The 57,671-nt window shown below is 36.3% G+C and carries 53 protein-coding genes (1 of these 53 running past the window's edge); 31 read left to right on the top strand and 22 right to left on the bottom strand.

Translation table 11 applies throughout. The features are described from left to right. The 3 genes in view from ABID46_RS04710 to ABID46_RS04700 are tightly spaced (at most 6 nt apart) and all read left to right on the top strand, a layout consistent with a single transcriptional unit that may run on beyond the window. A protein-coding gene (locus ABID46_RS04710; protein ID WP_354507586.1) for a C1 family peptidase crosses the window boundary here: on the top strand, nt 1-860 show its 3' portion. It extends 556 nt beyond the left edge of the window; the window shows 860 of its 1,416 coding nt (coding positions 557-1,416); its start codon lies off the left edge, out of view; its stop codon occupies nt 858-860. Between the two features lie 6 nt (nt 861-866). After that, complete coding sequence (locus ABID46_RS04705) at nt 867-1,370, top strand: hypothetical protein (RefSeq protein ID WP_354507585.1); 504 nt, start codon at nt 867-869, stop codon at nt 1,368-1,370. Between the two features lie 3 nt (nt 1,371-1,373). Continuing rightward, entirely contained in the window at nt 1,374-3,404 is a 2,031-nt protein-coding gene (locus ABID46_RS04700; protein WP_354507583.1) for a hypothetical protein, read from the top strand. Nucleotides 3,405-3,462: 58 nt separating this feature from the next. Here ABID46_RS04700 and ABID46_RS04695 read toward each other — a convergent pair whose 3' ends face one another. Together ABID46_RS04695 and ABID46_RS04690 are read right to left on the bottom strand one after the other, a co-directional pair. Beyond that, the gene (locus ABID46_RS04695; RefSeq protein ID WP_354507581.1) at nt 3,463-3,984 is read right to left on the bottom strand and encodes an acyl-CoA thioesterase; all 522 of its coding nucleotides are present in this window, start codon (nt 3,982-3,984) and stop codon (nt 3,463-3,465) included. 62 nt (nt 3,985-4,046) lie between these two features. Then, entirely contained in the window at nt 4,047-4,934 is an 888-nt protein-coding gene (locus tag ABID46_RS04690) for an HU domain-containing protein (RefSeq protein WP_354507579.1), read from the bottom strand. Nucleotides 4,935-5,013: 79 nt separating this feature from the next. Between ABID46_RS04690 and dprA the strand changes: the two genes are divergently transcribed. The 4 genes from dprA to ABID46_RS04670 all read left to right on the top strand — a co-directional run bounded on the left by dprA (nt 5,014) and on the right by ABID46_RS04670 (nt 10,358). Continuing rightward, entirely contained in the window at nt 5,014-6,102 is a 1,089-nt protein-coding gene (dprA, locus tag ABID46_RS04685) for a DNA-processing protein DprA (protein WP_354507577.1), read from the top strand. Nucleotides 6,103-6,172: 70 nt separating this feature from the next. After that, entirely contained in the window at nt 6,173-7,513 is a 1,341-nt protein-coding gene (gene gdhA, locus ABID46_RS04680; protein WP_354507575.1) for an NADP-specific glutamate dehydrogenase, read from the top strand. Between the two features lie 144 nt (nt 7,514-7,657). Then, entirely contained in the window at nt 7,658-9,268 is a 1,611-nt protein-coding gene (locus tag ABID46_RS04675) for a S8 family serine peptidase (RefSeq protein ID WP_354507572.1), read from the top strand. A gap of 106 nt (nt 9,269-9,374) precedes the next feature. Then, on the top strand, nt 9,375-10,358 hold the full coding sequence (locus ABID46_RS04670) for a tetratricopeptide repeat protein (RefSeq protein ID WP_354507570.1): 984 nt from the start codon (nt 9,375-9,377) through the stop codon (nt 10,356-10,358). On the opposite strand, the gene ABID46_RS04665 is transcribed toward ABID46_RS04670, so the two are convergent. From ABID46_RS04665 to ABID46_RS04650, 4 genes are all read right to left on the bottom strand, one after another. Then, complete coding sequence (locus tag ABID46_RS04665; protein ID WP_354507568.1) at nt 10,355-11,059, bottom strand: hypothetical protein; 705 nt, start codon at nt 11,057-11,059, stop codon at nt 10,355-10,357. The genes ABID46_RS04670 and ABID46_RS04665 overlap by 4 nt on opposite strands. Nucleotides 11,060-11,091: 32 nt before the next feature. Next, nucleotides 11,092-11,529: a DUF805 domain-containing protein gene (locus tag ABID46_RS04660; RefSeq protein WP_354507566.1), complete on the bottom strand. Its 438-nt coding sequence runs from the start codon at nt 11,527-11,529 to the stop codon at nt 11,092-11,094. Between the two features lie 265 nt (nt 11,530-11,794). Then, nucleotides 11,795-12,724, bottom strand: a complete 930-nt coding sequence (locus ABID46_RS04655; RefSeq protein ID WP_354507564.1) for a bifunctional riboflavin kinase/FAD synthetase — start codon at nt 12,722-12,724, stop codon at nt 11,795-11,797. An 80-nt stretch (nt 12,725-12,804) separates the two neighbouring features. Beyond that, nucleotides 12,805-14,919, bottom strand: a complete 2,115-nt coding sequence (locus ABID46_RS04650; protein WP_354507562.1) for a catalase — start codon at nt 14,917-14,919, stop codon at nt 12,805-12,807. Between the two features lie 321 nt (nt 14,920-15,240). Between ABID46_RS04650 and atpD the strand changes: the two genes are divergently transcribed. Together atpD and ABID46_RS04640 are read left to right on the top strand one after the other, a co-directional pair. Continuing rightward, nucleotides 15,241-16,749, top strand: a complete 1,509-nt coding sequence (atpD, locus tag ABID46_RS04645) for a F0F1 ATP synthase subunit beta (protein ID WP_354507560.1) — start codon at nt 15,241-15,243, stop codon at nt 16,747-16,749. 79 nt (nt 16,750-16,828) lie between these two features. After that, nucleotides 16,829-17,122, top strand: a complete 294-nt coding sequence (locus ABID46_RS04640) for a F0F1 ATP synthase subunit delta/epsilon (RefSeq protein WP_354507558.1) — start codon at nt 16,829-16,831, stop codon at nt 17,120-17,122. Nucleotides 17,123-17,678: 556 nt separating this feature from the next. On the opposite strand, the gene ahcY is transcribed toward ABID46_RS04640, so the two are convergent. Beyond that, nucleotides 17,679-18,992 carry an adenosylhomocysteinase gene (ahcY, locus tag ABID46_RS04635; protein ID WP_354507556.1) on the bottom strand — a complete coding sequence of 438 codons (1,314 nt, stop codon included), beginning with the start codon at nt 18,990-18,992 and terminating at the stop codon, nt 17,679-17,681. Nucleotides 18,993-19,071: 79 nt separating this feature from the next. On the opposite strand from ahcY, the gene ABID46_RS04630 reads away from it, so the two are divergent. The 9 genes from ABID46_RS04630 (at nt 19,072) to ABID46_RS04590 (ending at nt 27,459) form a co-directional block, all read left to right on the top strand. After that, complete coding sequence (locus tag ABID46_RS04630; protein WP_354507554.1) at nt 19,072-19,701, top strand: 4'-phosphopantetheinyl transferase family protein; 630 nt, start codon at nt 19,072-19,074, stop codon at nt 19,699-19,701. A 90-nt stretch (nt 19,702-19,791) separates the two neighbouring features. Then, nucleotides 19,792-20,367 carry a hypothetical protein gene (locus ABID46_RS04625; protein ID WP_354507552.1) on the top strand — a complete coding sequence of 192 codons (576 nt, stop codon included), beginning with the start codon at nt 19,792-19,794 and terminating at the stop codon, nt 20,365-20,367. Nucleotides 20,368-20,429: 62 nt separating this feature from the next. Continuing rightward, nucleotides 20,430-21,125: a Bax inhibitor-1/YccA family protein gene (locus ABID46_RS04620; protein WP_354507550.1), complete on the top strand. Its 696-nt coding sequence runs from the start codon at nt 20,430-20,432 to the stop codon at nt 21,123-21,125. A gap of 53 nt (nt 21,126-21,178) precedes the next feature. Then, a complete protein-coding gene (gene pnuC / locus ABID46_RS04615; protein WP_354507548.1) occupies nt 21,179-21,859 on the top strand; it encodes a nicotinamide riboside transporter PnuC in 681 nt (226 codons plus the stop codon). Nucleotides 21,860-21,924: 65 nt separating this feature from the next. Beyond that, the gene (radC, locus tag ABID46_RS04610) at nt 21,925-22,617 is read left to right on the top strand and encodes a RadC family protein (RefSeq protein ID WP_354507546.1); all 693 of its coding nucleotides are present in this window, start codon (nt 21,925-21,927) and stop codon (nt 22,615-22,617) included. 4 nt (nt 22,618-22,621) lie between these two features. After that, nucleotides 22,622-23,848 (top strand): polysaccharide deacetylase family protein, encoded by a 1,227-nt coding sequence (locus ABID46_RS04605; RefSeq protein ID WP_354507544.1) that lies wholly within the window; start codon nt 22,622-22,624, stop codon nt 23,846-23,848. Nucleotides 23,849-23,867: 19 nt separating this feature from the next. Beyond that, nucleotides 23,868-24,743 carry a hypothetical protein gene (locus ABID46_RS04600; protein ID WP_354507542.1) on the top strand — a complete coding sequence of 292 codons (876 nt, stop codon included), beginning with the start codon at nt 23,868-23,870 and terminating at the stop codon, nt 24,741-24,743. Between the two features lie 105 nt (nt 24,744-24,848). Then, nucleotides 24,849-26,270 carry a hypothetical protein gene (locus tag ABID46_RS04595; RefSeq protein ID WP_354507540.1) on the top strand — a complete coding sequence of 474 codons (1,422 nt, stop codon included), beginning with the start codon at nt 24,849-24,851 and terminating at the stop codon, nt 26,268-26,270. 10 nt (nt 26,271-26,280) lie between these two features. Next, entirely contained in the window at nt 26,281-27,459 is a 1,179-nt protein-coding gene (locus tag ABID46_RS04590; protein WP_354507538.1) for a hypothetical protein, read from the top strand. Here ABID46_RS04590 and ABID46_RS04585 read toward each other — a convergent pair. From ABID46_RS04585 to ABID46_RS04570, 4 genes are all read right to left on the bottom strand, one after another. Further along, complete coding sequence (locus ABID46_RS04585; RefSeq protein WP_354507536.1) at nt 27,456-28,088, bottom strand: acyltransferase; 633 nt, start codon at nt 28,086-28,088, stop codon at nt 27,456-27,458. The genes ABID46_RS04590 and ABID46_RS04585 overlap by 4 nt on opposite strands. Then, nucleotides 28,066-29,343, bottom strand: coding sequence for a lipopolysaccharide biosynthesis protein (locus tag ABID46_RS04580; RefSeq protein ID WP_354507534.1), 1,278 nt, complete (start codon nt 29,341-29,343; stop codon nt 28,066-28,068). The genes ABID46_RS04585 and ABID46_RS04580 overlap by 23 nt, the downstream gene beginning before the upstream one ends. A gap of 61 nt (nt 29,344-29,404) precedes the next feature. Continuing rightward, complete coding sequence (locus ABID46_RS04575) at nt 29,405-30,457, bottom strand: NAD(P)/FAD-dependent oxidoreductase (protein ID WP_354507532.1); 1,053 nt, start codon at nt 30,455-30,457, stop codon at nt 29,405-29,407. A gap of 97 nt (nt 30,458-30,554) precedes the next feature. Further along, the gene (locus tag ABID46_RS04570) at nt 30,555-31,733 is read right to left on the bottom strand and encodes a pyridoxal phosphate-dependent aminotransferase (protein WP_354507530.1); all 1,179 of its coding nucleotides are present in this window, start codon (nt 31,731-31,733) and stop codon (nt 30,555-30,557) included. Between the two features lie 158 nt (nt 31,734-31,891). Between ABID46_RS04570 and tpx the strand changes: the two genes are divergently transcribed. Then, nucleotides 31,892-32,392 (top strand): thiol peroxidase, encoded by a 501-nt coding sequence (gene tpx / locus ABID46_RS04565; protein WP_354507528.1) that lies wholly within the window; start codon nt 31,892-31,894, stop codon nt 32,390-32,392. A 117-nt stretch (nt 32,393-32,509) separates the two neighbouring features. Here tpx and ABID46_RS04560 read toward each other — a convergent pair whose 3' ends face one another. From ABID46_RS04560 to ABID46_RS04550, 3 genes are all read right to left on the bottom strand, one after another. Continuing rightward, complete coding sequence (locus ABID46_RS04560; protein ID WP_354507918.1) at nt 32,510-33,745, bottom strand: OmpA family protein; 1,236 nt, start codon at nt 33,743-33,745, stop codon at nt 32,510-32,512. 112 nt (nt 33,746-33,857) lie between these two features. Further along, nucleotides 33,858-34,745, bottom strand: coding sequence for a 3-hydroxybutyryl-CoA dehydrogenase (locus ABID46_RS04555; protein ID WP_354507526.1), 888 nt, complete (start codon nt 34,743-34,745; stop codon nt 33,858-33,860). A 12-nt stretch (nt 34,746-34,757) separates the two neighbouring features. Beyond that, nucleotides 34,758-35,723, bottom strand: a complete 966-nt coding sequence (locus tag ABID46_RS04550; protein ID WP_354507524.1) for a Gfo/Idh/MocA family protein — start codon at nt 35,721-35,723, stop codon at nt 34,758-34,760. A gap of 71 nt (nt 35,724-35,794) precedes the next feature. Between ABID46_RS04550 and ABID46_RS04545 the strand changes: the two genes are divergently transcribed. Continuing rightward, entirely contained in the window at nt 35,795-36,451 is a 657-nt protein-coding gene (locus tag ABID46_RS04545; RefSeq protein WP_354507522.1) for a protein-L-isoaspartate(D-aspartate) O-methyltransferase, read from the top strand. 134 nt (nt 36,452-36,585) lie between these two features. On the opposite strand, the gene ABID46_RS04540 is transcribed toward ABID46_RS04545, so the two are convergent. Both ABID46_RS04540 and smpB read right to left on the bottom strand, forming a co-directional pair. Continuing rightward, the gene (locus ABID46_RS04540) at nt 36,586-38,379 is read right to left on the bottom strand and encodes an OmpA family protein (RefSeq protein WP_354507521.1); all 1,794 of its coding nucleotides are present in this window, start codon (nt 38,377-38,379) and stop codon (nt 36,586-36,588) included. A gap of 56 nt (nt 38,380-38,435) precedes the next feature. Continuing rightward, on the bottom strand, nt 38,436-38,891 hold the full coding sequence (gene smpB, locus ABID46_RS04535) for an SsrA-binding protein SmpB (protein ID WP_354507519.1): 456 nt from the start codon (nt 38,889-38,891) through the stop codon (nt 38,436-38,438). Between the two features lie 60 nt (nt 38,892-38,951). Between smpB and ABID46_RS04530 the strand changes: the two genes are divergently transcribed. The 4 genes from ABID46_RS04530 to ABID46_RS04515 all read left to right on the top strand — a co-directional run bounded on the left by ABID46_RS04530 (nt 38,952) and on the right by ABID46_RS04515 (nt 44,043). Beyond that, the gene (locus ABID46_RS04530; RefSeq protein ID WP_354507517.1) at nt 38,952-40,574 is read left to right on the top strand and encodes an ABC-F family ATP-binding cassette domain-containing protein; all 1,623 of its coding nucleotides are present in this window, start codon (nt 38,952-38,954) and stop codon (nt 40,572-40,574) included. 71 nt (nt 40,575-40,645) lie between these two features. Next, nucleotides 40,646-41,212, top strand: coding sequence for a hypothetical protein (locus ABID46_RS04525; RefSeq protein WP_354507515.1), 567 nt, complete (start codon nt 40,646-40,648; stop codon nt 41,210-41,212). After that, a complete protein-coding gene (locus ABID46_RS04520) occupies nt 41,206-41,805 on the top strand; it encodes a hypothetical protein (RefSeq protein WP_354507513.1) in 600 nt (199 codons plus the stop codon). The genes ABID46_RS04525 and ABID46_RS04520 overlap by 7 nt, the downstream gene beginning before the upstream one ends. 174 nt (nt 41,806-41,979) lie before the next feature. Beyond that, the gene (locus tag ABID46_RS04515) at nt 41,980-44,043 is read left to right on the top strand and encodes a T9SS type A sorting domain-containing protein (protein ID WP_354507511.1); all 2,064 of its coding nucleotides are present in this window, start codon (nt 41,980-41,982) and stop codon (nt 44,041-44,043) included. A 50-nt stretch (nt 44,044-44,093) separates the two neighbouring features. Here the strand turns inward: ABID46_RS04515 and ABID46_RS04510 are convergent, their stop codons facing one another. The 6 genes from ABID46_RS04510 to recQ all read right to left on the bottom strand — a co-directional run bounded on the left by ABID46_RS04510 (nt 44,094) and on the right by recQ (nt 50,301). Further along, nucleotides 44,094-44,843 carry a class I SAM-dependent methyltransferase gene (locus tag ABID46_RS04510; RefSeq protein WP_354507509.1) on the bottom strand — a complete coding sequence of 250 codons (750 nt, stop codon included), beginning with the start codon at nt 44,841-44,843 and terminating at the stop codon, nt 44,094-44,096. A gap of 7 nt (nt 44,844-44,850) precedes the next feature. Then, entirely contained in the window at nt 44,851-45,219 is a 369-nt protein-coding gene (locus ABID46_RS04505) for a diacylglycerol kinase (RefSeq protein ID WP_354507507.1), read from the bottom strand. Nucleotides 45,220-45,225: 6 nt separating this feature from the next. After that, on the bottom strand, nt 45,226-46,035 hold the full coding sequence (map, locus tag ABID46_RS04500; protein WP_354507505.1) for a type I methionyl aminopeptidase: 810 nt from the start codon (nt 46,033-46,035) through the stop codon (nt 45,226-45,228). Continuing rightward, entirely contained in the window at nt 46,032-46,454 is a 423-nt protein-coding gene (locus ABID46_RS04495; protein ID WP_354507503.1) for a BT0820 family HAD-type phosphatase, read from the bottom strand. The genes map and ABID46_RS04495 overlap by 4 nt, the downstream gene beginning before the upstream one ends. 30 nt (nt 46,455-46,484) lie before the next feature. Then, nucleotides 46,485-48,002: a 2,3-bisphosphoglycerate-independent phosphoglycerate mutase gene (gene gpmI / locus ABID46_RS04490; RefSeq protein ID WP_354507501.1), complete on the bottom strand. Its 1,518-nt coding sequence runs from the start codon at nt 48,000-48,002 to the stop codon at nt 46,485-46,487. 106 nt (nt 48,003-48,108) lie between these two features. After that, complete coding sequence (gene recQ / locus ABID46_RS04485) at nt 48,109-50,301, bottom strand: DNA helicase RecQ (RefSeq protein WP_354507499.1); 2,193 nt, start codon at nt 50,299-50,301, stop codon at nt 48,109-48,111. Between the two features lie 142 nt (nt 50,302-50,443). On the opposite strand from recQ, the gene ABID46_RS04480 reads away from it, so the two are divergent. From ABID46_RS04480 to ABID46_RS04450, 7 genes are all read left to right on the top strand, one after another. Next, nucleotides 50,444-51,415 carry a KpsF/GutQ family sugar-phosphate isomerase gene (locus ABID46_RS04480; protein ID WP_354507497.1) on the top strand — a complete coding sequence of 324 codons (972 nt, stop codon included), beginning with the start codon at nt 50,444-50,446 and terminating at the stop codon, nt 51,413-51,415. Further along, nucleotides 51,415-52,248, top strand: coding sequence for a twin-arginine translocase subunit TatC (gene tatC, locus ABID46_RS04475; RefSeq protein WP_354507495.1), 834 nt, complete (start codon nt 51,415-51,417; stop codon nt 52,246-52,248). The genes ABID46_RS04480 and tatC overlap by 1 nt, the downstream gene beginning before the upstream one ends. Nucleotides 52,249-52,384: 136 nt before the next feature. Next, nucleotides 52,385-53,131: an electron transfer flavoprotein subunit beta/FixA family protein gene (locus ABID46_RS04470; protein ID WP_354507493.1), complete on the top strand. Its 747-nt coding sequence runs from the start codon at nt 52,385-52,387 to the stop codon at nt 53,129-53,131. Between the two features lie 75 nt (nt 53,132-53,206). Then, nucleotides 53,207-54,172, top strand: coding sequence for an electron transfer flavoprotein subunit alpha/FixB family protein (locus tag ABID46_RS04465; RefSeq protein ID WP_354507491.1), 966 nt, complete (start codon nt 53,207-53,209; stop codon nt 54,170-54,172). Between the two features lie 555 nt (nt 54,173-54,727). Then, on the top strand, nt 54,728-55,267 hold the full coding sequence (locus tag ABID46_RS04460; protein ID WP_354507489.1) for a hypothetical protein: 540 nt from the start codon (nt 54,728-54,730) through the stop codon (nt 55,265-55,267). A gap of 305 nt (nt 55,268-55,572) precedes the next feature. After that, the gene (locus ABID46_RS04455; protein ID WP_354507487.1) at nt 55,573-56,181 is read left to right on the top strand and encodes a bifunctional nuclease family protein; all 609 of its coding nucleotides are present in this window, start codon (nt 55,573-55,575) and stop codon (nt 56,179-56,181) included. Nucleotides 56,182-56,211: 30 nt separating this feature from the next. Further along, nucleotides 56,212-57,549, top strand: coding sequence for an MFS transporter (locus ABID46_RS04450; RefSeq protein WP_354507485.1), 1,338 nt, complete (start codon nt 56,212-56,214; stop codon nt 57,547-57,549). Nucleotides 57,550-57,671 lie beyond the last annotated feature (122 nt).

Here is a 57,671-nt window from a genome sequence, read left to right as displayed (position 1 = left end):
TGGCAAACGGCAATCCGGTCATCATAGGCTTTCTAGTAGAAAACGCATTTTATTATGCTAAAAACCTATACGAACCAGAAGAAATGGGAGTAGGTGGCCATGCGATGTGTGTTGTGGGGTATGATGATGATAAATACGGAGGGGCATTTGAGATCGTAAATAGTTGGGGTACAGACTGGGGGAATTCAGGATATATTTGGGTTCGATATGATGACTTTGTCAACTATACACGGTATGCATTTGAAATGATTCCACAAACCAAAGTGGAAAAGCGAAATTTAGCAGGAAAACTGAAAATGATGCTGCAAGACGGTTCAGAAATGACCGTTACGAAAGGAAATGGAGGCTATGGTAAATCCGTTTTAGGTTGGCAAGAGGTAGTAGTGGATAAAGAAATTCAAAGTGCTGGGGACTATCAGACACAAAAAACATTTCCGGAAGGGACAAGATATAGAATGTATGTTGAAGTAGAGAAACCAAGCTATGTATATGTTTTTGCCGCGGATTCAAATGGACAGAACGGCATTTTATTTCCTCATGATAAAAACATAAGTCCGTTTATTAATTATGACAATACGGAAGTCATCATACCTGGAGAAAAACATTGGTTTCGATTAGGAGGACAAGTTAATTCCGACTATTCCATCGTCCTCTTTTCAGAAGATCGTATTGAGGTGGAAGAAGTTAAAAATCAACTGGATACTTTAGATGGAGATTTATTGGACAAATTGTATCTTATCTTCAAAGATAAACTGATTGCAAAAGAAAACATCAAATTGTCCGAAGGCGAAATTGCATTTGAAGCCACGTATTCTTCGGGATCCATGGTGTTAATGTTGTTAGAAATCAAACGTAATTAAATTGGAATGAAAAGCAGTTTGCTTATTCTCGCTTTCTTTTTAACTGGTTGTGCGATTTTTTCTTCTGACCCAAAATTCAAAACGTCTGAAACTATTTCGCGTCAACTTCTCACAAATGAACGATTTTTTCAGTTTGTCGGAGAGGCCAGTGCTTTCCAATTAGAGAATTCAACGAAAATAGACCTGCTTGAAATCCATTCAGTGTTAATCGAAGGCACGAAAGACTCGATGAACAAAGCAGTTTTGATTGGAGAATTCTCCGAAAAACAAGTTCAATTATTTTGCCAGACGATTATAGACGATAAACTCTATGATTGGGATTCTATTTCTCTATCTAAAACCGAATTTAAACCCAAATACCAAATTCGAATTTTTAATTCGGACCAGTATTTTAGTTTTATGTACAGTCCTATGACCAATCAATTTAGTAGAATCAGTCTCTCGGAAGGCCAAGAAGTCATTTTCGTTAAACCGGAATTCAAGTCAAAATTCGAATCTATAATTAAATAAATCATGAAACTTTATTACAATTTTTTTTTAATTCTATTAATTATTGGTGCAAATACACAAGCGCAGCTACGTGTTTTTTCCTGTGGATATCAAGGATATCAAACGGTCGAACAAGCAGATGATTATAGCGATATTTGTGAATTGTATAATTCGGTACATTCCGGAGAGAAATACGAGGAAGCGCTTTTAAAAGTAGAGCAAATTTTGGATAAAGTAGGACTGTTCCGGAATTTTGAAGTAGAAGAATGTGGAGGTATAAATAATGCAATTGCCGTAACGATTCCTTTAAAAAACGGAGATTTGGATCGTTATATTATCTATGACAATTTGTTCTTTCAAAAAGTAAAAGATGCAACCAACACTGATTGGGGACTAATCAGCATTTTGGCACACGAAATTGGTCACCACCTAAACGGGCATACACTTACAGGGGCCGGAAGTACTCACCAGACCGAATTACAAGCCGACGAATTTTCAGGATTTGTTTTAGCAAGAATGGGTTGTAGTTTGAAAGACGCTCAGTCAGCCATCGATAAAATGCTACCTGAAAAAGGGTCATCTACGCACCCAGAAAAATCCAAACGACTACAGGCGGTTGAAAAGGGATGGAACCGAGGGAATGGGAAAAGTATAAAAGTAGAAGAAATTAAAGAAGAAGTAATCGTCCAAATTATCGAAAATAAAATTTCTGAGGAGGATGTAAAAGACGTGATTGATGCTGAACAAATTTTGGCGCAGTACATAAAAGCAATTGGTGGGCAAGAAGCAATCAGTAAAATAAAAACGATGCAAACCAAACAGACAACTACTTCTCATATAAAAAATACCCTAGGTCTCACAACTACCGAAACGAAAGACGACATCGTTTACCTTCGTCCTTCTTATTTTTTTAACAATAGCTCTTCGGGTGAAATGCTTGGCCTTGGGGGGAAGGTTTACATGAAAAAGCTAAATGATCAATGGGCTGAATATGAAAATCCAGAAGCCATTCCCGGTTCCAAATCTGATGGAGCAAGTGCCAGTTATGTAAAAGAATTTGCTTATTTGGTAAATAACACGGACATCCGATTTGAAGGGATTAAACAACTAGACGGAAAAGAAGTTTACGTGTTAAAGTTGCCTACAAAGGAGGTTTCGAATGAAGGATTAGTGGTTGTTGAAATTGATTATTTGCGTTATTATGATGTGAAAACCTCCTTGCTAATTGCGACAGAAGAAATTTGGAAATACGTTGCACTATCATCTGATCCTATGATTTATACCACGTATTATTCCGATTACCGAAATGTGGATGGTGTATTATTTCCTTTTAAGCAACATAAAGTGATGAATATTCCTTCCTATAATTTGGATGAAACATTACAAATTGAATCCATGAAAACCAATGTTCCAGTAGATGCTTCTCTGTTTACCATTGAAAACAAAGAGACATATGTACAGTCAGAGGTAGTAGCGGATATTGCTGTTGGTTTTAGTGAGTATTCGAAAGGAAATAAAATGCTTTATGATGCCACTACTTGTAACGAAGGTTTTGAAATTGTAAAAAAAGCAGCTGAATCAGGTCTATCGATCGCCTTCAGTGATTTGGCAGCGCTGTATAATCGTAATAAAATGAGATTTTACTATTGCCACAAAGTGGCTCCTGTAGATGATGAGAGGAAGATTTTTTGGAATTTTAAATATATAAGAAATGTAATTGGAAGTTATTGGGCAAGTCCAGATGTCATAGATAAATCAACTTTTAAGTATGTGATCAATCCAAGCGTAAAATCTATCAAATCTTCTGCAAAAGTCGCCGGAGGTTTAACCAAAGGACAACAGGAGTTTTTAGAAGTCATTGATTTGATTTCGGCCAACAAGAGTGATGAAGCCTTAGAAAAATTAAAACAATCTGCGGAGTCAGGATTTGTCGATGCCCAATTTGCGTTAGCGCGACATTATCTTCTGAAAATGAATATGGAAGAGCGAATGAAATGGCTTAAAAAAGCTTCTGACCAGAAAGATCCAGAAGCCCTATTGGAAATCAAATATTAAAATGAATCGATAAGAAAGCAAAAAAGAACTTTTCAAAATTTGAAAGGTTCTTTTTGTTTTAACCCATGAATAATGCTTTCAGCTCGTGTGCGTCCTTTGGGTCTAATCTTCCCGCCAAAATCAAACTCAATTGTTTTCTTCGTAAAGCTGCATCAAATCGTTCGATTTCTTCTTCGGTTTCAGGTTTTATTTGCGGAACTTCTGTGGGTTTGTTACATTGGTCAACCGCCACAAAGGTGTAGATTCCATTATTGGTTTTAATCATCACTTGTTTGACAGGGTCATCAATCCAAACATCGACATAAACTTCCATTGAAGTAGAAAAAGCACGGGTTACTTTTGCTTCCAATTTCACAATGCTTCCCAAAGGAATGGGTGTATTGAACGAAACGTGGTTCACGCTTGCTGTTACAACTTGGTAACTTTCGGAATGGCGTTTTGCCGCAATGGAAGAAATTCGGTCCATACGCGCCAATAATTCACCTCCAAAAAGGTTGTTCAACATATTGGTTTCGCCTGGTAAAACCAAATTGGTTAATACAGCCGCTGATTCTGAGGGAGTTTTGATTTTTGATTTCATGAAAAAAGACCTTTTGCGGCGCAAAGGTCTTTAAATTATCTCGATAAACAAATTGTTTAGTCTTAATCTTTTAGAGATAGAACCCAAGATTCTGGAAATTCTTCACCCAAACTTCTTCTGTATTCCAAAGCTTCTTCTTTGGTTGGGAAAGTTTGCAAAGCAACATAATAAAAACTTCCCTTTTTCTGAGTCATTTTCGCAGCTTCAAATCCTTTTTCTTGCAATTTCGCTACCGAATTGTTGGCTTCTTCCAACTTTCTGAACGAACCAACAATCATTTGGTAATCATGAATAATCGCTTCTTCTTTTACCGCTGAAATTTGTTTTTCAACAACCTTAATTGGTTCCGCAAAAACAGCTTTGGTGGCAGAAGCATCTGGATTCAAAATAGGTGATACAAACCCACTCCATTGTTGATTCACAAAGTCAGTTACAGGTTTTGGTTTCCCAAAATACAAATAACCTCCCACCAAAATAGGAATAATCGAAGCGACTTTCCACCAAACAGCAGAAGAACTTTCTTGGTTTTCAGTGGTTAAGACATATTGTCCTTTAACCTTATCCAAACCAAACGACTTCAGTAAATAGTTTTGGGAAGATGGTGTGAAATTTAATTGATCATTTTCTGTTTTTGAAAAATTTCCAAGTCCCTCCAAATTCAAGGTTGTATTTTTGTTCAAATGGTTTTTCCAAAATTGAACCATGCTTTCAATTTCTTCTTGAGCTTTTTCAAATGAAATTCCATTTTTCGTCGCCACTTCTTGAATCAATAACCCATCATTTTTGATCAAAGATGGGTTAAAAGCCAATTCTTTTTTTGGTGGTAAAAAAATTGAATTTTCAGGTTGATAAATCGATTGAACTTTTTGAGCGATAAACGCACCAAATTCTGGCACAATCACACAATCGTGCTGAAACAATAAGGTTGAGATATACTTTTCCAAATTCATACTTCAAAAGTACGAAGTTATTCCCATAAAAATCCGTCAAGTAAATAAATTGTTAATAAACTTTTCTTAACTTAGAAAGATGAACCCTAATTTACTACCATTACTTGCATTGACTTACGTTCCAAGATTGGGTCCAATAAACCAACGGAAAATTTTAAAAACGGTTGAAGCCGATCAGATTTGGCATTTAAGTCCAAAGGAATTGAAAGCGATTTTTCGAAATCGAACTGATTTGATTCGTTATTTCCAAACGAACGAATGTTTTGCTTTGGCACAAAAAGAAATGGATTATTGCGAAAAGCACGGCATTGAAATCCTAAGCTATCAAGATATTTCGTATCCCGAAAAATTAAGAAATTGTTCTGACGCTCCTTTGGTTTTGTTTAAAAAGGGCAATTATAATTTTGATAATAAGTTGCATATCGGAATTGTTGGAACACGCCAAATGACTTCGTATGGGAAAAAATTTATTGAGAAATTAGTGGAGGATTTGTCCTCTCAAAACATTGCTTTTGTAAGTGGTTTGGCTTATGGTTGTGATATTGAAGCGCATCGAAATTGCCTGAAATATCAAATTCCCAATCTTGCAGTTTTGGCACATGGGCTCAATCGAATTTCTCCTGCACCTCATAAAAAGGAAGCGAAAGAAATCTGTGAAAACGGGGCATTATTAACCGAATATTCGACATTTCATAATGCTGAACCTTTGAATTTCGTCCTTCGAAATCGAATCATTGCTGGTCTTTGCGATGCGGTAATTGTGGTGGAATCTGATAAACGCGGTGGTGCTTTGGCGACAGCGAATTATGCCAATTCCTACAATCGGGAAGTTTTTGCTGTTCCGGGTAGAATTGAAGATCGGTTGAGTTTTGGCTGTAATGAATTGATTCAAAGTAATCAAGCCTATATGATTCGTGATGCCAACGATTTGTTGAATTATTTCAACTTGAAAATTAATCCGAAACCTATTCAAAAGGAATTATTTATTGACCTAAATTCCGATCAAGATTTGGTATATCAGTTTTTGGTTAAATCAGGAAAAAAGCACATTGATGAAATTGCTCTAAGTCTTCAAATTCCTTTGTACAAACTGAATTCGGTATTATTAGAATTAGAATTAATGGGTTTGATAAAGCCATTTTCGGGAAAATTGTATGGGTTAAATTAAAAAAAATGAAATTTTTGCATGAGATTTTTGAGGAAAATGTAAATTTGATAAAATCAATTTCAAGTTTTATATGGAGAAAATCATTCATGATTTCATGGCAGAAGTGGGAAGAAGAAATCCCCATGAGCCAGAATTTTTACAAGCTGTTCAAGAAGTAGCGGAAACCATTTTGCCTTATACCTTAAATAAGGATATTTACCACGGACAAAATCTTTTGTTACGAATGACTGAACCAGAAAGAACGATCATTTTCCGAGTTCCTTGGGTAGATGATAAAGGAATCATTCAAGTGAATAGAGGATATCGAATTCAAATGAACTCTGCGATTGGACCCTATAAAGGTGGATTGAGATTTCACCCAAGTGTGAATTTGAGTATTTTAAAATTTTTGGCGTTTGAGCAAACCTTTAAAAATGCCTTAACTACTTTGCCAATGGGTGGTGCAAAAGGAGGATCTGATTTTGACGCTAGAGGAAAGTCAGATGGCGAAATCATGCGTTTTTGCCATGCTTTCATGAGCGAATTGTATCGTCATGTGGGACCAAATACAGATGTTCCAGCAGGTGATATTGGAGTTGGTGCTCGCGAAATTGGGTATATGTTTGGAATGTATAAAAAACTTCGAAATGAATTTACCGGTGTGATTACTGGAAAAGGAATGTCTTGGGGTGGTTCTTTGTTGCGTCCTCAAGCTACTGGTTTTGGAGCTGTTTACTTTTTGAAAGCCATGTTGGCAACAAAAGGTGAAGAAATAAGAGGGAAACGAATTGCAGTTTCAGGTTTTGGAAATGTGGCTTGGGGAGCTGTAACCAAAGCGGCTGAATTGGGTGCGAAAGTTGTGACTTTGTCTGGTCCAGATGGACATATCTATGATGAAAATGGAATTTCTGGGGAGAAAATTGACTTCATGTTGGAGCTTCGCGCGACCAATAATGATGTGGTAAAACCTTATGCTGAAAAATATGGAGTTCCTTTCTTTGAAGGAAAATCTCCTTGGATGCAAAAAGTTGATATTGCGATGCCTTGTGCTACCCAAAATGAATTGCATTTGGCTGATGCCGAAATGTTGGTAGCCAATGGAGTGCAATGCGTAGTAGAAGGAGCCAATATGCCAACTACGCCAGATGCTATGGAATATTTTAAAAAGCATAAAATATTATTCTCACCAGGGAAAGCTTCCAATGCAGGTGGAGTCGCAACTTCTGGTTTGGAAATGTCTCAGAATTCATTGAGAATAGAATGGACGGCTGATGAAGTCGACCGAATTTTAACCAAAATAATGACCGATATTCACGATTCTTGTGTGAAATATGGAAAAGGAGAAGATGGCTACATTGACTATGTAAAAGGAGCAAATATTGCTGGTTTTGTCAAAGTTGCCGATGCAATGCTTGCGCAAGGAGTAGTGTAAATTCAATAGAAATAAAACATCAATCGTCTCATTTTGGGGCGATTTTTTTTGGAATTTTGATTCATGAGAAAGTCAATTCAATCCAAATCTAATTGACCTTAAATCAGAAAATATCCGTAAATTTCACCTTCAAATAACATACACATGAAACAATTTTTAACCCTAATCTTTCTCTTATTTTGTGGGTGGTTGTTCTCCCAAGATTTGGTTTTGATCAAATTTGAAGACAAACCCAATGCTCAACATTTTTATGATAATCCATTGGAAATGTTGACGCAGAAAGCGATTGATCGTCGAGCTAAATACAATATTCCCTTCAATTTACAAGATGTTCCGGTGGAACCATCCTATGTCACTCAAGTGGAAAATTTGGGTGTAACGCCTATTGCGGTTTCCAAATGGTTCAACGGAGTCTTTGCTTGGGTAAGCAATGCTCAGGTTAGTCAATTGGAAGCCTTGCCGTTTGTGTCAGAGGTAGAATCATTCGTTCGGGTTGATGGGCCGGAAGTCTATAACCCACAACCCGATAAATTTGCCAATGAGCCTATCGGTACTATTGGAACAGATGGTGAAATGGATTTTAACTATGGAGTTACGGATGAACAAGTAAAACAACTCAAATTGGAGTACCTTCATAATTTAGGTTTTACAGGTGAGGGAATTACCATTGCCGTTATGGATAACGGATTTCCTGGTGTGAATAGTTTAGGAGCCTTTAGTTACATTCGAAACAATGGTCAAATTAAAGGGGGATACAATTTCATCGAGAACAATGAAAATATTTATGCGCGTGGAACTCATGGAACCATGGTTTTATCGACCATTGGTGCCTATATTGAAAACCAATACGTAGGAACTGCTATCGATGCAGATTATTATTTGTTCATCACCGAAAATACCGATCATGAATTGCCAGATGAAGAAGTTCACTGGATTTCTGCAGCCGAACGCGCGGATTATTTAGGAGTTGACGTAATCAACACCTCTTTGGGGTACAATGAATTTGATGATCCTCGCTACAATTATGTGTACGAAGATATGGATGGTCAAACAGCTTTTATTACACGAGGTGCTCAAATTGCAGCTGAAAAAGGAATTATGGTCGTGAACTCAGCGGGAAATTCAGGAAACTCTGCATGGCATTATATTACAGCTCCTGCCGATGGAGTTGATGTATTTACCATTGGAGCCGTGGATCAATATGGGATTTCGGCTGGATTTTCTTCTTATGGACCAAGTGCAGACGGACGTATAAAACCCGATGTTACTGCAAGGGGTCGCGATGCTGCCATCATTCGTGTCAATGGAAATATTGATTATTCCAACGGAACTTCGTTTTCGTCGCCTATCATGGCTGGAGCGATGGCTTGTTTCATTCAAGCAAATCCCGAAGTTTTGCCATCTGATTTAAGACAAATTGTTCGTCAGACCGCTAGTCGATATACCAATCCAACCAATCAATTAGGCTATGGTATTCCAAATTTTGAATTGGCTCATAACTCTTTGATGTCGGTGGTGGATATAGATTCGAAAAATAACGTGGTTGTTTATCCGAATCCAACTTCAGGTTTGATCAATATTCAATCCGACAAAAACATTCATTCTTTGCAATTGATTTCAGTTGAAGGGAAAATAGTTCGAAAAATGAAAGCTATATCAGAGTTGAATATCCAAGATTTGCCCAATGGAGTTTATGTGTTGAAGGTACAATTGGAAAATGGTCAACAGGTAATAAAGAAGATTATTAAAAAATAATCAGACATGAAAAGAAGTAAGAAATCCATCTAATTTTGATGGATTTTTTTAATTCTATTCTAAAACTCAAATATTTATGTAAATTGTAGAATCAATTATTCCTACAATGAAACAAATTTTACTCCTAACTATTTCTGTTCTGTCGCAACCTCTTTTTGCCCAAATGTTGGATGAAGAAAAAATACTAAAACAAATTTCCGATAAAGCATGTCAATGCATCGATTCTATTGCAGTTCAAAATCGAGAAAAAATAAAAGTAATCAACGATATCAGTGGTTGTATCGATGAACAAACAGATGGCTTGCAATTGATGTTAAAGTTAAATCAAACTTTGGCTCCACTCGAAACCTATCTTGACAAGGGTGAAGGAGAGCATGTGGTTGAATCGAAAGGTGATGTAGAAATTGCAATTGATTTCAATAAGAATTCACAAGAATACAGAGATTATTATTACAAAATTGAGCGCTATTTGATGCAAAATTGTGAATCCATGATTGAAAAAGTTGCTTCCAATGATATGCCTAATGAAAAATCGGTCTCAAAAAATCCCGAAGCCTTACGTTTTTATGAGTTGGGTGTTCTGGAATCCAAAGATCAGAATTTTGAAAAAGCGAATGAATATTACAGAGAAGCTCTTCGAATCGATCCGAATTTTGCCTTTGCTTGGGACAATATGGGCTTGAATTATCGCCGAATGAATCAATTTGACAAAGCAATTGAGGCGTATGAAAATTCCCTAAAATTAGATCCAGCCGGAAAAATGCCATTGCAGAATTCTGCTATTGTGTATGTTTATCAAAAGGATTTCAAGAAAGCGATTGAAGCCTACGAAAGACTTGGGAAAATATATCCGGGAGATCCTGAAGTTTACTATGGATTGGCACATATTTATACCGATCATTTAGATCAACCTGAATTGGCTTTGGACTATGCCTGTAAAGCTTACATAGGTTATTTGGACATCAAATCACCTTATCGTACAGATGCGGAACATATGATTTCGGTATTGTATTTTCAGATGGAAAAAAAGAATCAAATAGATCAATTCAAAGCCATTTTGAAAAAATACAATCTGAATTGGGCAGATTAAGGACTTACTTTAATCCCTTTGTCAGACAAACGTTTCTTGATGTAGCTTCTGTCTGCAGTTTGATTTCGTAAACTATCTTCGTAGGTATAGGTAGAAATTTTATTTTGTTTCAAATTGACAATTAAAATGGAAGGTTGGTTTTCATCGTTGTTTTCGAGCAAAGCAAAAATAGAATCTGTTACCCAAAAGGCATCTTCCACCCAATACGAAGGGCCATAGTAGGCAACTCGATTAATGGTTTTGTCGGCTAAATTGACCAAATTGATTTCAGAATCTGAGTTGTACATGGGAAATCCATCTTTTCCAACTTCCCAGTTGTAACTGTCAATATCCAAATACATGGTTTTTGAAGGATTGTAGATTAAAAAAGGTTCATAGGTTTTATCAAAATCAGCTTCGAAATTTCCTTTTACATTTCCAGGAATAATCTCCAATTTTTGAGGTTCTTGCAAATTGAACTTGGAAAGATTTAGTGGAGATTCTTTGGATTGATGATAGCTTAGCCAATTTTTCATCGCGGGTTGCGATTCAAATTCGGAAAAAATACCTTCATCTGTTTTCTCTTCCACCACAACCAATTCCGGAGCTTCTTCAATTTCGATACTTTCTACGGATTCATCTTTTTTGTCTTGACAAGAAAAGATCCAATAGAAACTTAGAATTCCTATAAATGGGATAATTTTTTTTAAGTTAATTTTCATAATACGTATGAACCTTTTTTTAGTTTTTAAATTTAGTATTTTCCTATATCTCCAATTTCTGGATTGATTTCTTTAGGATTTGGTCCCCATTTGTTAGTCCCTGGTTCGCTGTCAGTAAACAACCATACAAGCATGATGATAGGTCCGACTAAAGGAATCAAAACAATTAAGAAAAACCATCCACTTTTTCCAATATCATGCAATCTTCTCACAAGAACGCCTAGTGATGGTAGCAAAACAGCTAAAGAATACAATAAATACACGATATAAAATAACCAAAATATACCAGAAGGAGATCCGCCTCCCTGCATAGCCATCGCATCCATTCCTCCTGAGGCCAATAAAGGAATGTAAAGAACCAAAGAGATTATAAAATTACATAACGTAAAATACCAATATTCACTTCTTCTTGCTCTTCCTTGGAAGTTAACGTAGTTTTCAAATACAACTTTTTTGTACCATTCAATCATAATAATATAGTTTTAATTTTCTTAAAATTAGTAAATTATTCTTGAATAAAGTTTGGATTGGGTCCATATTTATTTTCGAATTCATCGGATTCTTGAATTATGAAAACAATTAGGACAATCAAACAAAATATAATGAACAATTGGATAGATGTAAATTTCCAAAAGTCGGGTCGATTGGTTCTTCCAGCAAATTGAAAAGCATTTGTGGTAAGTTGTTACCAATAGAATTGAAGTAGGTTCATTTTAAGCGCTAAGGTGCTTAAAATTAATTTATAGGATGTTCAATTGCAAATTCTAAGTCCAAATTCATTTGCTCAACCAATGCTTCCAAAGAATCAAATTTCATGTCCTCACGAATGAATTCCAAAACTTCCACTTCTAGAGTTTCTCCATAAACTTCTTGATCGAAATCCAAGATGAAAACTTCCACTCGTTTTTCATTGGAATTGGTTACCGTTGGACGAGTTCCAACGCTCAAAAGACCTTTGTGAATTTGATTTTCACGGATAACCTTGACGAAATAGACACCATTTTTAGGGACTAATTTGTAGGCGTCCAATTTTAAATTGGCAGTTGGGAAACCCAAAGTTCTTCCCAATTTGTCTCCATGTTCAACCTGACCTGAAAAACGATAATTTCGACCTAAACCTTTTTTAACCAAATCGAGGTTTGCCCCTTTTAGTGCATTTCGAATTTCAGTCGAACTCACCAAAAAATCACCCGATTTAATTTCATCGAGTCGTATAAGTTGAAATCCGAATTCTTTGGAAAGTTCTTGCAATTGTTCAAAATTTCCCGAACGATCCTTTCCAAATTGATGATCATGTCCAATGATGATGGTGTGAATCCCAATGTGATTGACCAATAATTCTTTGACAAATTCTTCTGAACTCAGACACGCAAATTCAGGAGTGAATTCATGAAGAATCAAATTTTCTAAACCAGATTTTTGAAGCAATGAAATTTTTTCTTCCAAAGTGGTCAATAGCTCTAAACCATCTACATCCTTTTTTAGTACAATTCTCGGATGAGGTTCAAACGTAAGCAAAGTGCTTTCGCCATGCATTTCCGCTGCAATTTCATTTAACTTTTGGATGATGGCTTGATGACCAATGTGAACGCCATCAAACATTCCTAACGTTAAAATAGGATTCTTTACCTCGCGGCAAGTGGAAATGTCGTGGAAAATTTTCATTGAATGCAAAGGTAAAGAGTTCTGAAAGGATTTGGAAATTAGATGTTATAAAAAAGCCCTCTAAAATGAGGGCTAAATCCTTATGCGGGAACTTTTCTTGGTTTTTCACGTTCCCATAAACGATGTTTTTTCATGGCAGCGATGAAATCATTGTGTAAATCATCTTTGGATTCAAAAATAACAGCAGCATCTTTTTCAATAAATGCTTTTTTGGCTAATTCCTCTGCGCCTTTTGCAAACGAAATGGCTTTACAATGTCGATAACCTTCATTTAAGAAATGGATATAATCTGGATTTTTGGCCAAATCTTTTACATGTTTTCCTTCTGGAGTGAAGAATGCATCGTAACAAACAGAGGCTTCGGTCAAATAAGAATGTTGAATTTCTGTAGTGGACCCATCGTCAAATGTCAGTTTTCCGACTTTGGAAGCAATCATTACAGCCGAAGCTCCTTCTTTTTCCAAAGCGGATTTCATTTTGTCGACTGAAGATTTACTCGCGCCTTCATCGATAAGAAAAGCCACTTTTCGGGTTTCAATTGTTCCTTCTCCATCTTTTACTTTCATACTCAACGCTTCGGATTTTTTAACTTCTTGTTTTTTGGGTTTGATTGGATAGTTGGGGTGGTTTTGTCGTGCGAACTTTAAAGTCAATTCATCCAATTCTTTTGGAGGAGTTAGACCTAAATTATCTCCGACTTTTTTCGCCAATTTCCCTTCGATTTGATTCAAAATCGCCAAAACTCGTTCTCTAATTTTTGCCTCTTTGACTTTTGATAATTCAAAACTCAAGGCATTGATGATGTGATCTTGCTCTTCTGGACTTTGCGAATTGAAAAACAATGTTGCCTGAGAAAAATGATCGGCAAATGAATCAGATCGTTCACGAACTTTTTCGGCTTTAATTTTTTCTTTGTGCGATTCAAATCCTTGTTCGCCTCTGAGCATCGCTTGGTATGGGCATCCATCCATTTTGCTATTTGGGAAATAACTAACGGCACCTTTCAAAATGTCCACCTTTCCAAATCCATCTTTCTGGTTGTTGTGTTTGCCGTTCAAAGGTCGGTTAATCGGTAATTCATGGAAATTAGGTCCACCTAAACGGTAGTTTTGGGTATCCATATAGGAGAATATTCTTCCTTGTAAAAGCGGATCATTGGAAAAATCGATTCCTGGAACAACTCGTCCTGGATCAAAAGCCGATTGTTCGTTTTCTGCAAAGAAATTTTCCGGATTTCGATTCAACGTCATGGTTCCGATGATTTTCAGTGGAATCAATTCTTCTGGAATTATTTTGGTTGGGTCGAGGATGTCAAAGGAGTATTTTAATTCATCTTCTTCTGGAATCAATTGAACACCCAAATCCCATTGCGGATAATTGCCCTCTTCAATCGCTTCCCATAAATCTTGTCTGTGAAAATCAGAATTGAATCCGGAAATTTTTTGGGCTTCATTCCAAGCTACGGAATGGGTTCCTAATTTTGGACGCCAATGAAATTTCACAAAGGTTCCTTTTCCGTCTTTGTTGACAAATTTGAAGGTATGAACACCGAAACCTTCCATCATGCGTAAACTTCTTGGGATCGCGCGGTCAGACATTACCCACATAATCATATGAGCCGATTCTGGCATTAAGGAAATAAAGTCCCAAAAGGTGTCATGAGCTGAAGCGGCTTGAGGCATTTCATTGTTGGGCTCAGGTTTTACGGCATGAACCAAATCGGGAAAGTTCATCGCATCTTGAATAAAGAAAACGGGAATATTATTTCCGACTAAATCATAATTTCCTTCCTCGGTATAAAATTTTACGGAAAAACCACGAACATCACGGGCCAAATCGGTAGATCCTTTGAATCCAGCGACTGTTGAAAAACGTGTAAAGACAGGCGTAACGGTTCCTTTTTTGAGGAATTTCGCAGAGGTGTATTCCGACACATCTGCGGTTGCTTCAAAAAATCCATGAGCAGCAGAACCTCTTGCGTGAACGACTCTTTCTGGAATTCGTTCCCGATCAAAATGCATGAGTTTGTCAAAATAAATGTGATCTTGTTGTAGGGATGGACCGCGATTTCCTGCTTTCAACGTATTGTTATTGTCGTGAATGGGAACGCCGTCGTTGGTAGTTAAAATTTTATTGGAATTGTCGATTAGATTTTTGTCAATGTTTGGGTTTTGACTTGATTTTTGTTTTTTCATGTCGTTCTTCATTAGGTTAAACTAGTTTGCATTAAAGATATTAGTTTTAGCTGATAATTGTCATGAAACGTTTCATTTTTAACTTAATTTAACATGGATGAATTTTTTCATGATTTTATGGAAAGAATTTGCCAAGCGAAAATTAAAATATTGGTGATGAAGAAATTGTTTCGAATCCTATACAGCATTCTGAATCAGATATTTTCAATTGAAATATTGGATAAGAATAAATACTGATAAAAATCTTATAATTGATGCTATTAGAATCAGTTGATTGCCTTATATTTGCGCAAAATTTAACAACACTTAATTTTTAAAATAATGGCAAACCATACAGGCAAAATTGCACAAATCATTGGACCGGTTATTGACGTTGTATTTGAAAACGCTGAAAATCTTCCGAACATTTATGATGCGTTAGAAATCCCAAGAGAAGGAAAAGAATCTTTGATTTTGGAGGTTGAACAACACATTGGAGAAGATACAGTTCGTTGTATTGCAATGGATTCTACTGACGGATTGAGCAGAGGTCAAGAAGTAAGAGAATTGGGAGCTCCAATCACAATGCCTATTGGAGATGCTATTAATGGTCGTACCTTCAACGTGGTAGGAGATGCTATCGACGGTTTAGGAAATATCGACAGAGCGGGAGGATTACCAATCCACCGTCCAGCACCGAAATTTGAAGATTTATCGACTTCATCAGAAGTTTTATACACTGGTATCAAAGTAATCGACTTGATCGAGCCTTATGCAAAAGGAGGTAAGATTGGATTGTTTGGAGGTGCGGGTGTTGGTAAAACCGTATTGATTCAGGAGTTGATTAACAATATTGCAAAAGGACACGGAGGTTTGTCAGTATTTGCTGGAGTGGGTGAAAGAACCCGTGAAGGAAATGACTTACTTCGTGAGATGTTGGAAGCAGGAATTATTAAATATGGTGATGAATTCATGCATTCAATGGAAGAAGGAGGATGGGATTTGTCAAAAGTTGACAAAGAAATCATGAAAGAATCGAAAGCTGCTTTCGTATTTGGACAGATGAATGAGCCTCCGGGAGCACGTGCTCGTGTTGCTTTGTCAGGATTGACATTGGCTGAGTACTACCGTGATGGTGATGGTTCAGGTCAAGGACGTGACGTATTATTCTTTATCGACAACATCTTCCGTTTTACACAAGCAGGTTCTGAGGTTTCGGCTTTGTTAGGACGTATGCCTTCAGCGGTAGGTTACCAACCAACTTTGGCAACTGAGATGGGTGCGATGCAAGAGCGTATTACTTCAACAAAAAGAGGGTCTATTACATCAGTTCAGGCGGTTTACGTACCTGCGGATGACTTAACTGACCCGGCACCAGCAACAACCTTTGCTCACTTAGATGCTACAACCGTATTGTCTCGTAAGATTGCTTCTTTGGGTATTTACCCAGCGGTAGATCCATTGGATTCTACTTCAAGAATCTTGACTCCTCAAATTTTAGGAGATGAGCATTATGATTGTGCGCAAAGAGTAAAAGAAATCTTACAACGTTACAAAGCATTACAAGATATCATCGCGATCTTAGGTATGGAGGAATTGTCAGAAGAAGATAAATTGGTTGTACACCGTGCAAGACGTGTTCAACGTTTCTTATCTCAACCGTTCCACGTAGCTGAGCAGTTTACAGGTAACCCTGGAGTTTTGGTTGATATCAAAGATACCATCAAAGGATTTAACATGATCTTAGACGGTGAAGTGGATCAATATCCAGAAGCAGCATTTAACTTGAAAGGTACAATCGAAGATGTGATTGAGCACGGAGAGAAAATGTTGGCGGAAGTTAACGCTTAATTCGTAGCAAGTAGTAAGTATTGAGTAGTAAGAATTCTTGATACTTGATACCTGAATCTTGATACCAAAAATTAAAGAAATGAAATTACACATTATAACACCACAACACGTAATTTTTGAAGGAGACGTTGACGCTGTTACCGTTCCTGGAAAAGATGGTGAATTTCAAATGTTGAATAACCACGCGCCAATTGTTTCTTCTTTGGATAAAGGAACAATCAAAATCAAAACGCATTCAAAGTCATTTGATGATTTTAAAAACGTTTCAGGTAAATTGGAGCAATCACCAGCCAACGAATTGGTTTATTTGTTAGAAGTAAACGGAGGAGTGGTTGAAATGAGCAACAATGTGGTAACCATTTTAGCGAATTAATACAATTCAATATCATAATAAATCCCGATAGGCAACTGTCGGGATTTTTTTGTTTGTAAACTTTTACAGCCCTGTTAGGGTTCCAAACCCTAACAGGGCTCTTCTTTTAATTTTTTTTCAGAATTTTTGGATGGGATTTTTTATGGATGAATTTAGAAATTGAAATGATATACATACCAATAGATAACCAATATAAATATTATTAACAATTCAGTTAAAATGGTATTTGTGGAATTTGCAATTCTTAAAAGTGTAAAATCAGTTTCTACTAAAAGGAGCTGAATTAAAAAGAGTACCACTATGAATTTACCGTAATCATAAATAAGATTTGTGTTGATTCCCATTAATATGAATCCTATGAATAATATAGGTGACAAGATTCGAAACGGTGTAATAGCTGGTAGTTTATTCATACTTCTATAAAACTACGAATAAAAACTGTTTGTTCTTGTGAAGCCCTGTTAGGGTTCCAAACCCTAACAGGGCTAGTTAATTATCACAAAAAAAACCTGCTAGTTTCCTAACAGGTTTTGATTTATTTAAATTCAACTTCGAATTAATATCTATAATATTCTGGTTTGAATGGACCTTCTACTTGAACGCCGATGTAATCAGCTTGTTCTTGCGTTAACGTTTCCAATTCAACTCCCAATTTCGCCAAATGCAAAGCTGCAACCTTTTCATCCAAATGTTTTGGTAAAGTATAAACTTTGTTTTCGTAAGCTGCAGAATTCGTCCATAATTCTATTTGAGCCAATGTTTGATTCGAGAATGAATTGGACATTACGAAAGATGGGTGACCCGTTGCACAACCTAAATTCACCAAACGACCTTCCGCCAAAATGATGATTTCATTTCCATTGATGTTATAAACGTCAACTTGAGGTTTTACTTCATATTTCGTTGAACCATAGTTTGCGTTTAACCAAGCCATATCGATTTCGTTATCGAAATGCCCAATGTTACAAACGATGGTTTTGTCTTTCATTTTTTCGAAATGAGAACCTTGAACGATGTTGAAGTTACCCGTAGTCGTGATAATGATATCAGCAGTTTCAATTACTGTATCCAATCTCTTCACTTCGTAACCTTCCATTGTAGCTTGTAACGCACAGATTGGATCGATTTCCGTTACAGTAACGATTGAACCAGCTCCACGGAAAGAAGCCGCTGTACCTTTTCCAACGTCTCCAAATCCACAAACTACCACACGTTTTCCAGCCAACATCACGTCGGTCGCACGACGAATCGCATCTACTGCCGACTCACGACATCCGTATTTATTGTCAAATTTCGATTTCGTTACGGAATCATTCACGTTGATTGCTGGCATAACCAACGTTCCGTTTTGCATTCTTTCGTACAAACGGTGAACTCCTGTTGTTGTTTCTTCTGAAAGACCTTTGATGTCTTTGGTTAATTCTGGATATTTATCGAAAACCATATTGGTCAAATCTCCACCATCGTCCAAAATCATGTTCAAGGGTTGTCTATCTTCACCGAAGAATAAGGTTTGTTCAATACACCAATCAAATTCTTCAGCATTCATACCTTTCCATGCATAAACTGGAATTCCAGCAGCAGCGATGGCAGCAGCAGCATGATCTTGCGTTGAGAAAATGTTACAAGAAGACCAAGTTACATCTGCTCCCAAAGCAACCAAAGTTTCGATCAAAACAGCTGTTTGGATGGTCATGTGCAAACATCCTGCGATTCTTGCTCCTTTCAATGGTTGAGATGGACCGTATTCTTCACGAATTGCCATCAATCCTGGCATTTCAGCTTCTGCTAATTTAATTTCTTTTCTTCCCCATTCTGCCAAAGAAATATCTTTCACTTTGTAAGGAATGTATTGAACTTGTGTATTCATAAATTTAATTTATCTAATTTTGATTTCCGTTTAAGTTATTTCGGATTGCAAATGTACGAACTAATTACCCAAAGTTAAAATGCCTCTTATCAATTCTTTACATAATGATAATTCTACTCGAATCATCTGTTGGAAAACAACAGAAACCGATGAAGAATTGTTGGATTTCTTGCAGTTAAGTCCGTATAGAATCATGAAATATCTGACAATGGGCCCCAAACAAGGAAAGGAATATTTGGGCTTGCGTGCTTGTTTGAAAGTCTTGAATTTGGATTTAGATGTGTTGTATGACGAGCGGGGAAAACCCTATTTACCTGCGAGCAAACAATTTTCCATTACGCATTCGTTTGATATGGTTTGTGTAGGATTGAGCGAATATTTCATTGGGATTGATATTGAAAAAGCACGTCCGCATAAAATTCTGAACATCAAAGAAAAGTTCATTCGAGAAGATGAAGCCAATTGGATTCCCAAAGAACGCGAAGAAGAATATTTGCATGTGATTTGGGGAATCAAGGAAGGTTTGTACAAACTAAATGGTGGGAATCTTTGGAATTTCTTGCATCATTATCGCGTAGAACCTTTCGAATTAAAAGAAAATGAACCCATCGTTTGTTGGATTTCAGATGAGGTAAAAAGCGAGAAATTTTTGGCCTATTATACCTTAATTGAAGATTACTATTTGGTTTGGGTAGTTGATTTTGAGTGATTTTCTTTAACTAGCCCTAACAGGGTTCCAAACCCTGTTAGGGCTACCATATCAATTTATTTTGTAAATTACTATTCTAAAATGGAATAGATGGGTAATAAAAAATATACAGATACCATTGAATTCGATGTTTATTACCATATTTTCAATAGAGGAATTAATGGTCAAGTAATTTTTAAGCAAAAGTCAAATTATTCCTATTTTTTAAATAAATTAGAATACTATCTATTTCCAATAGCAGAATTATATGCATATTGTTTGATACCCAATCATTTTCATTTATTAGTAAGAATGAAATCTGAAACTGAAATCGCTAAGCTTCAAAATTCCACAAGCAACATCCCAATTTCATTTCTTCAAAAACAATTTTCTAATTTTTTTAATTCTTATGCGCAATCATTTAATAAACAAGAAAATCGAACGGGTAAATTGTTTGATTTACCTTATAGGAGAAAGCGTATTAGTACACAACAACAATTAATTTCAACGGTAATTTATATTCATAGAAATCCTTTAAAACATAAGTTGATTGCAGACTTCACTAATTACCCATTTTCTTCTTACAAAAAAATTTGTAGTCAAAATCCAAAATTTGTAAAAGGGAAAGAAGTGATAAGTTGGTTTGATGATATTGAAAACTTCATCTTTACGCACAATCAGCCCTAACAGGGTTCCAAACCCTGTTAGGGCTTCAAAAGATTTTTCTATCTTTAGCAAAATTTAAAAGAATGGAATACAATAACAACCCTATCCTTGTAGCAAATGCTACGGAAGTTGAAAAGGCAGAATTCTACAAAAAGACCTATATGCACGTTGCATTGGGTGTACTTATTTTTATCATTTTAGAAACGATTTTATTGAGAATTGATCCTTTGGTCAATCTTATGTTGTCGCTTCAAGGCTATTCTTGGTTGATCCTTTTAGCAGGATTTATGGGCGTAACTTATGTTGCGCAAAATATGGCCAACAATACCTTTGATAAGTCAAAACAATACATGGGTTATTTCTTGTTCATTTTGGCTGAAGCCATCATCTTCATCCCCATTTTATATTTGGCGATGTATTATGGCGGTGGACCGAAAATGATCATGCAAGCCGGAATCATCACAGCAGGAATGTTTTTAGGACTAACCGCAGCAGTGATGATGACCAAAGTGAATTTTTCTATTTTGAAAACAGGATTAACCATTGGATTTTTTATTGCTTTAGGTTTAATTGCCGCAGGTGTAATTTTCGGATTTAACTTGGGATTATGGTTTTCTGTTGGGATGGTCGTACTTGCTTCGGGTAGTATTTTGTATTCAACACATCAAATCAAAAATGAATATTCTACGAACCAATATGTTCCAGCAGCTTTATCATTATTTGCATCTTTGATGTTGCTTTTCTGGTACATTTTGCAAATTTTTATGTCAAGAGATTAATTGATACATTGATTATATAAGCTCGGTTTCAACCGGGCTTTTTTATTGGACTTATGAGTGAATTTTTTTCCTATTTAATCGAACCCTACAAAAACTACGATACCTTTCAAATTGTCTTGGAAATCATTGCTGCGATTCTAGGAATTGCGAGTGTTTTCTTTTCGATGCGACGAAATATTTGGGTGTTTCCGACGGGAATTGTTTCCACCTTTTTGTATATCTATTTGTATTTCAATTGGGGTTTGTATGGGGAAAGTCTGATCAATATTTACTACACCATAATGAGCGTTTATGGATGGATTTTATGGTATAAAAACACCGAAGAAGATCATATTCATGTTCCGGTTTATTGGGCCTCCAAACTTGATTATTTGAAATCAGTCGGATTGTTTATTCTGACGTTTTGTTTCATTCTGACTATCTATTATTTCCGTCCCTTGATCAATGCTGGATTTGATTTTTCGCAAGAATACCAATTTGGACATCATTATACGACGGTTGATTATGTAGATGCTTCTTTAACGGGAATTTTCTTGATTGGAATGTGGATGATGGCGAAACAAAAAGTCGACAACTGGATTTTTTGGATTATCGGAGATTTGATTATGATTCCGCTATTGATGCACAAAGGCTATGCAATCTCCTCATTTCAATACTTAATTTTCACGATTTTGGCGGTGAAAGGTTTGTTGGAATGGAGGAAACAAGCAAGTTTGCAATCGCTGTCAAATTAGGGGTTTAAGTTTTCTTTTTTAGGTTTTAAATTGTATCTTTAAAAGACCTAAAAACAATTCTACCTATGACTTACCAGCAAAAATCCATCAAAAACTGGGCGGAGGACGATCGGCCGCGCGAAAAATTATTGCTCAAAGGACAACGTGTTTTGTCAGATTCGGAACTTCTCGCCATCATTATGGGAAGTGGCTCTCGCAACGAATCGGCAGTGGAATTGGCCAAACGAATTCTTTCTACGGTTAATCACAATTGGAACGAATTGGCCAAATTATCGGTCAAAGATTTATGCGAATTCAAAGGCATCGGTGAAGCCAAAGCCGTCAGCATTTTAACCGCTTTGGAAATCGGAAGACGTCGTGCCACTGAAGAATTTTTAGAAAAACCTAAGTTTACCAATAGCCGAGATGTATTCCGCTTGTTGCAAAGTTTAATTGGCGATTCTCCGGTGGAAGAATTTTGGGTGTTGTATTTGAACCAAGCCAATTTTGTGATTCACCAAGAACAAATCAGCAAAGGCGGAATTAATCAAACAACTGTTGACGTTCGGCTGATTATGAAAACCGCTTTGGAGAAAATGGCAACGGGAATTATCCTTGCGCACAACCATCCGTCTGGGAATCTACAACCCAGCCGATCGGACATCCAATTGACGCAAAAAATACAAGAAGCCGCCAAGTTGTTGGACATTCAAGTCATCGACCATTTGATTGTGACACAAAAAGCGTATTTTAGCTTTGCCGATGAGGGCAATCTCTGAGAATATGCAAAAAATCCTGATCTACACCGAAAAAATCACTCCACGCGTTCAATATATTTTTGATTTTGTGTTGAATGAATTTTCAGGACTTAATTTTGAATTGACGACAAATGTTCAATTTTTTGAAGGTTCCAATCAAGCCAAAATATCGTATGCAAAATCATCAATTTCAGACGAAATACATTGGGTTTCGGATGAATTGATGTTTCAGTCCGATGTGAATTCTTCGGTAAAAGAATCAGAATTGCATCCGATTGGGAAATGTTTTTATGCCTTGAGTCGATACGAAGAATATTTGCCTCAAAAGCGCGATCACCACGACCGATTTTCAGGCGTAGGTCGAGCCTATAAAAAACCTTTTGTCGATGAAATGATTTTAAAATTTCAAGAGGAAATCAAAACAAAATATCCGCAAATTGAATTCAAAAAACGAGAATTTGAACAAGTCTTGACCTGCGACGTGGACCAAGCTTGGCAATACAAACACAAAGGGTTCAAACGAACCTATGGTGCTTATTTGAAAGATTTAGCCAAAGGAAATTTTCAAGAATTCAACAAGCGAAAGGCCATCATTTCGGGGCAAGAAAAAGATCCTTATGATACCTTTGGTTTGTTTCAAAAAATCGTTCAAAAGAATCCCAAGGTTCGGATGATTTTCTTTTGGTTGATGGCCGATTATGATGAGTTTGACAAAAATAATCCAGTCAATAATCCTGCTTTTCAAGCGAAAATTCAGGAAATTTCCAGTTGGGCAGAATTTGGGATTCATCCGTCGTATTCCTCGAATTCCAATCTCAACAAACTCAAAATTGAAATCGAACGATTATCCAAAGTTTTGGGGAAACCGATTGAAAAATCGCGTCAGCATTATTTGAAATTAAAATTCCCAGAAACCTATCGAAACCTTTTAGCAAACGGAATCAAGGAAGATCATACAATGGCTTATGCCGACGAAACTGGTTTCAGAGCGGGAACTTGCACGCCTTTTTATTGGTTCGATTTGGAAGCCAATCAAACAACGGATTTGAAAGTGGTTCCCTTTTGCGCAATGGATGTTTCGATGCGTAATTATTTGAAATGGTCTAAAGAGGAATCCATTCAAGAATTGATTCGATTGAAAAAAGAAATTCAAAAAGTCAACGGACAAATGGTGGTTCTTTTTCATAATTCCAATTTCCATGGGCAATGGGAAGGTTGGGAAGAAGTGATGAATTCCGTTTTCACCGATTAGTTTTGCTATTTTTGTGCCGATGTCGGAAATCCGTAAAATAAAACGCAAAGATTTGGATTTGGAAAAATATTCCAAGACTCTTTCAGCTTCTTTGAATTATCGTGTTTATGCGGAATATTGGTATTTAGACGTTGTCACAAAAGGCAATTGGGAATGTTTGGTTTATGGTGATTATGAGGTTTTGATGCCGATTCCTTTTCAACGAAAATTCGGGTTCAAATTTGTTCTTCAACCCTTGTGTTGTCAACAATTGGGTGTGTTTTATCCGAAAGAAATTTCGACAGAATTATTCCAAAAATTCGAATCGAAATTGCATCAATACCGTGTTCGTTCTTATCATTTCAATGAAGAAAATGCCGCGAAATTCAATCCGAAAGGAGAATCGAAAATCAATCAATTATTGTTATTGAATCGTCCTTACTCAGAAATTTACAAAGGTTTCAAAAAAGGAAGAAAAAGTGATTTAAGTCTTGCAAAGAAAAATTCGCTTATGCTCAAGAAGGAGTTTTCTTTGAGCGAAATACGAACTCTATTTCAATTGAATGATGATAAATTTATATCAGAAAAAAACATTGAGAAATTAATCAATTTGCTGAAAATCATTCAATCAAATAATAAATTAATTGGTTATTCCATCCAAAATGACCAAAAGGAAACAATTGCCATTTGCCTCTTATTGGACTCAAAATCTAGATTGATCCATTTGTTTTCAATCCGAAATAAATCACATAAGCAATCAGGTGAAATTACGTTTATTTTGAATGAGATTTTCCAAAATCATTGTTTAAGTAGAGAGTATTTTGACTTCGAAGGTTCTAGTTTAGCCGGTGTCAATGAGTTCAACCGTAGTTTTGGAGCCGAAGAGAATTTTTTCAGTATCTATCAAAATATCTAAGGAACACTTAAAAAAATGCTAACTTTACCATTAGAGGGGAATCATAATTTGAACTTCACCACAGAAATTTTTGTTTTCAAAAAAATATTTATAAGCCTATTCTAGATGAAAATAAAGCAATACATCCTTTCATCACAATCAATTGAGCTGGAGTTTCTTGATTTTTTGGAAATTCAATTTGGAGATGTATTTCTCTATTATGAACCCAGCTTGGAAATCACAAAATTACAAGTTGAGGACATAGAATTATGCTTGTTGGGATTTATCATCAATCCGCTCAAACCTATGCTAGGTCATGATGAAATCCTCAGGGATTTAGCAACGAAAACGACAAAAGAAGAATTATTTCGGGAAATAGGGCATTATTCTGGTCGCTTTTTACTTTTGTACAGAAACAACTTGGATTGCATTGTGTTGCATGATATGTTTGGGCAGCGACAACTAAATTATTCTCAAACAAACAACCATTTATTGTTGAGCTCGTCAGTTAAATTAATGGTTGATATTCTGAAGGATAAAGTTGAATTTATTCCAGAATCATCTCTTCTGAAACAAGACAAAGGTTTTCAACGTTTTGATCAATGGTTTTTGGGAGATTTAACTTGGATAAAACAAGTGAAAAAACTCCTACCCAATCATTATTTTGATTTTAAACGAAACTCAGTGCAAAGAATTTCCTTTACCCAACCAAATCGGATGACTGAAAAGGAAGTTTTGGAGTATATAAGGGAAATCTTACAAGGCAATTACAAAGCTGTTTTCAATCGTTATGAAAGAGTTTTCCAAGCTTTGACTGCCGGTTATGATTCAAGAACTTTGTTGGCATTGAGTAATGATTTTTGGAAAGACATTCAGTTTTATACATTTAATAGAGGTGATGCCAATAGTAAAAGAGATACCCATATAGCAAAACATTTATCTCATCAATTTCAATTTCACTATCAAGAAGTTTTGAATCTTCCAAAGAATTCTTCATTTGAGGAAAATTATCGAAGCCAATTTCTCGTTCCTCGAACGACGCCTAAATATTACAATGTCTTGTATTTCTCTCAATTCAACAATCAAAAAACGATTAATATTACAGGAGATGGCGTGCAAATGGTTCGGAATTTAAGAAGTCCAGACCAATTGAAAACGGCTGAAACTTTGTTTGATTCATTGGGGTATACGCATCATCCGTATCATCTAGAAAATTTTAACTCTTGGTTGGAATCTGCTAAGATTTATGCCAAAGAAAATGAAATACGAATTAGTGATTTGTTTACTCATGAAATTGCACAAGGTCAGTTAACGGCAAGATGGGCACATGAATTTGATTTGTCTGGCTGTGAAGAATTCAACCCTTTCAGTCATAAATATATGATTTATGGAAATTTGCAGAATATACCTTATGACCAACGAATTTCTCCAAATTATATATTTCAAAAAAAATTGATCGAGTATTCGGTGGAAAATATGTCGAAAGTGAAATTTAATCCTCCAACATGGAAAGATCAATTGAAAAAATTAATTCCCAAACCTTTTTAAAGTCCTTTGTATGAAAAAATATCTTTTCCTCATTTTGGTTTTCACATTGCAACAATTTCCTTTAGCTTTTGGGCAGAATAAAGATCCTGAGCACTATCAATATCCTTTGGAAGAGTATTATAAACCTTTGGAAGTTCAATTGAATATTGTTTTGTTGTATCGATCAGATGGAAAGGGAAATTATGATTTGAAAGACCCTGAGCAAAAAAAAATAATGGACGATTATTTAGATCAATTGAATTATCTCTATGCGAATTTCATTTTGCCAGATAATTTGGAAGGATGTTATAACAATACCGATTTTTTAAAACACTCCAAAATCCAATTCAAACCTAATGTTTTACAAGTAAAAAACACCTATGCTTGGGATTATATGAATTCTGGAGCTGATCCAGATAATAAGAAATTTGGTGGATTTTCGCCAACAGAAAAATGGTACATCAAATCCTTGGATGATTCTATTTCTTCAGCACCCAATATTCCAAAAGGGATAAATGTTTATTTTACGACAAATGGTCAAAGATTTGACGAAATAGAACGAGCAAAAGGTAAGAATTTCGATTTGACGGGTTCAGCAGCGGCGGAATTTCCAACCGAACGTAATTTAAAAAGAAGTTCACAAGCTCATATTCCCAATCGGTATCTGAAATATTTGTTCCAAAAGTATGAATCACCGCGGGATTACAATACAACTTGGGAGGAAACCAGAAATTGGCACGTAGGAGGAGCCAAAGGATTGGCGCATGAGTTAGGACATAATTTTGGATTGGGTCATGCTAATGAATATCACTCGGCTAATAAATGCAGGTATTCCATGATGTCTCAAAAAGGAGATGATCCAAGAAATTGGTTACAGCCAACAGAAATCAAAAAAATGCATTGGAATTTAACGCGAACTAATTTGATGCAATTTGTAACGCCAGAATCGCATTACGGTGCGAAATGGGATATCAAGGAAAATACAAATTGGAACAAAACACGAAGATTCTACAATAATTTTGAAGTGGCTAAAAATGTTACCTTGACTATATCGGATTCAATTGTATTGCCGCCACAAGCCTATTTAAAATTAAACCGAGGTTCGAAATTAATTTTTGAGGGCAAGGGGAAAATTACAGATCCGTATGGCAAGGAGTTTACGAATTATGAGAAGCATAAATCGGCTGAAATTATTCGATCAAAGAATTAATAACTCGAAAAATATTCTTTTTGTTGATCCGTTAATTCTCGGTTGAATTCAATCTGATCAAATCGTTCTTGGTAGGCTTCTTTTTCTTTGACCACTTTGCAAGGATTCCCAACGGCAATGGAGTTAGAAGGTATGTCTTTGTTGACCACAGATCCTGCACCAATGACGACATTGTCACCAATTTGAACACCAGGTAAAATAACAGAATTAGCCCCAACGAACACATTATTTCCAATTCGTATTGGATTGATTTCATCATGAACCGAATGGTCGTTGTGGTTATGATTGGAAGAAATTATGGCTGTTCCTGCTCCAAATCCCACATTGTGACCAATTTCAAGACCCATGTTGGCTTGGATATATATTCCGATATTATCTCCTGGATCGGACATGATTCCAGTTTTGATTTTTTCTGGACTTGAAACTTTCGATGTAAAATGAACGGGCCAAGGTGTATGCCGATTAATTCCAAATAGTTTTTGCGGAATGACATTGTAAAAGAATAGAGTTCGGTAAGGGATATACCCATATTTTGGTCGCACATATGCTGGAAATGCCCAATTCACAATCCATCCAAAAAGGAAATAATCCAATTTCTTTTTCCAATTAATTTGTTGATACTTTGACATCTTTTCGCAAATAATACAATACTAAACCTAACAAAACCAAATACCCAATGCCAGATAAGATGGAGAAAATCCATACGCAATATAGAAAATCATTTTTCATCACCCCTACGTAAATGGCGAATAAATTTACGGCCAATAAATAAAGGTTGAAAATCAAGGAGAAATGATTTTTATTGATCACCATCACAAGAGAGGCTATTGGGTTCATGGCGCTTCTTGCCAAAATCCAAAACGATAAAGCCAAAACATAAGTTCCTAAGCCAGCCCAACTATCACTAAAAATTCTATTGAGAATGTACATGCCAATCGTATTCATCAAAATAACGAAAACCAAAATCACGGCTACGTTGGTAAGAATCACTTTATAGGTTAATTTTTGTAGGGATTTTTTATCGGAATGATACAAACTTACCGACTTCTGAAAATAAACCCTCGAAATGGAACTGGTTAAGAGTAGGAGAGGAATCGATAAAATTTTGTGAGCCATTCCATACAATCCAATTTCTGAGGTCGCAAAATATGCAATTACGATTATCGGCATAATGTTATTGGCGATCGCATTGATGGAATCAGACGGATACGTAAACTTTACAATATTTTGGTGTTCTTTGATACTCGCTTTTAATTCCTGTATGTTTACTGAGCTAATTTGATTTTTGGAAACACGTAAATTGTAGAAAAAGGAAGCGATCAATCCGATAATCCAACCATAAATCAATCCATTTTCTTCATATCCAAGTAGGTAAAATATACCTTGAAATACAACCGAAACAATAGATGAAATGATAAAAGCCGTGGAGATTTGTTTGAATAATTTGTATTTCGTAAACAAATTATTCTGCGTCAAATTCCATCCAGTCAAAACAGATGCAATTCCAACCAAACCAAGCAATCCATAGGATATATCAAACGAATAAATGTTAAGTAGCTTGAGAATAGCAATCAGAGAGATAAGAATAAACGTCAGGATCAAACTGATGTAAATAATTCCACTAAACAAATTTCGAATTTCCTTACTTCCTCTTTGCAGAATCATGATGTTATCCAGTCGTAAACCAGCCAAAACAGGAAGTATTAAAATATAACTTAGAAATACATTGTAAACACCATAGCTTTCTGGGCCATAATAATTGGCGAGAAAAATCCCACCGATGGTCACAATAATTTTGGAAATGGTGCTACCCGCCAACAAAGAAAGAACTCCTTTGAAGTTTTTGGTTTTGAATTGTTTCGAACTGAAATTAAATGCCTTCAATAGATTTGAGATTCCAAAACAAAACTACTGCTTTAAAATTAGAAAGGAAAGATTAAATATATTAATCAATGGATTTGACAACGGCTTTTTCTGCTTCTTTTCGAGAACCATCAAATCCGTCAATTCCAGAAACCGTTGTGTATTTTAAAATATACTTTTTCCCTGGATTCAATCGTTGATAAATGCTTTGGCAAGCCATGGTTGCTTCGTGAAATCCACATAAAATCAATTTCAACTTTCCAGGATAGGTATTGATGTCTCCCACAGCATAAATTCCATCCACATTGGTCTGATAATCCAATGCATTGTTCACTTTGATGGCATTTTTCTCGATTTCCAATCCCCAATTTGCAATCGGTCCCAATTTAGGAGTCAATCCAAATAAAGGAATTAAATAATCGGTTTCGATGGTTTGTTTTTCACCTTCTTTTTGAAGCGTAATAGCCGTTAAATGTTCATCGCCATGAAGTTCAACAACTTCTGCAGGGGTAATCAAATTGATTTTGCCCATTTTTTTCAATTCCTGCACTTTTTCAACGGAATCCAAAGCACCACGGAATTCATTTCGTCTGTGAACCAAGGTAACTTCTGATGCAACATCTGCCAAGAAGATACTCCAGTCCAATGCAGAATCTCCACCACCTGCAATCACAATGCGTTTGTCACGGAACATTTCTGGATTTCGTACGAAATATTCGATTCCTTTTTCTTCGAATTTCGCTACATCGGTCAATTCAGGTTTTCTTGGTTCGAAACTACCTAAACCACCAGCAATCGCAACGGCTTTTGCATGATGTTTTGTCCCACGATTGGTTGTTACAATAAAACTTCCGTCTTCTTGTTTATCGATGGTTTCGGCAACTTCATTTAAGGTGAAACCCGGTTCGAATTGTTTGATTTGTTCCATTAAATTATCGATCAATTCACCAGCGCCAACAGACGGATATCCAGGAATGTCAAAAATGGGTTTTTTTGGATACAATTCAGCTAATTGTCCACCAGGTTGAGGCAAAGCGTCGATAATATGGCAACGCAATTTCAACAATCCAGCTTCAAAAACCATGAATAATCCTGTTGGTCCCGCTCCGATGATAAGTATGTCTGTTTGAATCATTTGATCAATAATTTAGATGTGAGCAATTTATTCGCTCGAATCGAATGCAAATTTACAACTGAATTGCGGAAATTCCGCTGATTTGTGTCAGTATGAATTAGGCAAGCAATTCTTTGATTCTTCGCATGGCTTCGTTCAATTGTTCTTCTGAAGCCGCATAGGAAATACGCAAACAATTGTCCATTCCAAAAGCTGAACCTGAAACAGTTGAAACATAAGCTTCGTCCAAAATCAACATAGATAAATCATCAGCATTTTGAACCAATTTTCCTTTGTAGGTTTTTCCAAAAGTCGCAGAAACATCAGGGAAAATATAAAAAGCTCCTTCTGGTTCAGGCATTTTGAAAACCTCAATTTCTTCTACCCATTTCATCATCAAAGAACGACGTTTTTCAAACGCATCAATCATGTATTGAATTTCAGATAAATCCGCATCCAAAGCCGTAATAGCAGCTCTTTGTGCAATCGAATTGGCTCCAGATGTAACTTGACTTTGCAAGGTATCACAAGCTTTGGCAATTTTTTCTGGTGCTCCAATGTACCCAATTCTCCATCCGGTCATCGCAAATGCTTTGGACAAACCATTGATGGTTACAGTACGATCGTAAGCTTCAGGGAAACTTGCAATGCTTGTCATTTTTTCGCCATACACAATGTGCTCATAGATTTCGTCAGAGACAATAATCAAATCATGTTTTTGAGCAAATTTGGCAATTTCGTGCAATTCTTCTTTGGAATATACACATCCACTTGGATTATTGGGTGAACTAAAGATCAAAGCTTTTGTTTTCGGACTAATTGCCTTTTCCAACATTTCAACACTAGCTTTGAATTTGGATTCAACCGTCGTTTGAACAAAAACAGGTTTTCCTCCTGAAATTTCGACAATATCTGCATAGGTAACCCAATAAGGAGTTGGAATGATTACTTCATCACCATCACTCAAAATACATTGGAATGTATTGTAAATGGATTGTTTTGCACCGGTTGAAACCACAATTTGCGATGGTTTGTATTCGAAGTTATTATCGCGCTTGAATTTTCGGATAATGGCTTCCTTCAATTCTGGAAATCCAGCTACAGGCGGATAATGAGAATAGTTTTCATCAATGGCTTTTTTAGCCGCTTCTTTAATGAAATCTGGTGTATCAAAATCGGGTTCTCCAATGCTTAAGCTAATGACGTCTTTTCCTTGCGCTTTGTATTCTCTTGCTTTTTGCGTCATCGCAATGGTCGCTGGTGGTTGTAAATTTTCCAATCGATTTGAAAGTTGCATATCTGTTGTTTGTTTGCGAAATAATACGCGAAGATAGATATTTTTGAGATTCTGAAATGGTTGTTTAGGGTGTTGAAATTCATTCTTTGTAGATTTTTTTTGCAATTTCTTAAGACTGAATTCAGCAAGATAGACGTAAATTGCCTAAAAAATTTAGTATGGCAAATATTACATTAAAAGGAAATAGTATTCACACATTGGGAGAATTACCTGCAATTGGATCCAAAGCACCAAATTTTGAGTTGACTGCATCGGATTTATCAACAAAGACTTTGGCAGATTATTCAGGTCAAAAACTTGTTTTAAATATATTCCCAAGTGTTGATACTGGAGTTTGTGCGCAATCTGTGCGTACGTTCAATGAGCAAGCATCTGGTTTGGACAATACAAAAGTTTTATGTATTTCTAGAGATTTACCTTTTGCTTTGAATCGTTTTTGTGCAGCAGAAGGATTGGATAATGTGGTCTCCTTATCGGAATTTAAAGATGATAATTTTTCGAAATCCTATCAGGTGAAAATTACTGATGGTCCTTTGGAAGGATTGATGAGTAGAGCAGTGGTTGTAGTAAATGAAGAAGGAAATGTGGTGTATACCGAACAAGTTCCTGAAATTGGGCAAGAGCCTAATTATGATGCTGCATTAGCTGCATTAAAATAAGCATTTAGTAAATTGAATAAAAAAATCCCTGTCCAAAGACGGGGATTTTTTTTTGACTAATTCCAATAAAAAAAGGAGAGTTATAAAAACTCTCCTTCTTTATGATAAAAAATTGCATTAATATCTTTCTAGAACTACAACACGACGGTTGCATGCTCTACCTTCCGGTGTTTCGTTAGTACATTTTGGATATTGTTCACCAAATGCACGAACTTCTAAACGGTTAGCATCAACTCCTTCTTTTACCAAGGCATCTTTCACTGCTTGCGCACGTTTTCTTGATAAATTCAAGTTGTAGGCTTCCGAACCATCGCTATCTGCGAATCCGTCCACAAAATAGTTTCCAGATTGAGATTGAATAATTGCTGCAGCTTCTTTTACCTTTTCAGTTGAATCACCTGTTAAAACTGAACTGTCAAATTCAAATAATACATCATTGAATGAAATTTCTTTGATGACTTCAATTGGCTCAATTGGTTCAATAGGATCAACAGGTTTTTCTTTCATTTTCTTACATCCTTCTTCACAGTAGTATTCATCTGTTTCTTCTCCATTTGGACAAGCTTCTTCAGGACATTTGTCTAAATGATCTGGGATTTTATCTCCATCGGTATCAGGGCAACCGTTGAATTCTGCTAGACCCCAAGTATCTGGACATTCGTCTTCTTCATCGACGATTCCGTCTTTATCACGGTCATTTTTACCAAATCGAAACGCTAAACCAGCTTTTGCTTGGAAGAAATCGATGTAATCTGATTTAATCGCAGGTACAGCAACATATTGAGCTTCTAAATTGATCCCGATTTTAGGCCAAATCCAAAAGTTCATCCCCAATCCACCAGAAATAGCGAAATGATCATTTTGTGCAACAGCTCCGTTTTCCAAAGCGTCACCCCAAACATCAATAACACCACTTACAGGAACTTGATTTCCAGAACCATCATCTCCATAAACCACTGGATTAAATTCTAATCCACGGTATGGCATACGGTGATAATTTGCTCCTAAACGTAAATAAGGGTCAAACCAAGAGGTTTCTTTTAAGATATATCCATTGGCAAAACGGTAACGTAAACCTAGACCCACCAATACCATATACTCGTTGTCAATCATCAATCTCTTGTTGTCAATTTCGCCAACAGAAGCTTGTAAATCAACTGCGAAAGAACGATTCAAGGTTCTGGCAACAGAGATTTGAGATAGTGGTGGTACAAATGACCAATTATCACCATCTGTTAAACCTTCTCCAAATCCTCTAACACTTGGATGGTTAACTGCATGAACTCCACCACTGATATACCATTTCTTTAACATATTCTGTGCGAACATGCTAGAAGAACATAGTAATAGCATAAGAGTAAATAAAATAGAAAGTTTTTTCATAAATATTTATTAGAAAATTTTTGGACACACTAATATATAAACATTTTTAATAATTTCTTAAAATTATTAACATTTATATCCTTTATTGGAAGGATTTCGAAACTTTCTCAGCTTTTTTGGACTCCGAATAATCGTAAAACCCTTCTCCAGATTTAACGCCCAATTTTCCAGCCATCACCATATTGACCAATAATGGACATGGTGCATATTTCGGATTTTTGAAGCCGTCGTACATTACATTCAAGATAGACAAACAAACATCCAATCCGATGAAATCTGCTAATTGCAAAGGTCCCATTGGGTGAGCCATTCCTAATTTCATGACCGTATCAATTTCTTGAACGCCTGCTACACCGTTGTACAATGTTTCGATAGATTCATTGATCATTGGCATTAAAATACGGTTGGCAACAAATCCAGGATAATCATTTACTTCCACTGGAACTTTTCCTAAAGTCACTGATAAATCCATGATTGTTTTGGTCACTTCGTCAGAAGTATTGTATCCTCTAATGATTTCAACCAATTTCATAATCGGAACAGGATTCATAAAGTGCATTCCAATTACTTTATCGGCACGATTGGTTACCGCTGCAATTTGTGTAATGGAAATGGAAGATGTATTCGTAGCAAGAATGACATTTTCTGCTGTGATTTCCGATAGTTGTTGGAAGATTTTTAATTTCAAATCCACATTTTCAGTAGCAGCTTCTACTACCAAATCTACATTTTTCACTCCTTCTTCAGTTGAAGTGAAGGTTTTGATATTGGATAAAGTGGCATTTTTATCGGATTCTGAAATGGTTTCTTTTGCAACCATACGATCCAAATTGGTGGTAATGGTCGCCATTCCTTTTTCCAAGGATTTTTCTGATATATCGATAAGATTTACTTGAAATCCTTTCTGAGCAAAAGTATGGGCGATTCCATTTCCCATTGTACCAGCTCCTATAACAGCTATATTTTTCATTTTTTGTATGTTTTATTTATTGAATGAATCTATAATTTGGTAGGCAATTCGAAGTGCATTGGTTCCATCTTCCAAGGTAACCAAAGGAATTGTATCATTGTTGATGGCGTCTGCAAAACTTTCCAATTCATCTAAAATGGCATTGTTTTGTTTTACATCTGGATTGTCAAAATAGATTTGTTTTTTGACACCCTCAGCATTTTGCAAGACCATGTCCCATTCACCAGGAACTTCTGGTGCATCTTTCATTTTCACTACTTCACAATTCTTTTCCAAATAATCGACTGAGATATAAGCGTCCTTTTGGAAGAAGCGAGATTTGCGCATATTTTTCAATGAAATACGACTTGAGGTAATATTGGCAACACATCCATTTTCAAAAACCAATCTAGCATTGGCGATATCGGGAGATTCACTGATGACTGCTACACCGCTTGAATGAATTTCTTTCACTTCTGATTGCACAACACTTAAAATAGCATCGATATCATGAATCATCAAATCCAAAACGACTGGAACATCTGTTCCTCTTGGATTGAATTCGGCCAATCGATGGGTTTCAATGAACATAGGGTTCTGAATGATATTCTTTACAGCTTTAAATGCTGGATTGAATCGTTCTACATGTCCTACTTGTCCTTTTACATTGTGTTTTTTTGCTAATGCAATAATTTCTTCAGCTTCTTGAACTGAATTCGCAATGGGTTTTTCAAGAAATATATGTTTTCCAGCAATAATGGCTTTTTTAGCACATTCATAATGAGAAAGAGTAGGCGTCACAATATCAACGACATCTACTGCTTCAATCAATTCTTCAATGGTCGCAAATGCTTTGTAGCCGAAATCTTTTTCTACTTTTTCAGCATTTTCCTGATTGGGATCATAAAATCCGACTAAATCTAATTTTTCTGATTGGTTGGCTAATTTCAAATGGATTTTCCCCAAATGTCCAGCTCCTAAAACACCAATTTTTAACATGGGTCTATTTTTGAGCCTAAAAATACAGAGAATACCTATAATTTTTCCCAATTTTGTAGAAAAATGTAGGGGTGATAGACGATTTTAAACACAAAGGGAAAAGAGAACAGTTAGTCAGGTTATTAAGGGAAAAAGGAATTGAGGATGAAAATGTTTTGCAAGCCATCAATAGGGTTCCTCGTCACTTGTTTATTGACAGTGCATTTGAGGAATTTGCTTATCAGGATAATGCGTTTCCAATTGCAGCAGGTCAAACGATTTCTCATCCTTATACGGTAGCAAAACAAACTTCTTTATTGCATGTACTAAAAGGCGATAAAGTTTTGGAGATTGGAACCGGTAGTGGTTATCAAGCTGCCGTATTGGTTGAAATGGGTGCGGAAGTTTATACCATTGAAAGACAAAAAGAATTATTTGATTTTTCTCAACGTATCTTTCGTAAAATTCAAATTCGACCTAAATATGCAACCTATGGAGACGGATACAAAGGTTTGCCATCATTTGCGCCATTTGATCGAATTATTGTAACGGCAGGTTCGGCAACTATTCCGAAAACACTTTTAACGCAATTAAAAATTGGAGGGATTATGGTGATTCCATTGGGAACAACTAATCAGATGATGACTACTTTTTTGCGTGTGAGTGAACGAGATTTTGAACGCATGGAATTTGGAGATTGTCAATTTGTTCCAATGTTGGAGCGCACAGAAAAAGAGGTAAAGAGATAGTAAGATATTTTTTAAAGTTAAAAAGGGATAGATCAAGCGATTTATCCCTTTTTTATTTCTCTTTATTTGAAACTAATTATAAATAGAAAAGCCGCTCAATGAGCGGCTTTTCTGGTAAATATTTGAATATGAAATTATTGTTTCACAATTTCAATTCTTCTGTTTTGAGCTCTTCCGTCAACAGTTTTGTTGTCGAATTTAGGTTGAGACTCTCCGTATCCAACAGCTTTCAATCTTTCAGCTGGAACACCTTTACCTACTAAGTAGTCTAATACAGTTTGTGCACGTCTTTGAGACAATGACATATTGTTTGCATCGCTACCTACGTCATCAGTGTGACCTTGGATTTCATAGTTACCTTCAGTTGCTTTCAAGTACTGAGCGATAACGTCTAAGCTTTGTTTAGAAGCATCAACCAAAGTATGAGTTCCAGTTTGGAAATAGATCATCTTAGCTAAGTCAGTGATTTGTACGTTAGCACAGTCACCAGTAACTTCGATTGCAGCTGGTTGGAAGTTTGCATCAGCAAATTTCAACTCAACACGTCTGTTTCTAGCTCTACCTTCGTCAGTATCGTTTGTAGTGATAGGTAAAGATTCACCGAATCCTACAGATTTCAAGATTGAAGCAGGAACACCTTTAGAAACTAAGTAAGCCTCAACAGATGCAGAACGTCTCTTAGAAAGATCCATGTTGTATTTATCAGAACCTTTAGAGTCAGTGTGACCTTCAACTAACCAACGAGCATTTTTAATTTTGTCAGAAGTTAAGATTGGAGCGATAGCATCCAAAGTAGTCATTGAAGTTGCAGTTAATTTGTCAGAGTTGTACTCGAACAATACGTTTTTCAATGCATCTTTGATAGCTTGGATATCAGTACAGTTGTCAGCGATTTCTGGACATCCGTTGTTTTCAACAGTTCCGAATTCGTTAGGACACTGATCTTTTCCATCACATACACCATCTCCGTCAGAGTCTGGACATCCGTTACATCCTTCGATAGAAGAAGCAACACCTGGAGTGTCAGGACAATCATCATCAGCATCTAAGATACCGTCTCCGTCTCTATCTAAGATAGGACATCCGTTGTTTTCAGCTGGACCAGCTTCTTCTGGACAAGCGTCATTGTTATCACAAATTCCGTCTCCGTCAGTATCAGGACATCCGTTACATCCAGGGATGTCAGATGGGATACCAGGAGTATCAGGACAGTCGTCTACGTCATCTTCAATTCCGTCACCATCTCTATCTTTGTTTCCAAAACGGAACGTAACACCAACTGTATGTTGGAAGAAATCGAAATAGTCAGATTTTGAAGAAGGAATCCAGTTGTAGTCAGAAGCAATGTTCAAACCGAAGTTTTTAGTAAACCAGAAATTGATACCAGCACCTCCAGAAACTCCGAAATGGTCTTTTCCTAATTTAGCTTCTCCGTACAATTGGTCAACGATTTCTCCAGTTTGATCTCCTTCGTGGTTACCATATACTGGGTATCCAGCTGGTAAAGTATCACCATTAGGGTTCAAACCTGTGAAGTCGTAACGGTTGTAGTTAGCACCGATACGTAAGTATGGGTCAAACCAAGAGTTACCTCCTAAGATTTTGAAACGCAAACCTAAACCTGCGTTAATAAATAATTCGTCAGAAATACGTAATCTGTCGTTGTCAACTTCACCAACAGACGCAGTTAAATCAACATCAAAGAAACGGTTTAAGTTTCTGATGATTGATAATTTAGATAAAGGTGGAACGATGCTGTAGTTGTTGTAATTGAAGAACTCATTACCAACACCACGAACTGACGTATAGTCAACTGCATGCATACCCACTGTCACAGCCCAAGGATCTCTTTTGTTTTGGGCGTTCAAAACAGTACTGCTTAAAATCAGTACCATTAGAGCGGTTAATAATAGATTAAACTTTTTCATTATCAAATATTTAGTGTTTTAATTTTTTATGTTTATAACACAATCCAAATGCAAATTTAAGAATACTTTATGATTCTATCCAAATCTCTTTTTAAATCTTTTCCTTTAATCGTTTCTCTTTTGTCAAATAATTTCTTCCCTTTGGCTAAATATATTTTGACTTTTGCGAGCCCTTTTTGGTTGATATACAGGTTTGTAGCTATAATTGTATTGCCCGTTTCTTTGGTTTTGCGTTCCAATTTTTTGAGCTCATTTTTTTTTAATAACAATTTTCGGTCCCTTCTTGTTTTGTGATTAAAATAAGTTCCCCAATCATATTCATCAATAAACATATTAATGATATAGAGTTCTCCCTCTTTGAATTGACAAAAACTTTCCGTTATGCTCGCCTTTCCCATTCTGATGGATTTGATTTCGGTTCCAAATAACTGAATTCCCGCTTCATAACTATCCATTAATTCATATTCAAATCGAGCGCGCTTGTTTTTTATGTTGATTTCTCCTTTCTGCATAAATACATTAAAAATTCGTACCTTTGCACCGTTTTTAAATCAATTAAATACAATTCAATAATGTTAACAGTATCTAATCTATCGTTGCAATTCGGAAAACGAGTTTTATTCGACGAAGTTAATATAAAATTTACAAACGGCAATTGTTATGGTATCATTGGTGCCAACGGAGCCGGAAAATCGACTTTTTTAAAGATTTTATCCGGTGAAATTGATCCGACCTCTGGACATGTTTCTTTGGAAAAAGGAAAAAGAATGTCTTTCTTGGAACAAAATCACTTTAAATATGATGAATATACAGTGCTTGATACCGTTTTACGTGGAAATCAGGTGTTATACGATATCAAAGAAAAAATGGATGCCTTATATGCGAAACCAGATTTCTCGGAAGAAGATGGGATCAAAGCTGGTGAACTTGGTGTAATTTATGAAGAAATGGGTGGATGGAATGCAGAATCTGACGCTTCAACTTTGTTGTCTAATGTTGGGATCGAATCCGATATGCATTATACGCTCATGGGTGATTTGGATAACAAAGCAAAAGTGAGAATTTTGTTAGCACAAGCTTTGTTTGGAAATCCAGACGTTTTGGTATTGGATGAGCCTACCAACGAATTGGACGTTTATACCATTTCTTGGTTGGAAGATTTCTTGGCTGATTATGAAAATACGGTTATCGTTGTATCGCACGACCGTCACTTCTTGGATGCAGTTTGTACACATATTTGTGATTTGGATTTTGGAAAGATTAACCAATATTCAGGTAACTATACATTCTGGTATCAATCTTCTCAATTAGCGGCAAAACAAAGAGCTCAACAAAACAAGAAGGCCGAAGAAAAGAAAAAGGAATTGCAAGAGTTCATCGCTCGATTCTCTTCCAACGTTGCAAAAGCGAAACAAGCAACAGCTCGTAAGAAGATGATCGATAAATTGAACATTGAAGAAATCAAACCTTCTTCTCGTCGTTATCCGGCAATTATTTGGGAGCAATCTCGTGAAGCTGGAGATCAAATTTTGGAAGTTAACAATTTGTCTGCATCGGTTGATGGAGAAGTTTTGTTCAAAGATTTGAATTTAAACTTGAAAAAAGGGGACAAGATTGGTGTTTTCTCTAAAAATTCCAAAGCGGTAACCCAATTCTTTGAAATTCTTTCTGGCAATGCACAACCAGACACAGGTGAATACAATTGGGGAATTACAACTACCCAAGCATATTTACCATTGGACAATACCAACTTCTTCAAAGAAGACATCAACTTGGTAGATTGGTTACGCCAATATACAGATTCAGACGAGGAACGTCATGAAGAATATATGCGTGGATTCCTTGGGAAAATGTTATTCTCGGGAGAAGAAGCATTGAAAAAATCTTCGGTTTTATCAGGAGGTGAAAAAATGCGTTGTATGTTTTCTCGTATGATGTTACTTCGCGCCAATGTGTTATTGATGGACGAACCAACAGGTCACTTAGATTTGGAATCGATCACAGCTTTGAACAACTCTTTGCAAAATTTCAAAGGAACTTTGTTGATGGCGTCTCATGACCACGAATTGATTCAAACCGTTTGTAACCGTATCATTGAGTTGACTCCTAATGGAATTATTGATCGTTATATGACCTATGATGAATTCTTGGAAGACAAAAAAGTAAAAGAATTAAAAGCAGAAATGTATTCTTAATTTCTGATGAATTGAAAATAGAAGGCGCCGTTGAGCGCCTTTTTTTGTACCTTGAAAATTCAAATGAATGTATGAGTCGATTTTTAGTTCTTATTTTTTGTGGGATTTTGATTTTGGGTTGCACTTCGAAATCGGAAGTAGAAGTTCCGAAAGAAGATAAGTCTTTGATCACAAACGAAAATTTAAAGATGGAATTTGATTTATTAATAGGTGTATATTTGAAAAAGTATCCCAATTCAAATGAAATTCGGTTAAACATTCTTGTTACCAAGAATCAGGTATATGCATCATTTTTTGAATCGATGAAAGATTGCCCCAAATTTCCAGAAGTGAAATATTTCTATAGTTGGGAAAAAATAAAAGATTATTATGTTTATGTGGAAATTGACGGAAGAAGTAAAAGTCCAGAACGATTTTTTGATATGGAACTATTTCAAAAATATGTTGAGACAGAACCTATTTTGAATCTTTGTCATCCGTATGGATTTTGGTCAAGGTATCAAATGAATGAGAAAGGTGAAATTGTATCGAAGAAAAATACAGAAATTATAGAAGGAAGGCCTGCGGAAGATTTATTTGTTGAGGAAGATGATGAATTTCGTATGGAAATAATTGAAGAAGAATTATCAGAATGGTGAGAATTTACATAATAGTATTTGTCTTCTTTTTTCTAACCAATTGTCAAGAAGGAAAGAAAACTGAAAGTGAAGTTATTCCATACAATCGAATCCTTTCCAAAGAAATTCGTGAAACTTTACCGCATTTAATCGAATTGAGAAATTCCACAATTGAAGACAGAAGCTCCTTTCAAAATGGTGATTTATTTTCCAATTTTTTGGTCACCGAAAACCATATTTATTTGCATACAACTATGATGGATTGCGTAAATCGGTCATTTTATGAATTTACAGAAAAAATTGAAGAAGAAAATTTTACCATTTGGGTTGATGCTGAAAGTGTTCAACCCGAACGTTTTTTTGATTTAAAGAATTTGAAATTGGTCGAAAGAAGTGATGAATATATGATATGCAAGGATTGGTATTGGCTAAAAGCAAAATACAAGAGGATAGGAACTGAATTAAAGCTGGAAAAAATTTCAACTATTTTGGATAATAATTATTCGGCTACCTCTTTTTATGATAAACAGGACTCTGCTTTTCTTCATAAAGTTGAAGTTTTGATGGTAGAACCTGAACCCGAGCCCACTTTACCCAATGAAAATATGAAATGACAACAGGGTGATTATCCCCTGAGATAAAAGTTGAAATCACTTGATCCAAAAGGGTTTAAATACGCATGATAGGGCAGGTATTGTTTTAGAAATTTGTGATGTTCAAAAATGTTTTGGACAGGAAGATGCTGAAAATCCTACATCAGAGTAAGCAAATTTTTAAAACGAATTATCATGAAACTCAAATTTACATTATTTCAATTCTTAATTCTATTTTGCGCTACTTTATATGCGCAATCAGAGAGATGTGGAAGACCCAATCCGGAATTTTGTACAGGAAATTATTTCCAAAATGGAAACTTTGAAACTGTTACCGGTGATCCGGAAGCTGTTTTAGATAATGATATTGATTTGGCAACAGGCTGGTTTCGTATATGGGGAGGTTTTAATAGTTTGGCCGATATTTATTGTAATAATTCTACGGCTTTGGCCAGTCATTCGGTATTGATTAACCCGACAAATCCTGACGGAATTTTTTCGGGAATGTGGATTCAAAATTCAGATAATACATCTCCGGCATTTAGAGAAGGCATGTACAATCAACTAAGTACGCCGGTGCCGTCAAATTCAGGTATTTATACATTTAACTTTGATGCTGCCGACCTTACGCGATCTTCCAATGGCGATATGGATGTAGTAGTGGGAATATTTGGTGTGTATAATCCCGGAAATATTTTATCCAACCCTCCGACTCAAATGTTTATACCGACAGATTATAATCTTTGGCCTACGGGAAATGGAGTTGTGGTTTATAAATTGGGCTCTGTTACCATACCCCAAAATGTAGTCAATACATTTCAACCATTTTCTCTGACATTTGATTCAAATCTTATCAATGCAAGTCCGGATATTACGCATATCATGATTACCCGAGATGATGTGCCTATCCCAGGCCCTTATAGAAGAAGATACATCGGTTTTGATAATTTCTGTATGCAGTTTGAAGAACCTTCCACTTCAACAACCGGCGCTTACTGTTGTGAAAAAAATGAAAACTTATTGGCAAATGCCAATTTCGAATCAGGAAATACGGGATTCAACAGTGATTATGATCAAAATTCCGCGACTTTGCCGGGACAATACCATGTGACCAATTCGGCTGCCAACTTCGGAGCAACTATCAATGACCATTCGTATTGTGTAGATTCCGATTTGTATTCGGCCAATGAAAATTATTTGTTGGTCAATGGGCTGACAAACCAACCGGCTGGTTCTAGTTCAGTAATTTATTCACAAACACTTGGGTTAACTAAAGGTAAAGAATACAATTTCTGTGTCAATTTAAAAAATATGCCACAATGTACGTTTGACATACTACCGGAAATTCAAATTGAAATAAATGGAACCATAGTCGTGCCTTATACTCAAATCAATACAGATCCGAGCGATCCTTGCGACTGGATGTTACTTTCCGGTTGTTTTACGGCGACAGGTCAAAAGAACAGAATTTCCATTCGTCTGAAAGAAGATGGATTGGGCGATGGAAATGATATTGCCATTGATGATATCTCCCTTCAGGAAAAACAAGATCCTGACTATAATCTGACGGTTACACACAATGGAGGAAATAATACCATTTCGGCTAGCATAGATCCTTATCCTTTTCTAAATGAAAGCTGCGAAATGGAATCAGATTATGCCTGGTTTGTTTATGAAACAACCAATCCTACCGGACCGCTATTTGGTTCTATGGTTCCGGGGACATTTGCTTGGAGTGATGACAGCGGAAGCTATGGAGCAGTAACTTCAGGAGCATCTTGGGGCGTTCCTTCTACCAATTTTGCTACCTATAACGGTTTCCAAAACAATAAGTTTTATGTAATCGGGATGTATATTCCAAGTTGTTGTGAAAGCTGTTTTTCAGATGGTTGGGCGTATCAGATTACTTATAATTATCAAAGAAAAACAGATTTGAATTTTGAATTGACATACGAAATGAAAGAAGAAATTAAAGCTTTATTCATCAAAACACGTTCATCAGATGTTGCAGAAACGATTGCCGATAAATTACAGGTTTATCCCAATCCATCCACCGGAATTTTTGAAATCAAAACAGAAAAATCCAATTCGGGACAACTCAAAGTTTATTCGGTCAAGGGAGAACTTGTTTATCAGGATGAATTCAATCAAAAAAATCAATTACAAATCAATTTGATCAATCAACCAAAAGGAGTATATGTTTTGAAAATCCAAACGGAAGACGGAGCAGTTCAATCCAAAAAATTAGTATTAAAATAAATTGAAATTTTTAATCATGAATCTGCAATTGTTTTACAGTTGCAGATTTTTTATTTTCCGATTTTCCTGACTACCGGCAAAATCTCGTTTTTTTCCAAAGCAAATCGTTTGATTTCTTCGTCGGTTAGGTTTTCCGATAAATTAACTTGTTCGACTAAAAATCCGATTGCAGCTAATTTCTCGTAATAATCTCTTCCATAGACACGAACGTGATCGTATTGCCCAAATTTTTCAATTCGCACTTGACGGTCTGTAATCGTCGGGTCTTCAAATGTTTTTTCTTGCTGATAACGAATTGGAACTTGTAAAATTCCCCATCCGCCTGGTTTCATCACCCGATACAATTCATGCAAAGCTTTTTTGTCATCTTCTACATGTTCCAAAACATGGTTGCAAAAAATCACATCAAAGGAATCGTTTTCAAATGGTAAATTTTGGATATCGGCTTTTACATCGGCAATCGGAGAATCCAAATCGCAAGTCGTATAATCCAGATTTTTCAATGCTCGAAATCTTTTGTAAAAAGATTGTTCGGGTGCCATATGAAGAACTTTCAACGGTGCCGAGAAAAAATTGGTTTCTTGTTGCAAATACAACCACATTAAACGATGGCGTTCCAAAGATAAAGTTCCGGGAGAAAGCACATTTTGACGTTGTTTTTCATATCCATAGGGAAGGAAAGCTTTGTAGGAATTCCCATCGATTGGGTCGGTGAATTTATTTCCACGGTACATCCAAACCAAAATCGGTCTTGCCCAAATACTCAATCGTATGAGCATGGGTCTTGGTAAGACGTTCATGATTTTTTTAAGGAGTGCTTTCAAATTTTTCCAAAATTTTCGGAACAAAAATAATCAAACCCGTAACAATTGCTCCAATTGATGCGAGAAAGGTTGCTCCTGCTGCAATGTCTTTGACATGTTTGATTTGTTCGTCTCGTTCCATTGTAACTCTGTCTGCTAATTTTTCAATAGACGTATTCAAATATTCCGAAACTCCTATGAGAAACATCCAAAGCAAAATGATTAATAGTTCGGTTTGCGAAACTTCTAGCCAAAACGCAATTCCAATGGTAATGATGGCGATTCCCAACCATATTTGTACATTTCGTTCCGTTCGCAAAGCATAAATAAGTCCATTTAAGGCGTATTGCATGGAACGGAAGTAGCGAAACATAGTCGTTTATTTTTTATACAAAAAGGGTTTTTCCTCATCACTTTCAATTCCCAAGGCATCGTAAATGTATTGGAAAGTAGAAAGTAGAGTAGGTTTCCCATCGATGATGGCAACATCATGTTCGAAATGAGCAGAAGGCATATTGTCTCTTGTGGTAACCGTCCAACCGTCTTTATGGAAACGAACCTTATCGGTTCCCATATTGATCATCGGTTCGATGGCCAAGGTAATTCCTTCTTTTAGAACTTTTCCAGTACCTCTTCGTCCATAGTTAGGAACTTGTGGGTCTTCATGCATCACTCTACCTAAGCCATGACCAACTAATTCTTTCACAACACCATATCCTTCTTTTTCGCAATAGGTTTGGATAGCATGTCCGATATCACCTACACGATTTCCTGGAAGCACTTGTTCAATACCTTTGTACAAAGATTCTTTGGTGATCTTCAATAATTTTTTGATTTCAGGTGCAACTTCACCGATTTCAAATGTATAGGCATGATCTCCTACAAATCCATTCATGAAAACACCGCAATCGACAGAAAGAATATCGCCTTCTTTCAAAATATCGTTGTTGGGAAATCCGTGAACGACTTGTTCGTTGGGTGACATACAAAGAGAATTTGGAAAACCTCCATATCCTAAAAATGCGGGTTCACCTCCGTGGTCCTTTATAAAATCGTAGGCCATTTTATCTAAATCGATGGTTTTAACCCCTGGTTTTATTTCTTTTGCCAACATACCCAAGGTTTTTGACACCAATTGGGCGCTTTGGTACATCAATTCTAATTCTTCTTTATTTTTTAAATGAATCATATTCCAAAAAATCCTCTTTTCTTTTTCTTTCTTTCTTTTTCTTTTCCATGAGTTCCAATGGAAAATTCAATTCGTTTATTGATAATCTGAACCACTTCGCCCCAACCAGGAAATCCGCCCAAATTTCGATCATCGATAAAATAATCGGCGTTAATTTTTCTGCTTTGAGTGGAAGAGTCAAATTTTTCGTCTTCAAAACTTGAGTTGACCGCATAAAATTCAATTCCATTTTCGCGACAAAACTCCACAGCTTCATCCAACATTTTGCCATGTCGATACGTCCAAAGGATTAAACGATGACCTTGAGATTGCAATTGCTTCATCGATTCAAATGCAAAAATCATGGGCTTTCCAATTTTTGGATAAGCATCTTCGACAATGGTTCCGTCAAAATCAACCGCAATTATGTAACTTTTCATAGTATCGTTCAAGTCGTGCAAAAGTACAAATTAATTGTGAAGCAAGACGTTTCCTGTCATTTCGTTTGGAATCGGAATATCCATTAATTTCAAAATGGTGGGCGCAATATCTCCCAATTTTCCGTTTGTGATTTTATAGGATTCTTCTTTTTCAATCAATATAAACGGAACCAATTCTGTGCTATGTTGTGTGTTGGGCGAACCATCTGGATTGACCATCACATCGGCATTTCCGTGATCGGCTAAAATAATGATGGAATAGTCGTTCTCCAAGGCGGTTTTAACGATCGATTCTGCGCATTTATCAACCGTTTCCGCGGCTTGAACTGCCGCTTCAAATACGCCGGTATGACCGACCATATCTGTATTGGCAAAATTCAAACAAATAAAATCGGCTGATTTATTCATGATTTCAGGCAAAATATTTTTGGTGATTTCATGTGCCGCCATTTCGGGTTTCAAATCATAGGTTGGAACCTCTTTTGGAGATGGGCAAAGAATTCGTTTTTCTCCTTCGAAAGGTTTTTCTCGACCTCCTGAAAAGAAGAAGGTTACATGCGGATATTTTTCTGTTTCCGCGATTCGAATTTGGGTTTTTCCATGATCTTCTAAAACTTCTCCCAATGTTTTTGGAATTTCACTATCGTCATAGACAACTTGAACTCCTTTGAAAGTTTTGTCATAATTGGTCAGCGTAATGTAACGAAGGGATAATGCCTGCATCCCAAATTCTGGGAAATCGTCTTGCGTCAAAACTTGGGTAATTTCTCTTCCGCGATCTGTTCTGAAGTTGAAATTGATAACAACATCTCCTTCTTCAATTATTCCATCCTTATCCAGAATAATTGGTTTTAGAAATTCGTCTGTTACTTTTTCCTTGTAGGAATCTTCAATTGCCTGAATAGGATCTTGGGTAAATTTCCCTACACCTTTCACCATTAAATCATAGGCTTCTTTCACACGTTCCCAACGTTTGTCACGATCCATAGCATAGTAACGACCAACAATTGATGCAAGTTTTCCTGTAGAATGTTGCATATGTTCCATCAAATCACCGATGAATTTCACACCACTTTTGGGATCGCAATCACGACCATCGGTAAATGCGTGAACATATACATTGTCGGTTAAGCCATATTCAGCAGCGGCATCTAACAAGCCATACAAATGATTGATGTGCGAATGAACACCACCATTGGAAGTTAATCCGATGAAATGAACTTTTTTATTGTTGTCTCGAGCAAATTGAAATTGTGAATTCAGAATGCTTTCATTTAAGAAAGTTTTATTCTGAACCGCCATATTGAGTCGAACTAAATTCTGGTAAACCACGCGTCCCGCACCCAAATTCATATGACCTACTTCTGAATTCCCCATTTGGCCTTCTGGTAATCCTACGTCGGTCCCATAAGTAATAAGAGTCGCATTGGGGTATTTTTGAAGGCAGGCATCGTAAAATGGAGTGTTTGCTTTGGCAATTGCAGAAACTTTTTCGTTGGGATTGATTCCCCAACCATCCAAAATCATAAGGATGACTTTTTTGCTCATAGGTTTTGATTTTATAAACGAAAAGATGAACAAATCTGGCAATTCAAAAGGATCGTGTAATCTTTAATCCTTCTTAAATTGGCAAATCGTTCATCTTCTCCAACTATTAATTTGCAATATCGTTGATGAATTTAATTCGCATCAAACGTAATTCGTCTTCTTCGTATTCGTCCCCAAATTCCTTTAATATCGTCGTCATGGAATCATTTTCTGCTTCCATCAAGAATTCGTGAATTTCCTCTTGTTGATCTTCATCTAAAATTTCATCGATATAATAGCCAATATCCAATTTGGTTCCTTGGTAAACAATTCGTTCCATTTCGGTAATCAGATCTGTCATCGACAAACTTTTGGCTTCGGCCATATCTTCCAAGTCAATTTTTCTATCAACACTTTTGATGATGTAAACTTTATGACTGGAATTGTCAGCAACGCTCTTGATAACCATTTCATCTGGACGAATGATGTCGTTTTCTTCAACATATTTCGCAATAAATTCCACAAATGGTTTTCCAAATTTATTGGCTTTTCCTTCTCCAACCCCAAAAACATTGGTCAATTCTTTCAGATTGGTTGGATATTGCATGGTCATATCGTCCAAACTTGGATCTTGAAACACAGCAAATGGAGGGATTCCATGTTGTTTGGCAATTTTTTTACGCAATTCTTTCAGATGTTTTAACAAGACATCGTCAAATGCGGCAGGTGCTTGTTGTACGGGTTCATTGGCAGATTCCGTCAATAATTTTTTATAATCGGTATCTTCTGCAATCATGAATTCTTCTGGTTGTTCAATGAAAGATTTTCCTTTGTCACTTAGTTTTAAAATGCCATAAGTTTCAATTTCTTTCACTAAATAATTTCGAACAATTAATTGTCGAGCAATGCTTTTCCAATAATAATCTTCCTTGTCATTGTTTTTACCGAAGAAATTTTCAAACTGAATATTGTAATTTTTAATCGTTGAACTTTCTTTCCCCATAACGGTATTGACAAGGTCATTGATTCGTAGTATTTCTTTGGTTTTTTGAACGACCTCCAACATGAATTGTGCATCTACTTTCGCATCTATCAATTGCTTTGGATTGCGCATATTGTCGTCCATATTGGCGCCAAGACCATTGATTTCATCAAATTCCTCTCCGAAATAATGCAACAAGAATTTACGTCTTGACATGGATGTTTCGGCATAGGAAACAACTTCTCCTAACAATTGTAAGCCTACTTCACGCTCTGCAACTGGTTTGGAAGCTAAGAATTTTTCTAATTTCTCTATGTCTTTGTAATCATAGAATGCCAAACAATATCCTTCTCCGCCATCACGACCTGCACGACCGGTTTCTTGGTAATAACTTTCCAAACTTTTTGGCATATCATAATGCACGACAAAACGTACATCTGGTTTGTCAATTCCCATTCCGAAAGCAATGGTCGCTACCACAACATCGACTTCTTCCATCAAGAACATATCTTGATGTTTTGATCTTGTTTTGGTGTCCAATCCTGCGTGATACGGAATCGCTTTGATGCCATTGACTTGCAAAGTTTGGGCGATTTCTTCCACTTTTTTACGACTCAAACAGTAGACAACACCCGATTTCCCAGAATATTGATGGATGAATTTCACCAATTCTTTGTCTTGATTGACTTTTGGACGGATTTCATAAAACAAATTAGGACGGTTAAAGGAAGCTTTGAACACTTTTGCCTTCAACATGCCCAATGTTTTTTGGATATCATCTTGAACTTTTGGAGTAGCCGTTGCTGTTAAAGCAATAACTGGCGCATCTCCAATTTTATTGATGATATGTTTTAAGTTTCTGTATTCTGGACGGAAATCATGTCCCCATTCCGAAATACAGTGTGCTTCGTCTATCGCAAAGAAAGAAATATTTACAGTTTTGAAGAAATCAATGTATTCTTCTTTTGTTAAGGATTCTGGAGCGACATACAACATCTTGGTGGTTCCACTTTTGATGTCGTCCATTACCTTTTTGGTTTCTGTTTTATTCAAAGATGAATTCAAAACATGCGCAACATTGTTGTCCGCAGAAATGCCTCGTACTGCATCTACTTGGTTTTTCATCAATGCAATCAAAGGAGATACAATGATAGCAACACCTTCTGAAATTAAAGCAGGTAATTGGTAACATAGAGATTTTCCTCCTCCTGTCGGCATTAACACAAACACATCATCTCCATTGAGTAAGCTTCTTATAATCTCCTCTTGCTGCCCCTTAAATTGGTCGAAACCAAAATGTTTTTTCAAACTAGAGGTTAGTTCTATTGTTTCACTCATCCTTACAAAAAGACTATTTTAATTTTTTCTACTTTTCAAAGTTGCTATATTTGAACTTTCAATTGAAAACAGTTGAAAATTCGAAATTGGTCAATGACCTAAAATACGATAAATATTTTATATAGGCAAAATCTTATTAGATTTGGAAAATCAAGATATCATAGCAATCGCTAAAGTAGTATTTCAGGACGAAATTACTGAACTTTCCCAAATTGCTCAAAAATTAGGGAATGATTTTGCTCAAGCAATTGAAAAACTTCAGAATAGAAAAGGAAAAGTTGTTGTAGTTGGCATTGGAAAAAGTGCTCATATCGCCAATAAAATGGTCGCAACTTTTAATTCTACCGGAACAAAAAGTCAATTTTTACATGCATCTGAAGCCATTCATGGAGATTTAGGATTGTTGGACCAGGAGGATGTGGTGATTTGTCTATCCAAAAGCGGAAATAGTCAAGAAATCAAAGACATTGCTCCGATTTTAAAGAAAAATTCCTCTGGATTAATTGCGATTACAGGAAATTTAGAGTCTGATTTAGCGAAGCATGCTGATATAGTATTGGATATCACGATTTCACGTGAGGCTTGTCCCAATAATTTAGCTCCGACTACAAGTACCACTGCTCAATTGGTAATGGGTGATGCTCTTGCGGTTGCCTTAATGAGATTGAACGGATTTGGTGGCGAAGACTTTGCGAAATTCCATCCAGGCGGCGCATTGGGCAAACGATTGTTGTGGAATGTGGAAGATGTGATGGATACTTTTCAACGTCCGTTTGTCTCACCTGAGTCCACCATTTTTGAAGTGATTGATTCATTGACTTCTGGTCGAAATGGTATTACGGTCGTGTTGGAAGATGATACGATTGTTGGCGTAATTACCGATGGAGATTTGAGAAGAACTTTACAGAAATACAAAGAAGATTTTCATCATTTGAAAGCCAAAGACATCATTACATTGAATCCGAAAATGGTTTACAAGGATGAGAAAGCAGTTGATGCTTTCAATCGATTGAGAGACTATAATATTGGACAATTGGTTGTGGTCGATCGTGAAGAGAAATATTTTGGAATCTTGGATTTACATGCCTTGATCAAACACGGAATAGAAGCATAATGGAAGAGGGGAAAGAAAAGGAAATGTCCTTTTTAGGGCATATTTTTGAGTTAAGAGGACACATGATTCGTTCGGTAATAGCGATTTTTGTGGGAGCGATTTTGTGCGGAATTTTTTGGGAAACCATCAACAATCAATTTATCATGGCTCCATTGAGTTCAGATTTTTTCACCTATCAAATGTTGAATTCATTGGCAGAATCCATCGGAATTGATCCTATATACTCCAAGAGTTTTGACTATTCCAAGGAATTGAAAAATTTGATTCCTGCAGGACAGATTACGGCACAGATTTTTGCCATTTTGGTTTGTGGACTGATTCTAGCCATCCCTTATGTGGTGTATGAAATATGGAAATTCATTCGTCCAGGATTAAGCGAAAACGAACGCAAACATACCAACGGAGCAGTTGCTGGAATCACCTTTTTCTTTTTGACAGGCGTTTTGTTCAGTTATTTTTTCATGTTGCCTTTTTCGATTCAGTTTTTGTTTTCGTATAATCCGTTTTCGATTTCCAATGAATGGACTTTGTCTAGTTATACGCGATTGTTTATTCAGACTTTGTTAGGGATGGGAATTGTATTTCTTTTTCCAGTTTTCGCGTATTTTCTAGCAAAAATTGGAATTTTAACACCTCAATTTTTAACAACTTATCGCAAGCATGCCTTGGTCGTAATTTTGGTCATTGCTGCTGTGATTACTCCTTCCGATGTGATGAGTATGATGATTGCTACGATTCCATTGTTAATTTTATACGAATTTAGTGTGTATATTACGAAATATGTATACAACAAGCAATTGAAATCTGAGGCAAGAGACCTGATTAAAAAATGATAAAAATCTTGTAGTTGTTATGCGTGCATAACAAATAAATTTCGTTAAATTTACGGACTTGAAAAGCTTAATTGATAGAGTATGAAGAATTAAGCATTTCATATTAGACAATAGAAACATATAAAAATAGTATACAATGAAGATATTAGTATGTATCAGTAGTGTTCCCGATACTACTGCGAAAATAAATTTCACAAGTGACGGAAAGGAGTTTGACAAAAACGGCGTTCAATTTGTGATCAATCCACATGACGAATTTAGTTTAACTCGTGCAGTTCAATTGCAAGAAACGCAAGGAGCAAAAGTTACCGTAGTAACAGTTGGTGATGCTTCAGTTGAACCTGTGATGAGAAAAGCTTTGGCGATTGGAGCAGATGATGCAATCCGTGTGAATGCTGATGCAAGAGATGGTTTATTTGTCGCGACTCAAATTGCTAAGGTTGCAAAAGAGGGTGGATACGATATCATCTTGACTGGAAAAGAATCGATTGATTTCAATGGTGGAGAAGTTCCAGGATTGGTAGCAGGTCTTTTGGATTATGCATTTGTAAACGGATGTGTTGGGTTGAAAGTGGAAGGTTCTTCTGTAGAAGCAACACGTGAAATTGACGGTGGTAAAGAAACTGTTTCTGCTCAATTCCCTGTAGTAATTGCTGGTCAAAAAGGATTGGTTGATGAGACTGAATTGAGAATTCCAAACATGAGAGGAATTATGGCGGCTCGTACAAAACCTTTGACTTTAGTTGAGGCTGAACAAACTTCTTCTAAATTGAAAGTGGTTGGATATGTGAAACCAGCGGAACGTGGAAATGTTACCTTGATTGATAAAGACAATGTAGCGGAATTGGTTCGTTTATTACACGAAGAAGCAAAAGTAATCTAAACCCAAAGTTTCAAGTTTAAGGTCAAAGATGAAAATCCTTAAACATTAAACGTCAAACTTTAAACAAATTAAAAAATGGCAATTTTAGTATACGCAGAGTCCGCCTCGGCTGACGGACAATATAAAAAAGCAGCATTTGAAGCAATTTCTTATGCAAAAACGATTGCAGACAAAACAGGTGATACAGTGACCGCTGTGGCAATCAATGCAACAGAATCTTCAGATTCTTTGTACAAATATGGAGCAAACAAAGTATTGAAAGTATCGAACGATGCTTTGAAAAGTTTTTCTCCAAACGCTTATGCGAAAGTATTGAGCGAATTAAAAGATGGTGATACCATCGTTTTACCAGCAACCAATGATGCATCTTCATTTGCACCTTTGTTGGCATTGAAAACAGATGCTACTTTGGTAACCAATGTGATTGCAGCACCATCCAATGTGGCACCTTTTACAGCAGAAAGAAGAGCTTTCTCTGGAAAAGGAATCGAAACTGTTGAGGTGACAGAGGGAGCAAAAGTTGTAACCGTATTACAAAACGCATTTGGATTGAAAGAAAATCCAGTTGCAGGAACAGAAGAAGCGGCAAACGTTTCAGTTTCTGATGCGGATTCAAAAGTGAAAGTGGTAAAAGTAGAACAAGCTTCATCTGACAAAATCGACTTGAAAGAAGCAGAAATCGTAGTTTCAGCTGGTCGTGGTATGAAAGGTCCAGAAAACTGGGGAATGATCGAAGAATTGGCTTCTTTGTTGGGAGCAGCAACAGCTTCTTCAAAACCAGTAGCTGACATCGGATGGAGACCACATTCTGAGCACGTGGGTCAAACTGGTAAAGCAATTGCGCCGAAATTGTATATAGCAGTTGGTATTTCTGGAGCAATTCAGCACTTAGCGGGTGTGAACGGTTCTAAAACGATTGTTGTCATCAACAGCGATGCAGAAGCACCATTCTTCAAAGCAGCTGACTATGGAATCGTTGGTGATGCGTTTGAAGTAGTTCCAAAATTAATTGAGGAAGTAAAGAAGTATAAAGGAATGTAATGCTTTGTATTAAGTACTAAGTATCAAGTACAAAGACTTTTTTAAAATAGAATAGCCTGATGAACGAATATTTGTCAGGCTTTTTTTTGTGAAATCTTCTTTCATGTACGACAGGCTTAATGCTTGAGCAAAATTTCGCGGGATGTTTTTGCGACTCCTCTGGAGTCGTTTAATAATACTGAATGCGTTTCTTGTAGATATTTGACCTCTCTGAGGTCAATATGGGATTGTTTACAGCTAATTAGGTGTTTTGAGTTTATTTAAGGACTAAATTAGGATTTAGATGGTTGTTTATACGAATCCTCTGGAGTCGGTGGTACTATTGGAGACAATCTTTACAGCTATTTAACCTCTCTGAGGTTATGTTAAGATTATTAAATTGAATTATTTTGATTTAAGTGATTTGATGACGTATGTGAAGAAATTTAATAAGTACATAGTGTTAAGACTATTTTTTAAAATAGAATAGCCTGATGAACGAATGTTTGTCAGGCTTTTTTTTGTGAAAATCCTATTATTTAATTATTATTGTTTTTCTAACCTTTAATCTTAGACATGAAAAGTATTTTTTATTCATTTTTCCTCTTTCTTTTAAGCTTAAATGTATTTTCTCAAGAAAAAGCAACTGATATTTTTAGTGTAAAGGCAGGTTTAATTGGCGCATGGATTGGTTATGAAAAATCTTTGAGTGAAAATTTTACTTTGTCTGGAGAAATTGGCTATGAAGGTGGATTCTTTGGCGGAGAGGCTTGGAAAGATAACTTTAGTTATGTACTAACATCTACTTTTAGTATTGATGGGAAATACTACTATAATTTTGATCGAAGAATTGAAAAGGATAAAAACACGATACACAATGCGGCTAATTATATTGGCTTAGAAATGCAATATGTTCCAGATTTTGGCACTATATCAGGAACTGATAATGTGGAGGTAGTCCCATCCCTAAGTGTTTATTCTAAATATGGTTTGAAGCGAAATTTGTCGAACCATATCAATTTTGAATTTGCTTTGGGTCCGGGGTATCGTTGGGCAGACAACGGCTCTAGTGGATTTACAGTTGGCTTGGATCTACGTTTTGGGTATAATTTTTAAATTTCGTAAATTATAATATAGGCCTTAAAGGATTTTAACTTCTAAAGCTTTTTTTGTTTTTGAGTAAGAATTTTATTGTTCTTATATTGGCTATGAAAGGTTGTTCTTGCGTCAGGGATGTGTAGGGCCGCGACCGTAGGGAGTGGGTCTCGTCTTGAAGGACGAGACGGAACCCCGAAACAAGCCCGCCCGGACGCCCAAAATATTCTAATAAACGATTTTAAATAAATAATTTATCAGATTGGATAGATTTTCCGTCTTAAATAATTTCCCTAAATTGTAGATTTTATTAGATTTACACCCTGATGGAAAATTTGGTGAAATTAAACATTAAAGGCATTTCGTATAGTCAAACCCAAACGGGAGCTTATGCCTTGATTTTAGAGGAGGAATTGGGTCAGAGAAAATTGCCCATCATCATAGGAAGTTTTGAGGCTCAGTCCATTGCGCTGGCTATGGAAAAAGATATACGCACGCCCCGCCCACTGACGCATGATTTGTTTGTTTCGATTGGTCGGGCTTTTTCTTTTTTTGTAAAAGGGGTTTTCATCCATAGGTTGGAAGATGGTGTTTTTTATTCGAACATTTTATTTGAAGACAAGGATGGAAATGAGGAGGAAATTGATTCTCGTACGTCTGATGCGATTGCATTGGCAATCCGTTTTGATGCGCCGATTTATGCGCTGGAAACGGTGATGGAAAAGGCTGGAATTCATTTGGAAGTTCAAGAAAAAGAGGAAAAGAGTATTGCGTCTGCCATCAGAGAGATTGAAGAGGAGGTTGCGCGCCAAGAGAAAAAATATGATTTCTCGATGAAAACGGTGGAAGAATTGAAGCAGGAAATGAAAGAAGCGGTTCAAAATGAAGACTACGAATTGGCTGCTCGTCTACGTGACGAACTTGATAAACGATAATTACTAAAAATTAAATACTCAAAAAATAATATGTCAATAAAGCTTCGACTGATTATTATGAACTTCTTACAGTTTGCTGTTTGGGGTGCATATTTAACTTCTATGGGGAATTACCTTGGAAGTGTAGGATTGGGACCGAAAATCGGTTTGTTTTATGCGATGCAAGGGATTGTGTCGATTTTTATGCCTGCTATTTTAGGGATTGTAGCGGATAGATGGATTCCTGTACAACGCTTGTTGGGGTATGCCCATGCTATTGCTGCGATTTTTATGATTTGGGCGGGTTATTATGCTATGAATGCGGGTGATGCGGTTCAGTTTGGAACTTTGTTTACGCTGTATTCGATCAGTGTTGCTTTTTATATGCCAACGATTGCTTTGTCGAATTCGACGGCCTATACGATTTTGGTGAACAATAATTTTGAAACGATTAAGGCTTTTCCACCTATCAGAACTTTGGGAACGGTCGGATTTATTTGCTCGATGTTGTTTGTGAATTTTGCTGGGATTGTAGATGGAGGTTTAGCGTTTAATTTCGCGAATGAATTGAATTTTCCAAGTTTCCAAAATAGTTATAGTCAGTTTTTTGTGTCAGCTGTTTTGGGTATCCTTTTATTTTTATATTCGTTTACCTTGCCTCATTGTCCAATCAATCAGTCAACCGAAAAAAGAAGTTTGTCAGATGCTTTGGGCTTGAAAGCTTTTGCTTTGTTTAAGCAACGTAAAATGGCGGTATTCTTTATCTTCTCGATGTTGTTGGGAGTTTCTTTGCAAATCACGAACGGATATGCGAATCCGTTTATTACAAGTTTCAAAGATGTACCAGAATTTGCCAATACTTGGGGAGCGAATAATGCGAATGCCTTGATTTCTTTGTCACAGGTTTCTGAAACCTTGTGTATTTTGTTGATTCCGTTCTTTTTGAAGCGATTTGGAATCAAGAAGGTAATGTTGATGGCGATGTTTGCGTGGTTCTTACGTTTTGCCTTGTTTGGATTGGGAGATCCAGGACCAGGATTGTGGATGTTTGTCTTGTCAATGATCGTTTATGGTATTGCGTTTGACTTTTTCAACGTTTCGGGATCTTTGTATGTGGATAAGGAAACAGATCCAAGCATTCGTTCTAGTGCGCAAGGAGTTTTCATGATGATGACCAATGGTTTTGGAGCAACTTTGGGCATGCTCGCGGCAGGAGAAATTGTTTCTCATTTTCAAGTATTCTCACCTGAATTGGATGCCGCAACGAAATTAGTGGGATGGAATTCTTCTTGGTACATTTTCGCCGGATATGCTTTGGTGGTTTGTATTTTGTTTGCCTTCTTGTTTAAGGATGATCATAAACCGAATGAATTGAAGATTAATCATTAATTGAATGATTTCATAATAAAGCAAAAAGAGGCTGTCTCAAAAGTGAGATAGCCTTTTTTATAAATAAAAAAAGGAAAGCCAAAGCTTTCCCAATTGAAGCAATTTTAGTAAATTGCTTTGTG

The sequence above is a fragment of the Moheibacter stercoris genome (assembly GCF_040545805.1).
In the GTDB taxonomy this organism is placed as follows: domain Bacteria; phylum Bacteroidota; class Bacteroidia; order Flavobacteriales; family Weeksellaceae; genus Moheibacter; species Moheibacter stercoris.
Note: the sequence above shows the minus strand (reverse complement) of the source record. Positions and strands in the feature narration are given on the sequence as shown.

Excerpts from the sequence above, each read along its gene's own strand:
- ABID46_RS04555 (WP_354507526.1), bottom strand. The coding sequence starts at position 34,745 with ATGAAAAATATAGCTGTTATAGGAGCTGGTACAATGGGAAATGGAATC.
- ABID46_RS04660 (WP_354507566.1), bottom strand. The coding sequence starts at position 11,529 with ATGATTGAATGGTACAAAAAAGTTGTATTTGAAAACTACGTTAACTTC.
- ABID46_RS04540 (WP_354507521.1), bottom strand. The coding sequence starts at position 38,379 with ATGAAAAAGTTTAATCTATTATTAACCGCTCTAATGGTACTGATTTTA.
- radC (WP_354507546.1), top strand. The coding sequence starts at position 21,925 with ATGACTTACCAGCAAAAATCCATCAAAAACTGGGCGGAGGACGATCGG.
- ABID46_RS04465 (WP_354507491.1), top strand. The coding sequence starts at position 53,207 with ATGGCAATTTTAGTATACGCAGAGTCCGCCTCGGCTGACGGACAATAT.
- ABID46_RS04575 (WP_354507532.1), bottom strand. The coding sequence starts at position 30,457 with ATGATTCAAACAGACATACTTATCATCGGAGCGGGACCAACAGGATTA.
- ABID46_RS04560 (WP_354507918.1), bottom strand. The coding sequence starts at position 33,745 with ATGCTATTACTATGTTCTTCTAGCATGTTCGCACAGAATATGTTAAAG.
- ABID46_RS04705 (WP_354507585.1), top strand. The coding sequence starts at position 867 with ATGAAAAGCAGTTTGCTTATTCTCGCTTTCTTTTTAACTGGTTGTGCG.
- gdhA (WP_354507575.1), top strand. The coding sequence starts at position 6,173 with ATGGAGAAAATCATTCATGATTTCATGGCAGAAGTGGGAAGAAGAAAT.
- ABID46_RS04510 (WP_354507509.1), bottom strand. The coding sequence starts at position 44,843 with ATGAACGTCTTACCAAGACCCATGCTCATACGATTGAGTATTTGGGCA.
- ABID46_RS04505 (WP_354507507.1), bottom strand. The coding sequence starts at position 45,219 with ATGTTTCGCTACTTCCGTTCCATGCAATACGCCTTAAATGGACTTATT.
- atpD (WP_354507560.1), top strand. The coding sequence starts at position 15,241 with ATGGCAAACCATACAGGCAAAATTGCACAAATCATTGGACCGGTTATT.
- map (WP_354507505.1), bottom strand. The coding sequence starts at position 46,035 with ATGATTCATTTAAAAAATAAAGAAGAATTAGAATTGATGTACCAAAGC.
- ABID46_RS04530 (WP_354507517.1), top strand. The coding sequence starts at position 38,952 with ATGTTAACAGTATCTAATCTATCGTTGCAATTCGGAAAACGAGTTTTA.
- ahcY (WP_354507556.1), bottom strand. The coding sequence starts at position 18,992 with ATGAATACACAAGTTCAATACATTCCTTACAAAGTGAAAGATATTTCT.
- tatC (WP_354507495.1), top strand. The coding sequence starts at position 51,415 with ATGGAAGAGGGGAAAGAAAAGGAAATGTCCTTTTTAGGGCATATTTTT.
- ABID46_RS04550 (WP_354507524.1), bottom strand. The coding sequence starts at position 35,723 with ATGTTAAAAATTGGTGTTTTAGGAGCTGGACATTTGGGGAAAATCCAT.
- ABID46_RS04470 (WP_354507493.1), top strand. The coding sequence starts at position 52,385 with ATGAAGATATTAGTATGTATCAGTAGTGTTCCCGATACTACTGCGAAA.
- ABID46_RS04570 (WP_354507530.1), bottom strand. The coding sequence starts at position 31,733 with ATGCAACTTTCAAATCGATTGGAAAATTTACAACCACCAGCGACCATT.
- ABID46_RS04640 (WP_354507558.1), top strand. The coding sequence starts at position 16,829 with ATGAAATTACACATTATAACACCACAACACGTAATTTTTGAAGGAGAC.
- ABID46_RS04595 (WP_354507540.1), top strand. The coding sequence starts at position 24,849 with ATGAAAATAAAGCAATACATCCTTTCATCACAATCAATTGAGCTGGAG.
- ABID46_RS04585 (WP_354507536.1), bottom strand. The coding sequence starts at position 28,088 with ATGTCAAAGTATCAACAAATTAATTGGAAAAAGAAATTGGATTATTTC.
- ABID46_RS04670 (WP_354507570.1), top strand. The coding sequence starts at position 9,375 with ATGAAACAAATTTTACTCCTAACTATTTCTGTTCTGTCGCAACCTCTT.
- ABID46_RS04650 (WP_354507562.1), bottom strand. The coding sequence starts at position 14,919 with ATGAAAAAACAAAAATCAAGTCAAAACCCAAACATTGACAAAAATCTA.
- dprA (WP_354507577.1), top strand. The coding sequence starts at position 5,014 with ATGAACCCTAATTTACTACCATTACTTGCATTGACTTACGTTCCAAGA.
- ABID46_RS04690 (WP_354507579.1), bottom strand. The coding sequence starts at position 4,934 with ATGAATTTGGAAAAGTATATCTCAACCTTATTGTTTCAGCACGATTGT.
- ABID46_RS04600 (WP_354507542.1), top strand. The coding sequence starts at position 23,868 with ATGTCGGAAATCCGTAAAATAAAACGCAAAGATTTGGATTTGGAAAAA.
- ABID46_RS04525 (WP_354507515.1), top strand. The coding sequence starts at position 40,646 with ATGAGTCGATTTTTAGTTCTTATTTTTTGTGGGATTTTGATTTTGGGT.
- recQ (WP_354507499.1), bottom strand. The coding sequence starts at position 50,301 with ATGAGTGAAACAATAGAACTAACCTCTAGTTTGAAAAAACATTTTGGT.
- ABID46_RS04625 (WP_354507552.1), top strand. The coding sequence starts at position 19,792 with ATGGGTAATAAAAAATATACAGATACCATTGAATTCGATGTTTATTAC.
- ABID46_RS04520 (WP_354507513.1), top strand. The coding sequence starts at position 41,206 with ATGGTGAGAATTTACATAATAGTATTTGTCTTCTTTTTTCTAACCAAT.
- ABID46_RS04450 (WP_354507485.1), top strand. The coding sequence starts at position 56,212 with ATGTCAATAAAGCTTCGACTGATTATTATGAACTTCTTACAGTTTGCT.
- ABID46_RS04605 (WP_354507544.1), top strand. The coding sequence starts at position 22,622 with ATGCAAAAAATCCTGATCTACACCGAAAAAATCACTCCACGCGTTCAA.
- ABID46_RS04700 (WP_354507583.1), top strand. The coding sequence starts at position 1,374 with ATGAAACTTTATTACAATTTTTTTTTAATTCTATTAATTATTGGTGCA.
- ABID46_RS04630 (WP_354507554.1), top strand. The coding sequence starts at position 19,072 with ATGCCTCTTATCAATTCTTTACATAATGATAATTCTACTCGAATCATC.
- ABID46_RS04455 (WP_354507487.1), top strand. The coding sequence starts at position 55,573 with ATGGAAAATTTGGTGAAATTAAACATTAAAGGCATTTCGTATAGTCAA.
- gpmI (WP_354507501.1), bottom strand. The coding sequence starts at position 48,002 with ATGAGCAAAAAAGTCATCCTTATGATTTTGGATGGTTGGGGAATCAAT.
- ABID46_RS04590 (WP_354507538.1), top strand. The coding sequence starts at position 26,281 with ATGAAAAAATATCTTTTCCTCATTTTGGTTTTCACATTGCAACAATTT.
- smpB (WP_354507519.1), bottom strand. The coding sequence starts at position 38,891 with ATGCAGAAAGGAGAAATCAACATAAAAAACAAGCGCGCTCGATTTGAA.
- ABID46_RS04495 (WP_354507503.1), bottom strand. The coding sequence starts at position 46,454 with ATGAAAAGTTACATAATTGCGGTTGATTTTGACGGAACCATTGTCGAA.
- ABID46_RS04515 (WP_354507511.1), top strand. The coding sequence starts at position 41,980 with ATGAAACTCAAATTTACATTATTTCAATTCTTAATTCTATTTTGCGCT.
- pnuC (WP_354507548.1), top strand. The coding sequence starts at position 21,179 with ATGAGTGAATTTTTTTCCTATTTAATCGAACCCTACAAAAACTACGAT.
- ABID46_RS04460 (WP_354507489.1), top strand. The coding sequence starts at position 54,728 with ATGAAAAGTATTTTTTATTCATTTTTCCTCTTTCTTTTAAGCTTAAAT.
- ABID46_RS04655 (WP_354507564.1), bottom strand. The coding sequence starts at position 12,724 with ATGAAAATTTTCCACGACATTTCCACTTGCCGCGAGGTAAAGAATCCT.
- ABID46_RS04675 (WP_354507572.1), top strand. The coding sequence starts at position 7,658 with ATGAAACAATTTTTAACCCTAATCTTTCTCTTATTTTGTGGGTGGTTG.
- ABID46_RS04665 (WP_354507568.1), bottom strand. The coding sequence starts at position 11,059 with ATGAAAATTAACTTAAAAAAAATTATCCCATTTATAGGAATTCTAAGT.
- ABID46_RS04620 (WP_354507550.1), top strand. The coding sequence starts at position 20,430 with ATGGAATACAATAACAACCCTATCCTTGTAGCAAATGCTACGGAAGTT.
- tpx (WP_354507528.1), top strand. The coding sequence starts at position 31,892 with ATGGCAAATATTACATTAAAAGGAAATAGTATTCACACATTGGGAGAA.
- ABID46_RS04695 (WP_354507581.1), bottom strand. The coding sequence starts at position 3,984 with ATGAAATCAAAAATCAAAACTCCCTCAGAATCAGCGGCTGTATTAACC.